Below are 48,077 nucleotides of genomic sequence, written 5' to 3'. Positions count from 1 at the left end.
AAGCTGGAACGCGGAGCGTCCCTTGAAGCATTCCCACGCAGAGCGTGGGAACGATCGACGAGTCAAGCCGGGTAATTGGCCCGCAGGGCCTCAAGCCCGCCCTGATAAATCCCGGTGAACAACGCCACCACCTCCTCATCACTCACACCCACCGGTTCAAATCGACCGGACCAGGTCACCCGCGCGCCCTGCCCTTGCACTTCGACCTTGATCGTCGCCAGATAGTCAGTGGCCGGAAACGGTGCCTGCAAAATCGAATAGCTGTAAGTCCTGGCAGCGTTGTCGAACGCTTGCAGGCGCTCGACCACTACTGCGCCGTCCGCCGTTTGCAGGCTGCGCACGCGCCCGCCTTCGCTCAGCTCGCTCTGGGGAATGAACGGTAGCCAGTCCGGTAGCGAGTTGAAGCCACCGATCAATTGCCAGACCTGATCGGCCGAAGCCGGGATGTCGATGAATGCTGATGCAGTTGCCATGTAAAGCTCTCTCTCAATGAATAAAGTCAGATAGCCATGCTGTCGACGACACCGCCGTCGACCCGCAGCGCCGCGCCGGTGGTGGCCGAGGATAACGGCGAAGCGATGTACGCCACCAGATTGGCGACTTCCTCGACATGCGCCACGCGCTGGATGATCGAGGTTGGTCGGGCGGTGCGCACGAAGGCGTCGGCTTCCTCCTGCAAGCTGCGACCGGATTGGGCCATGGCATCCTTGAGCATCAGCTCCACGCCATCGGTCAACGTCGGACCCGGCAGAATCGCATTCACCGTCACCCCGGTGCCCGCCAGCCGTTTGGCCAGGCCGTGGGAAACCGCCAGGTTGGCGCTTTTGGTCACGCCATAGTTGAGCATGTCAGCCGGAATCGCGATCCCGGATTCCGAAGACAGGAAAATCACCCGCCCCCAGCCTTGCTTGACCATGTCCGGGACGTAATGCCGTGACAGGCGCACACCGGAGATCACGTTGATCTCATAGAAGCGCGTCCACTCGCTGTCGGGGGTCTCAAAGAAGTCCACCGCGTTGAAGATCCCGAGGTTGTTTACCAGGATGTCGGCACGTGGTTCGGCGGCAAACAGTTTCTCGGCGCCTTCGGCGGTGCCCAGGTCTGCGGTCAGCCCGCGCAACTGTGCATTCGGCACGCTCTGACGAATGCTTGCCAAAGCCTGCTCGACCTTGGCCGACTCGCGGCCGATCACCACCACGGTGGCGCCGGATTCGGCCAGCGCCCGGCTGATGCCCAGGCCGATGCCCGCGGTGCTGCCGCTGACAATCGCCAGTTTTCCACTCAAATCGATTTTCATTTTCAGGCTCCAATGATTGGCAACGGGGCGCGCTCGGACACCAGTTTTGCGTCGCGCATCGCTTGCCAGAAGGCTGCAGGAATCACCGCCGACAACGCGGCCACATCTTCGGCGATTCGCTCTGGTCGGCTGGCACCTGGAATAACCGCCGCCACAGCCGGGTTGGCCAACGAGAACTGCAACGCCGCCGCTTTGATGTCGACACCATGGGCCGCGGCAATACGCTTGATCTGCTCGACCTTGCTGACGATGGCCGGGCTGGCCTTCTGATACTCGAAGTGCGCGCCACCGGCGAGGATGCCCGAACTGTAAGGGCCGCCGACCACGATTTCGACGTTCTGTGCCAGGGCGGCGTCCATCAAGCGTTGCAATGCGCGGTCATGGTCGAGAAGAGTGTAGCGACCCGCCAGCAGAAAACCGTCCGGCTGCGCTTCGCTCAGATCAAGGGTCAATTCGCACGGCTCGACCTTGTTCACGCCCAGGCCCCAACCTTTGATTACGCCTTCTTCGCGCAAGCGGGTCAGCACTTTGAAAGCACCGGTGCGGGCCTGGTTGAAGTATTCCAACCATTGATCGCCGTAGAAATCCTGAGCGATGTCATGCACCCAGACGATGTCCAGGCGATCGGTTTGCAGGCGCTTGAGGCTATCTTCAATGGAGCGCAGGGTCGCGTCGGCGCTGTAGTCGTTGACGATCTTGTTCGGGCGACCGTGCTCGAACACCCCGCTCTTCTCGCCCAGATCGCGGGCCGCAGCGTCTTCGACTTCATCGAGAATCACCCGGCCGACCTTGCTGCTGAGCACATAGTCGTCGCGGTTGTAGCGCGACAGTGCAGCGCCGAGGCGGATTTCCGACAGGCCCGAGCCGTAGAACGGCGCGGTGTCGAAGTAACGCACGCCGGCATCCCAGGCGGCGTGAACGGTGGCTTGCGCTTCTTCTTCAGCAATGGCGCGGAACATGTTGCCCAGTGGTGCAGTACCGAAGCCCAGCGCGCCGGGCAGTTTATCTTTCAAGCTCATGATTCAATCCTCATCGTTTCAGTGGCCAGTGCTTGACCGTTGAGCAGATCCTAGATTGCGGCGTTCGGACCGTCCAAGACATAATGTGCAGCACTTGAGTCCCCAGAGGTCTGACATGATCGACATCCGCCAATTGCGCTACTTCGTTGCCGTCGCCGAAGAAGAACACGTCGGTCGCGCCGCCGAGCGCCTGCATATTTCCCAGTCGCCCCTGAGCCGGCAGATCGCCCAGCTCGAAGAGCGCCTGGGCCTGACCTTGTTCGAGCGTAGCCAGCAACGCATCCGCCTGACCCGCGACGGCCAGACGTTCCTCGCCGAAACCCGCGCCCTGCTGACCCACGCCAATCGCTTGGAATCCCTGGGCAAGCGCCTGGGGCGCGGCGAAGAAGGCGGCTTGTGCATCGGCTACATCGAAAACGCCATGCACGCCGGTGTGCTGCCCAATGCCCTGCGCGTGCTGCGGGTCGACCGGCCGAACGTACATGTCGCGCTGTACAACCTGAGTTCCGCCGAACAACTCGAAGGCCTGCGTCAGCGTAGTCTGGATATCGCCCTGGTCAGCGAGCCGCCGACCGATGACGACCCGGACTTGCTGGGTTTCCAGGTTCTGGACGATCCGATGCTGCTGGCCTTGCCCGAAGATCATCCGCTGGCGCAGCAATCGACACTGACGGCCGCCGACCTCGCCGATAAGGAATGGATCGGCGTTCAACATCGGCAGAATGCCAATGGCCACGACGACTTCGTCAGCGCCTGCATCCGCGCCGGTTTCACCCCGGACATTCGCATGCAAGCGACCGAGCCGTTCACCGCATTGGGTTTGGTGGCCTCGGGGCTGGGCATCGCGATGATTCAGAAAGGCTTGAGCCGCAACGCACCGCCGGGCGTGCTGCTGCGGGATGTGCCGTGGATCGCCTACACCACACCGCTGTGGGCCGCATGGCACCGGATCAATTTGCGGCCGTTGGTGGAGACATTCAGGAAAGTCCTGACACACCCGGCCGACTGATCACACACCCGTCCTGTAGGAGCACAGCTTGCTGGCGATGGCGATTTCAAAGGCGCCATCGCCAGCAAGCTGTGCTCCTACAATTGATTGATGTCGTGTTGAAGATCCGTGTGGGAGCGAGCCTGCTCGCGATGGCGGCATCTGTTTAAAGCATATGTTTAACGACTGTCAGCGAAACTTGATGAAAGCTACAACACCTTGCGTCATTGCCTACGGTTACGCCAGAATCCGCCGGCTTACGCGCCTTGGGTCCGGGCCTTATCCTTAGCCGGTCGCTGAAAAAAACAGCGATCGGGTTTGGTAGCCCGGAGTACTGCGCGTAGCGCCACTTCAAGCAATAACTGCTTTTATGGTCGCCATGCGCAGGGCCTTTTCGGAGGCGCCGGTTCCAGTACTCCGGTCTACCAACCTGTGCATGGTCACCACCCATTCGTTTGGTAGCGAAAGTGATGGCTCCCATTTTGCTAGTACTGGAGTTCTATCAATGATCAAACCATCCCCCAACCCGCCAGAATCAGATCCAGCCTCCCCCTACGAAAGCCCCGATTCCAAGCAATTCCACGAAGCGGCCGAGCGCGCCCTGAATCACTACCTCAACCCCGCCGCCAACATCATGGCCACGCCCCGCGCACCCACCACGATGTTCACCATCAACCCCGACATCGACACCGAAACCCTGCTGGCCCACGCCTGCGAATCACTGGCCTCGGCCAGCGTCATGACCAACGACCTGGCAGGTTTTCTGGAAGGCTCGCATCGCAACACGCTGCTGGGCATTGCTCAGGTCATCATGCTGGGCGAGTTGGCGGTGAATCGGGCACTGGATCGTCTCGATCCGCCTGAGTAAACGCTGAACCGGTAGGAGCGAGCCTGCTCGCGATGCGGTCAGCACATTCAACATTCCTGTGACTGACACACCGCTATCGCGAGCAGGCTCACTCCTACAGGTCCGGCGTCTTTCCCCTAGGTTTGGTGCTTTACTGAAAAGACCTCACCCCCAGCGAGCCCCACCCCATGAACCGCAACGACCTGCGCCGCGTGGACATGAACCTTCTGGTGATTTTCGAAACGCTGATGTTCGAGAAGAACCTGACCCGGGCAGGGGAGAAGCTGTTTCTCGGCCAACCTGCTGTCAGTGCGGCGCTGGCGCGGTTGCGGGATTTGTTTGATGACCCGTTGCTGGTGCGCAACGGGCGGATCCTCGAGGCGACGCCACGGGCGTTGGCGATTCTCAAGGAGTTGCAGCCGGCGATGGATACCATTTCCGGCGCGGTGAGCCGGGCCAAGGATTTTGATCCGTCCATCAGCCGCGATGTGTTTCGCATCGGCCTGTCCGATGATGCCGAGTTTGGCCTGTTTCCGCCGCTGCTCAAGCAGATCCGCGAGGAAGCGCAGAACGTTGTGGTGGTGGTGCGGCGGGTCAATTACCTGTTGATGTCGTCGATGCTGGCCAGCGGTGAAATCTCCGTGGGCATCAGTTACACCACCGAATTGCCGGCCAATGCCAAGCGCAAGAAACTGCGCGACCTGAGCGTCAAGGTTTTGCGTGGTGACAATCGACCCGGCCCGCTGACACTGGATGAATTCTGCGAGCGTCCCCATGCGCTGGTGTCGTTCTCTGGGGACTTGAGCGGTGCCATCGACAATGACCTGGCGCGTATCGGCCGTTCGCGTCGAGTGGTATTGGCGGTGCCGCAGTTTTCCGGCCTGCGGGCCTTGCTGGCAGGCACCGACATGCTGGCTTCGGTGCCCGATTATGCGGCGGCGGCGCTGATTGAAGGCAGCGACCAGTTGCGGGCCGATGACCCGCCGTTCGATATCAACTTGTCGGAACTGTCGATGGTCTGGAACGGCGTCAGCGATAACGATCCGGCAGAACGTTGGTTGCGCTCGCGTATTGCGCAACACATGTCGGCTCCACCGTCGACGCATTGAGCGAATTGAAGTTCGGGTCAGTCTCGCGCAGGTACACCGGCAGGTCGGTCATCGGCGGCATGGCGGGAATTTCAAAGTACATCTGGATCACCCAGCCCCGATGATAGCTGGCGTGGTTGACCACATGCATGAGCATCGCGCCGGCACTCATCGTGCCGCTTTCACCGGAGAGAAAGGTGAACCGCATGGGTTTGTCCAGCGAGGCATCGGACTGTCGGGCGCTCCAGTCGCAGTACCAGTGATCAACGTTTTGTTGTGCCAGACGCAGGTCGGGCAATGCCGGATAGACCAGATCATGGGACGTCTTGAAGCTGTGCCCTCGGCCTTCCAGATGAGCCTGCCAAAGACAATCCACCACATAAATGTGGTTGAGCGTGCCAATCATGTTCTTGAAGATTCCGGCGCGTTCCTTTTCGACTTCGCCCAGGGGCAGTTGCGCCAGATTGTCGAACAGCCGTTGGTTGGCCCATTGTTTGTAATCGGCAAGCATGCGGGCAGTGCGTACATTGATCATCGAAATTCTCCGATGGCGAATAGCGCATCTCCCAAGGATAGCGCTAACCACGCATAGTGGCGCAGGCGCTGATCATCGGTACGGCCGTTATCGCGTCAGCGCATCCAGCACCCGCTCGGCCAGTGCCAGGCAACTGGTGAGGCCCGGTGATTCAATGCCGAACAGATTGACCAGACCGGCCACCCCATGCTCGACCGGACCGCTGATGCGAAAGTCGGCGGCCGGCTCGCCCGGGCCACTGATTTTCGGGCGAATGCCGCTGTAGGCCGGTTGCAGGCTGTTATCCGGCAAGCCCGGCCAATAACGCCGGATTGCCGCATAAAAACCGTCGGCCCGTGCGGGGTCGACACGGTAATCCAGCGCATCGACCCATTCCACATCCGGCCCGAATCGCGCCTGGCCGCCCAGGTCGAGGGTCATGTGCACCCCCAACCCGGCGCTCTCCGGTGCCGGATACACCAGATGCCTAAATGGCGCGCGGCCACTGAAGCTGAAATAGCTGCCCTTGCACAACCGGGCTGGCGGAACGTGCTGCGCAGGCAGGCCGGCAATACGGCTCGCCACTTCAGGCGCAGACAAACCGGCGCAATTGATCAACTCGCGGCAGCTCAGGGTCATCGGCTCGCTACCACCGACGTGCAGTTCAAACCCCTGGTCGATACAGCGTGCCGACAGCAGCGGCGAGTGCAAGGCCAGCGACCCGCCGCAGGCTTCGACATCGCCCTGCAATGCCAGCATCAACCCATGGGAATCGATAATCCCGGTGGACGGCGACCACAGCGCGGCGACGCAGGACAGAGCTGGCTCAAGCTGCTGCGCCTGAGCGGCGTCCAGCCATTGCAGATCATCAACACCGTTGCGCAGCCCCTGCTCCAGTAACCCCTGCAAGGCCGAACGCTGCGCGTCATCGGTGGCGACGATCAGTTTGCCGAGGCGCTGATGGCTGATGCCGCGTTCATCGCAATAGGCGTAGAGGCGATGCTTGCCCTCCACGCACAACTGCGCCTTGAGGCTGCCGCTGGGGTAGTAGATGCCGGCGTGGATCACTTCGGAGTTGCGCGAACTGATGCCCGTACCGATGCCCTCGCCAGCCTCGAGCACGATCACCTCGCGCCCGCTCAAGGCCAATACCCTGGCCACTGCCAGCCCGACCACCCCGGCCCCGACCACCACACAATCGATATCGACGCTGCCCTGACCTGCGCTCATGTCAAACCAACCCTCGCTCGCGGTAATCGATCAGGCTGGAGAATATCGCCAGGAGCATGGCCATGACCACGAAGAAGATCAGCACCAGGAAATACGAGCCGGTGAACTGCACGATCAAGCCGATCAGGATCGGCACGATCACCCCGGCCATGTTGCCGCAGAAATTCATGGTGCCGGCCAGCACACCGGTTTTCGACGTGCCGCCGAGGATCGACGGAATGCACCAGTACATGCCGCACCAGCGAATGAAAAACATCGCCACACAGAGCAGGCCAATGGCTTGAGTCGCGTCAGCGGTGTAAGCGGTGCCGAGCATGCACAGGGCTGCGACCAGCGCCGAGCCGCTGAACATGCTGCGCATCACCAGGTTCGGCGACGCGCCGCTGGATTTCCATTTATCCCCCAGGTAACCGCCAACCAGTTCGCCGACAAAACCGCACATGAAGATCAGGAAGGTCGCGCCGCCCATGCCGGAAATGTTCAGGCCGTGGGTCTGGTGCAGATAGCTCGGCATCCAGGTCAGCAGACCATAGAACACGCTGAGAATGCAGCAGTAACCGGCGAACATCGCCAGCACCGAGCGGTCCTTGAGCAGTTCCTTGAAGCCGATACTGGTGACCGCGCCGGGCTGGCTGACCGTGGCGTTGCCCTCGGTGATGTGCTTGAGCTCAGCGGCGTTGACACCGGGGTGTTCACTGGGATGGTTGCGGATGTACTTCCAGGCCAGCACACCGGCGAGCATGGTGCCGACGCCGGCAATCACGAAGGCGATGCGCCAGGAATCGAACCAGCCTATCAGCCCGGCAATGATGATTGCGCCGAAAGCACTGCCCAAAGGCGCACCGCCGTCGACCAGCACTGCGCCGCGCCCGCGTTCGTTGGGGGTCAGCCAGGCGCCGTTGAGCTTGGCCCCGGCGGGCATGATTGGCGACTCGGCGACACCGAGCCCCATGCGGGTGATCATCAGGGTGATCCAGTTGTGCGCACCGGCCGCCAGGGCCTGGAATGCACCCCAGGCAACAGTCGCGACGACGATCACACGACGGGTGTGAAAGCGGTCGAGCAGCATGCCGCCGGGAATTTGCATCAACGCGTAGGACCAGAAAAACGCACTGAGCATCAGGCCTTCAAGGGCCGGCGGGATCTGGAATTCACTGGAAATCAGCGGCAAGGCCACCGACAGCGAGGCACGGTCGATGTAGTTGATGGCGGTCAACAACAACATGATGAGGAAGATTCGCCAACGGACGTTTGTGGCGCGTTCGGTTGCGTTCGCGGCTGGCAACGCCAGGCTTTCGGCACTTGGATTGTTCATGTGGGGGCTCTTATTGTTGTGGAAACAAGCGGCCTGATGCCTGCCAGTCAACCCTCCCTGCAGGAGCGAGCCTGCTCGCGATGGCGCAGTACGAGCCAACATCAATGTTGATTGCACTTGCGCTATCGCGAGCAGGCTCACTCCTGCAGGCATTGCGTTTTGACTGACGGTTTCAGGCAAGCGGCCCCACTCTAATCACGCCCCCGCGTGCTGAATAATGATGGGATCTGATTGGGGGATCACCGAATGTCATCCCCCAGCAGCGATCAGAAAGTCCCCGGATAGCTGCCGCCGTCCAGTAACAGGTTCTGCCCGGTCAGAAAACCGGATTGCGCACCGCAAATGAATGCGCAATACGCGCCGAATTCATCAGGTTGGCCGAAGCGCTGGGCGGGAACGTTTTTGCGCCGTTGCTCGGCGACGCTTTCGACACTGGTGCCGTTGGCCTCGGCGGCGGCATTGAGGGTCTTGTGCAAGCGCTCGGTCTCGAATGGCCCGGGCAGCAGATTGTTGACGGTGACGTTGTTGCCCGCTAATCGCGCCTGACGCGCCAGCCCGGCGATAAAACCGGTGAGGCCGCTACGGGCACCGTTGGACAGCCCCAGCACATCAATCGGCGCCTTCACCGCGCCGGAGGTGATGTTGACGATGCGCCCGAAACCGCGCTCGGCCATGCCATCGACGCAGGCCTTGATCAGCTCGATGGGCGTGAGCATGTTGGCATCCAGCGCCTTGAGCCAGTCTTCGCGCTGCCAGTCGCGGAAGTCACCGGGCGGTGGGCCACCGGCGTTGTTGACCAGAATATCCACCTGCGGACAGGCCGCCAGCACTTGCGCCCGCACACCCGGCTGGCTGATGTCCCCGGCCACGGTGCGGACTTCGATGGCCGGTGCCAATTGGCGCAAGTGCACGGCCGCCGCCTGCAAGGTTTCATCTCCCCGGGCGTTGATCACCAGGTTCACGCCTTCCTTTGCCAAGGCCCGTGCACACGCCAGACCCAAGCCTTTGCTGGCGGCGCAGACAATCGCCCAGCGCCCCGAAATACCCAAATCCATGTCGATGCTCCTCGCGATTCAAAAGCCCTAAGTTACCACCGCCCAGCGGCTATCCGGGGGATGACAAAGGGTGATCGCAGTATCAAGCCTTTTCATTATCGGCTGCCCACGCGGCTGATTACTGTTGCGCAACCAACAAGAAACCGGAGACACCCATGAACCCGTTCCAGTTTTACTTCCCCACGACCTTGAAAAGCGGCAACGGCCTGGTGCGTCAGGCCGGTGCGCTGCTCAAACCCCATGTCCGAGAGAAACTGCTGGTGGTCACCGACAATGGACTGATGGCGTCGGGCGTGCTGGATGCGTTTTTTGCTTCGCTGACGGCCAGTGAAATCGCCTATGAAGTGTTTGCCGGCGTCGAACCCAACCCCACTACCGATGTGCTCGAGCGCGCCGTAGGGTTCCTGAAGAACCACGAGTGCGATGCGGTGATCGGCGTGGGTGGCGGCAGCAGCATTGACACCGCCAAGGGTGTCGCGGCCATGGCCACCAACCCCGGCAACATCCTCGACTACGAGGGCTACGACAAACTGCTGCACCCGCCGCTGCCGATTTTCGCCATCCCCACCACCTCGGGCACCGGTAGCGAATGCACGGCATCGACGGTGTTCACCAACACCCGGACCCTGTTCAAAACGGTGATCATCAGCCCCGCACTGTTCCCGAAACTGGCGATTCTCGATGCCGAACTCACCCTCAAGCTGCCGCCGTCGATCACCGCCGCCACCGGCATGGACGCCCTGACCCACGCCATCGAATCCTACGTGTCGAAGCAGGCCAACCCGATCAGCCAGGCTTTGGCGCTGCAAGCGATCAAGATGATCTGCACATACCTGCCGAAAGCGTTTTTCACAGGCTCCGACCTGCACGCCCGGGAGCAGATGTTGCTCGGTTCTTTTCTCGCCGGCGTGGCGTTCGCCCAATCGAAACTCGGCAACGTGCATGCGATCTCCCACACCTTCGGCGGCGTGTTCAACATTCCCCATGGCATCGCCAACGCCACGCTGTTGCCCTACGTCATCGAATACAACCTGCCAGCCTGCCCTGAATTGTTCCGCGAAATCGCCCTGGCCATGGGCGAAAACGTCGACGGCCTGAGCCCTGCCCGCGCCGGGCACAAAGTCGTGGAGCACGTGATGGCACTGAACAAGGCCATCGGCATTCCCGACAACATCAAGGACCTGGGCGTGGACCTGGACTACATGCCGCAAATGGTCAGCGATTCGATGCGCAGCGGCAACGTGCTGGTCAATCCACGTTTGACGACCGCTGCCGACGTCGAGCGAATCATCAGCAATGCCTTCCACGGCCTTCATACCTGAGAGACGAACAGCATGTTTTATGAAATGCGCACCTACACGATCCAAATCGGAAAAATGCAGACCTACCTCAAACACTTCGAGGACAACGGTCTGCCGGTGATCTCCCGCTACACCACGCTGGTGGGCTGGTGGTACACCGAAATCGGCGAGCTGAACCAGGTGATCCACATCTGGGCCTACGAGAGCCTGGATGAGCGCATCAAGAAACGCGCCGCGCTGTACCAGGACCCGGACTGGCTCGAAGGTTTCGTGCCGATCGCCTTCCCGATGCTGGAAAAGATGGAATCGAAACTGCTGATGCCAGCGCAGTTCTCACCGATCAAATAATCCCTGTTCGAGCTCGACAGACAATCAAACAACCTGTGGGAGCTGGCTTGCCAGCGATGAGGGAGTATCAGTCGACATCGTTGTTGTCTGACACACCGCTATCGCTGGCAAGCCAGCTCCCACAGGGGACTTTGGTGGACTGTTGAACTGCCCAAACCCAAGGACAACCCCATGTGCGACCACAACACCAACAACACCGCCGCCGACCGTTCTCCCGACATTAAAGCCCTGCTCGAAGGCCTGCCGACCAACTGGGGCAAGTGGGGCCCGGACGATGAAGTCGGCGCCCTGAACTACCTGCAAAGCGCCGAGATCCTCCGTGGTATCGCCACTGTGCGCCAAGGCAAGACCTTTACCCTGCAAGTGCAAATCGGTCACCCCAAAGGTGAGCCGCTGTGGCCCGGACGTCGTCCATCGATGCGGGTCAACGTGCTCGACAAGGGGCACTTTCTCGCGGGTAAAACTCACTTCGACGGTCACGTCGAATATGCCGACGACGTGATCTTCATGCACCTGCAAGGCTCGACCCAATACGACGCGCTGGGCCATGTCTGGCATGACAACAAACTGTGGAACGGCTACGACGCCATGAGCACCATCGGCGGCATGGACAAGGCCAGCATCCTGCCGATTGCCGAACGCGGCATCGTCGGCCGTGCGGTGTTGATCGACATGGCCCGCCATCGCGGCAAAGCGGTGCTGGACAAGGGTGAAACCTTCAATCACCACGACCTGCTGGCCGCCGCGAAAGCTCAGTGCATCGAGATCCACAAGCGCGACATCCTGATCATCCGTACTGGCTGGATCGGATCGTTTTACGCGCGCGAGCCGCAAGAGTTTTACAAGGATTTCGCCGAGCCGGGCCTGACCTTCAGCCGCGAGCTGGTGGAATGGTTTCACCAGATGGAAATCCCCAACCTGGTCACCGATACCATGGCCAACGAAGTGGCGGTCGACCCGACCTCAGGTGTGTTGATTCCGCTGCACAACGCCTTGATGCGCAACCTAGGCGTGACCTTTACCGAAGTGGCGATGCTCGATGCGCTGGCCGACGATTGCGCGGCAGACGGCCAGTGGCAGTTTCTCTACACCGCTGCACCGTTGAAAATCGTCGGTGGCACCGGGGCGCCGGTGAACCCGATCGTGATCAAGTAACCAGATCCTGCTTGAGTTCATTGATCAGCAGGGTCGCCGCCGGAGACAAATCGGCGCCGGCCCGGCTGATCACCCCATAGGGTTCGATCAGGGCGCGCAACGACACCGGCAGTTTCACCAGCAACTCGAACTGCTCGCAGAACTCGGCCACTTCCACCGGGATCACCGCGAGCAAGGTTGGATCTTGTTGCACCAGCAAAATGGTGGCGAAGGTGGACGAAGTTTCCAGTGGGTAACGGGGAATTTCCAGCCCCGCCTCATTGAGTTCACGCTCCAGGGCCTGGCGCATGGGCATGTCCTTGGGGTAGACCACCCAGCGGTAATCGCTGAGCTGCGATAATTGCAGGGATTGGGCACTGGCCAGTGGATGACGCTGGCTGGCAACCACTGCCAGGGGCTCTTCGCTGAGTTCGATGCAGTCGTAAGCGTCCGAGCGCTGGCCGACACTGGTGCGGCAGATCGCCAGGTCCAGCCGACCCTGATCGAGCAATCCGAGCAAGGTCGCACTGGTGTTTTCCACCAGTTCAACGGACAACTCCGGTTGTTTGAGGCGCAGCTCGGTCAAGGCTCGGGTCAGCAATGGCACCGCGCCCATGATCACCCCGACCGAGAGTCGCCCGCCCTGCCCCTGCATGATGCTGAGCATTTCCTCACGCAAGTGTTCGACATCGCTGTAGATCAGCCGCGCATAACGAATCATGCAGCGCCCCATTTCATTGGCCACAAGACCTTTGGGCTGACGCTCGAACAACGGCATGCCAAGCAACGATTCGACCTCATGCAAGGCCTTGGTGGCGCCGGACTGGGAAATGGAGATCTGCTCGGCGGCCTTGTGCAGGGAGCCGCGATCATCCAGCGCGATCAGCAACCGCAGTTGTTTCAGACGCAGACGTGAAGCGATGCTGCCAAGGGAGGGAACCATGTCGGTAGGTGCTCGTTTCAAGGGCCGGATCCGTGAAGTGCCGCGCCGGCGAATACCGGCGCGGGCCGGTATTCAAATCAGCGAAGCCCTGCTCCACTGGCCATTGACCAGACGATTGAGGCCCAACGGGTTATGGTTTTGCAACGCCTCGGGCAGGTACTCATCAGGATAGTTCTGGTAGCAGACCGGGCGCAGGAAGCGATCGATGGCCAGGCTGCCGACGGAGGTTCCGCGTGCATCGGAAGTCGCCGGGTACGGTCCGCCATGGACCATCGCATCGCTGACTTCGACGCCGGTCGGGTAGCCATTGAGCAGCAAGCGTCCGACCTTGTCTTCGAGCACGGGCAACAGGTCGCTATAGCGCTCAAGGTCCGCCGGCTCGGCGATCAGGGTGGCGGTCAGCTGACCGTGCAGGCTGTCGAGTACAGCGCGCAGTTGCTGCGAATCGTCCACCTCCACCAGCACCGTCGCCGGGCCGAAGATCTCTTCCTGCAACAACGGATCGCCCTCGAGCAACAGTTGCACATCGGCCTTGAACAACTGCGGTTGCGCATGGCGGTCGCCTTGCGGTTGACCGGCCAGGTGATCGACCTGGGCATGCCTGTCGAGGTGTTTGAGCCCGGCACTGTAGCTGTTCAGCGCTCCGGCATTGAGCATGGTCTGGGCCGGTTGGTCGCCCATGTGCTGGGCAAAGTGTTGCTGAAACTCGCTGAACTGCGCTGAACGCAGGCCAATGATCAGACCGGGGCTGGTGCAGAATTGACCACAGCCCAGATTGACCGACGCCGTCAGCTCTGCGGCGATTTTGTCGCCCCGAGTGCTCAAGGCGTGCGGCAGCAGGATCACCGGATTGATGCTCGACATCTCGGCGAACACCGGTATCGGCTGCGGCCGCGCGGCCGCCAGATCGGACAACGCCCGGCCACCCTTCAGCGACCCGGTAAACCCCACGGCCTTGATTCCTTCGGCCTTGACCAGCGCCTGTCCGACACCGGCGCCGTAAATCATGTTGAATACCCCCGACGGCATACCCGTGCGCTGCGCAGCGCGAACGATGGCGCTGGCCACGCAATCGGCGGTTGCCATGTGCCCGCTGTGGGCCTTGAACACGACCGGGCACCCGGCGGCCAGCGCCGACGCGGTATCACCACCGGCAGTGGAAAAGGCCAAGGGGAAATTGCTGGCACCGAACACTGCGACGGGGCCGACACCGATGCGGTATTGGCGAATATCCGCTCGCGGCAGAGGTAGCCGTTCAGGCAACGCCTGATCAATCCGCGCACCGAGGAAATCCCCTCGCTTGAGCACCTGTGCAAACAGTCGCAACTGACCGCTGGTGCGGCCGCGCTCACCCCGAATCCGGCCTTCGGGCAGCGCCGTTTCCCGGCAGACCAGTGCAATGAACTCCTCGCCCAGCCCATCGATCTCGTCGGCGATCGCCTCAAGAAAATCCGCACGACGCCCCGGCGGCAATTGACGAAACGGAGCAAAGGCACGGGTGGCGGCAACAACGGCCAGAGCGACTTCCTGCTCAGTGGCCTGATGAAAAACATAAGGCAATGCCTGACCGCTACTGGCGTCGACACTGTGCAGCGTCTCGCGGCCCAGGGCACTGCGTTGCCCGTCAATGAACTGCTGGCCGAGAATATCGGACATCAAAAACTCCCTCGCCTGGTTTCGGCAGGCGAACACTCGAATTGAAGGAATGCGCCGACCGGCGCAGCGCCCACTCTAGGGGGCGGGATCAGGGGCGAACAAATGACAACAACGGGCCGGGGGATGAGCATTTGTCATCCCCCGGCCCGTCAGTCGCCTCAGCGAATCGCTACCGGGTTGATGTTGACCTGGGTCGAGCCTTTGTAGAGCGGCTGGCCGAGTACGAACATGAACGTCCAGGCCTTGTCCCGGACCAGCGCACGGCTGTCGATCAGTTCCAGGTTGTAGATGCCGTTCTTGGCCAGCATGAACTGGTTGACCGGGAACTCCTGGCCATCAGTGCCGGGGTAGATTTCCGAAGCCCAGGTGTCACCACCGAAAGCGACGATCTGTTTGTCCGCCAGCCATTTCGCAGCGGCCATGCCGATGCCCGGTTCCACTGCGAGGAATTTTTCGTTGTCCTTGCCCAGCAGTTCCAGCCAACCGGTGTTGAACAGCACCACGTCACCCTTCTCGATGCTGATGCCTTGCAGGTGCAGGGCCTTCTGAATATCGGCAACGGTGAATTCGGTTTTTTCCGGCACGATGGCGCGGCCGTAGACTGCGGTCATGTCCAGCACCACACCACGGGTGACAATCGGCGGGACTTTCTCGATACCGAGTTTCTGCACCCCTTCCACGGTCACGAAGTCCGCCGCGCGATTGCCGTTGTAGTAGACGTTGTCGATGCCAATGTGGCCGATGCCGTTGAGCTGGGTGCCGACACCGGTCCAGCCCACCACCAATTCATCGTTGAAGGTGAATTTGTTCGGCCCCATGGTGGTGCCGCCCGCTTCGCCCGGCTGGACATTGGTCAGGTGGAAACTGCGGTGACGGAACGCCGGCAGGTTCTTGTCGATGGGCACGGCCAGCGGATAAGTCTTGCCTGTCTTGATCAACTTGGCAGCGTTGAGCACCGAATCGGCGTCAAGCAGGTTCAGTGCACCGATTTCATCGTTGGCACCAAACTTGGACGGATACCATTTTTCGCCCTCGGCGGCGTGGGCGGCGTTGAGGGTGAACAGGAGGGCAAATGGCAAAGCCAGGCGCTTGAGCATGTTGGAGTCCTTGTCTGTTTTTGATGGACCCCACGGTACTCAGCGGTTTTGTGCAGAAACAGCCAGCCCTCGACAATACATTTGTTCTGGATTTTCACGAGTGCTTGCATCGATATCTGCACAAACAGTCGGCAGTGCTAGAGTGGAACCGGTGGGTCAATTGACATAAAACCCTGAAATCCTGACAGTCGACCAATTGCGATAACGCTTAGAACGTTTGCGAATTATGATTATTCCATCTCGCTGATACAGAAACCTATGAACATCGCAAACCCTCCAGCCACCCGCGAAATCCAATCCGATTCACCGCGTTTGATCGTCTTCCTCGCCTACCCCGAAATGGGCCTGCTGGACCTGACCGGCGCACAAACCGTATTTTGGGCGGCCTCGCGCTATCTCAACAGCAGCAACTTGCCGGGTTACAAACTGCAAACTGCCAGCCTCACCGGTGGCCTGATCCAGACCGCCGAAGGCCTGGCCGTCGACACTGTGCCATTGAGCACTTTCACCGAGCACTCGATCGACACGCTGATCGTGCCTGGCGCGCCGGTGATTATCACGGCCATGAACAATTCACTGGAGGTCGTCGAGTGGCTCAAGGTCGCCTCGACCAAGGTCAGACGCACGGCCTCGGTGTGCAGCGGCACGTTCCTGCTGGCTGAAGCCGGATTGCTCGACGGTCGTCGTGCCGCCACCCATTGGGCGATGTGCGGCATGCTCAAGGAGCGGCATCCGTCGATCGAAGTCGACAACGATGCGATCTTTGTCCAGCAGGGTTCAGTCTGGACTTCTGCCGGGGTCAGTGCCGGCATCGACCTGGCCCTGGCGCTGGTGGAAGAAGATTGCGGCCGCGAACTGGCGTTGCTGGTGGCGCGGGAAATGGTGGTGTTCCTCAAGCGCCCTGGTGGTCAGGCCCAGTACAGCCAACTGCTGCAATCGCAAACCAGCGAAGGCGCCGCCTTCGACGACCTGCACCTGTGGATCACGCAAAACCTGGCCGGTGAAAACCTCACCATCGACCGGCTCGCCCAACAAGTGCAGATGAGTCCGCGCAACTTCGCCCGGGTCTACAAACTCAAGACCGGCCGCACCCCGGCCAAAGCCGTGGAAGTGCTGCGGGTCGAAGCCGCCAGGCGCCTGCTGGAAGAATCCGAACGCAACATCGATCAGATTTCCCGACTGTGCGGCTTTGGTGACGAAGAACGCATGCGCCTGACTTTCCAGCGCAACCTGGGGGTTTCGCCACGGGACTATCGCAACCGGTTTTCGCGGTGAACGGCAGGTCAATAGCGTTTCATGCTCAATGCCGCGTCCGTCGCTCCAGCAACCGCACTCCAAGCGACAACGGATAACACAGAGCAAAGTAAATCGCCCCCACCAGAATGTAGATCTCCAGCGGCATGAAATACACCGAACTCAAATCCTGCGCCCTCAGCATCAAGTCAGGTGCCGCAATCAGTGAAGCTACGGACGTATCCTTCAACAGCGAGATCGCGACGTTGCCGATCGGTGCCAGCACGATACGGATAGCCTGGGGCAACACGACCCAACGCAATATCTTGAAGTGCGGCATGCCAATCGCTTTTGCCGCTTCCACTTGGCCCTTGGGTACCGCCTCCAGTCCCGCCCGGTAAATCTCCGCCAGGTACGCCGCCGCGTTCAGCCCCAGGCCAATCATGGCGGCCTGGAACGAACTGAAGTGGACACCGATTTCCGTCAGGCTGAAATAAACGATGAACAACTGCACCAATGCCGGGGTACCGCGAAATACCTCGATGTAAGTCAATGCCGCCCGGCGCAATGGCCGGTTCTTCGACAGTCGTGCCAGCGCTACCAGCAAGCCGACAATAAGACCAATGACCAACGCGCCAAATGCCAATTGCAGCGTAGCCCAAGCCGCCGCCAGGAACTCGACATGGGTGGCTTCCCACAGCTCGGCATAGCCCATATCAGATCTCCTTGACGACTTTGAGGCGGCGCTCGGTACGCGCCGCCCAATGGGAAAGCACCAGGCTCAACACCAGGTAGATGACCGCCAGCAGAAAGTAGATCAAATTGGTCTGGTAGGTTTCGCTGACCAGCATTCTTGCCTTGAATGTCAGTTCAGGCACTGCCGCCGCCGATGCCAGGGACGTGTCCTTGAGCAAGCCGATGGCGAAGTTGGCCATCCCGGGAATCGCGACCTTGAACGCTTGCGGCAATACGATGAGGCGCATCGCCAGCGACCGGGTCATGCCGATCGAAAACGCCGCTTCACTTTGACCGCGGTCGATGGTGCGGATACTCGACCGAAACACTTCCGACAGTATCGCCGCGCCGTTCAGGCCGAAACCGATGATCGCCGCGCCGATTGCCGGCAAGGTAATGCCGATGTAGGTCAGCCCGAAATACAGGATGAACAGTTGGGTCAGGATCGGTACGTTGCGAAAAACCTCCAGGTACACACTGGCGATCAGGCTCAGGAAGCGGCTGCGGGATAGCCGCATCAGCGCCAGGCAAAAACCCAGCAACGCCGCCACGATAAAGGCCGCCAGGGTCAGGCCCAAAGTAGTCAGGGCACCGATGCCCAGTACGTTCAGGAAGTACGGCAACATCTCGATGGTTTTGTGCAGCGCAGTTGTATCGAACATCGATCAATGCTCCTGCACGGCACGGATGAAGCAACGGGTACGTTCGACCTGACTCTCGCGGAAGATCTGCCGGGGTGGTCCCTGCTCGACTATGTTACCGTCGGCCATGAAGATCACTTGGTCGGACACGCTTTCGGCGAAGCTCATTTCATGTGTCACGATGATCATGGTCATGCCCTCTTCCGCCAGCCTGCGCATAACCCCCAGAACCTCTCCAACCAGTTCCGGGTCGAGTGCCGAGGTCGCCTCGTCGAACAGCATAAGTTTGGGTTTCATCGCCAGCGCTCGGGCGATGGCAATGCGTTGTTGCTGCCCGCCCGACAGTTGCTCGGGAAACGCATCGCGCTTGGCAAACATGCCGACTTTGTTCAGCAAGTCCTCGGCCAGTTCCACCGCTTCGGCGCGGTTGCGCTGTTGCACCTTGAGCGGGCCAAGGATGATGTTCTCCAGCACCGACAGATGCGGAAACAGATTGAAGCGCTGGAATACCATGCCGATCTCGGCGCGCATGCGTGCCAATTCCTTGTCGCTCATGGGCACTTTCCGGGTGCCCACCAGTCGTTGGCCTATGAGCTCGTTATCAATGTAAATGTCGCCCTTGGTTGGCTCTTCCAGGTAATTGACGCAGCGCAGCAAGGTGGTCTTGCCGGAGCCGCTGGGGCCGATCAGTGAGATCTTCTGGCCCTGCTGCACATTGAGGTCAATGCCCTTGAGGACATCCAGGCTACCGAAGGATTTGTGCAGCCCTTCGATTCGCACCAGCGGAGTTGATTGCGCCATGATTCACGTCCTCGACTCAGGCAAAGGCCGGACTGAAATCACGCGGAGGATGCGCGAACGGCCCGATCAAATTGCCCTTTTCGTCGCGGTCCACGCCGATGCGAGGGTTGTTGGCGGGAGGTTCGAGGTAATCGGGGTTTTTGATCCCGTACTTGGCGAGGATCGGACGGATCTGATCCGTGGCCTTCAACCAGCGCAGCCCTTGGTTCACTCCGTCGAACAAGTCCTGGTTCTGCGGATGAACGCCCCAGATCGCTTCGAATTTAGCGGTCAGGCTGGGGAATCTTTCATCGTAAGACATGGGGACTTGTTTGAGCTTCAGGCTAGGGTCCTGAAGAATCATGTAGTCAATGGTCGGCGCATCCAGTACGGCAAAGTCCAGGCGCCCGGCGCGCACGTCACGCAGGCAGGAATCGGTGTTGTCGTAAAGTTTGACCTCCTTCACACCATCGATTTTCTTCATATCGGGGATGGTGAAATAACCGGTGATAGCGCCGATGGTGCGCCCTTTCACATCGTTGACCGTGATGGAGGTGTCGAACGGCTCACTATCGCGCATGATCACGTAGGCACCGGTGTAAAACACCGGGTCGGTCAGCAGCAGAATCTTCGAACGCATCGGGTTCCAGGCGAAGTTGCCGCCGAACCAGTCGGCACGTCCAGACCTCACCGCTTCGACCACCGCCGGGAAGCCCATGGTCAGCACATCGAGCTTGAGTTCGAGACGATCAGCAATGAGTTTGAGCAGTTCCAGATCGGTGCCAATCGGCACGCCTTCGCGTAGCGCACCGAGGGGCATGTCGCCCAGACATGCGGCGGTGAGATAACCGGGACGCACGGTCTTGATAGGTTTGTCGGCCGCCGATGCAAACGACATCGGACCCATCGCGCAGCCCAAAGCAGCCGCCAATGAACCGTAGCCGGTTGCTTTAAGCAAACTGCGACGGGAGAAACCCTGGGTATCAAACTTGAAGTCGGACATAGATCACCTATATAGAGGCAAATTTATTGTTTTTGACCGTTACAAGCCTTGTTGCTCAATCGCCGTCCGTGGCTGATTGCTCCCTGTGATTCATGACTGGGTCGGTACCCTTGCGAGGATGTCGATGGCATTGACGTGAGGTTGGCGGGCTTGCTGCCGCAGGCGCCTGAGGATCAGGTAAGCGGCAGATACCACAGCGAGGCTGACAAGGCTGGCGAGGAACTGTGTACGCAAGGATTCCTGAAACGCCATGGCGGCCAAAACACCCGCAATCACTGCCACCACAGCATAGGACAGCCATGGAAACAGCCACATCTTGAGGGTCAGTCGCGCCGGTGCCGTGGCCTCGACCTGACGCCGCACCCTGATCTGCGCCAACGCCACCGCCAGGTAGACAAACAGCATTACTGCGCCGGAAGCGTTGACCAGAAAAAGGAACACGCCTTGCGGAGAAATGATCGCTGCCATGATGGCGATGTAGCCGATCACACTGCTCAACAGCACTGCCGCCCGGGGCACTTTCCGACCGGTCAGGACTGAAAGTTTTGCTGGCGCATCACCACGCTGGCTGAGGCCGAACAGAATCCGCGAAGACACATAAAGCCCGGAGTTCAGTGCCGACAGCACAGCCACCAGCACCACCGCCTGCATGATCATCGCCGCGCCGGGAATGCGCATCACCTCCAGTGCAGCCACGAAGGGTGAATGGCCGGCGACGATCTGACCCCAAGGCACCACGCAGACAATCAGGAAAATCGAGCCGACATAAAAGGTGATGACGCGGAAGATCACCGAACGGGTCATATTCGCCACGTTCTTCGACGGGTCGTCGGACTCGGCGGCGGCAATCGTTGCGATCTCGGCGCCGCCGACGGCGAAAATAACCGTCGGCACTCCCGCCAGAATCGCACTCACGCCATAAGGCATGAAGCCACGATCATTCACCAGGTTACCCAGCAGGTCGCTGGTGCTCGGAGCAAAACCGAACAGGTAAGCGCCGACAACAAAGATGAAGACGATGATCGCGAAAACCTTCAATGAAGCGAACCAATACTCGAACTCGCCATAGGATTTGACCGACAGGCAGTTGATGGCAGTCATGATCGCCAACAGGCTCAGCCCGATCACCCACGCGGGCAGTGGTATCCACTGTTCCAGGATGTTGGCACCGACCACCGCTTCGACCGCAACCACGATCACCCAAAAGTACCAGTACAACCAGCCACTGGTGAACCCGACCCAATTGCCCAGGCCTATCCGGGCGTACTCGGTAAAAGAACCGACACCGGGCAAAGCAACGGCCATTTCCCCAAGCATGCGCATCACCAGCATCACCACGATGCCGGCAGCGAGATAACTGAGAAACGCGGCGGGTCCGATCGCCTGAATCGTTGCACTGCTGCCGACAAACAAACCGGCGCCGATGATGCCGCCCAGGGAAATCATGGTGATGTGGCGCTGGCGCAAGGCGCCACTGAGGCGCTGCTGGCCCGAATTTGAGTTCATTGACTGAGCGTTTTTCATTGGATGACCTCCGCGGCTCGGTAGGGGGTCGATCGACCGGATAAATTCTTCGAAGACTTTGCGCGAGGGGGACAACACACCGGATACTCTGTGCAGCCCGATGTCAGGCACGAGTGTCGATGTAGGTGGGACGCCAGGAGCAATCCCGGCTGGAACGTTTCGATAGTCATGTGCGTACCCATTGAACTGCGCATGGCAGCATTTTCTTATTGTGTTGCATGACAAGCATTACAATACACACACTAATCACGGATTTTTAGCTTGTCAATGGGCCTTGTATCGGATAAAAAGCAATACAAACTTGCTCATTGTCCTGCTTAGAGCATGACAACAGGGATAAAGCACCATGAGTCAATTCGAACAACTGCTGGATGAACTCAAGGCCAGTGCGGCGTTGCAGCGTGATAAAGCGGAAACCCTTTACGCGCAACTGGCCGATTCACTGGCCGAAGCGATAGGCAACGGCAAGCTCAAACCCGGGGAGCGCCTGCCGCCGCATCGCGACTTCGCGAGTGCACTGGGGGTGAACATCACCACGGTGACCAAAGCCATGGCTGTGTTGCAGCAAAAAGGCCTGGTAGAAAGCCGCCCGGGGCGTGGCACCCAAGTCGCGCAACCACGCCATCCGGCAGCGCAATTTCAGTCGGCACCCAGCAATGATCCGGGCACCATCGACCTGAGTGTCAATCGCCCGGCAACCGGTGGTTTCAACAGGGTATTGGCGCAATTACTGCCGCGACTTTCCAGCGACCCGCGCTTTGGCGACATGAAGGACTATCACCCGTCCGAGGGGCCGTTGTGGGCTCGCGAAGCTGCGGCCCAATGGCTACGCCACACCGGCGTCGAGGCCCAGGCTTCGCAGATGTTGATCGTCGAAGGCGCGCAACATGGCATCGCCAGTACCTTGCGCAGCTTGACCAACAGTGGCGATACCGTGCTGGCCGACAGCGTGACCTATCAAGGCATCAATGCCTTGTGCCGTTCGCTGGGGCTGATTCTGGTTGGGGTCGACGCCGATGAACGCGGCATGTCCCCCGAAGCCCTGCGCCAGGCCTGCACTGAACATCAACCGCGACTGTTGTTTCTGGTGCCGTCGATTCACAACCCGACCGCCATTACCCTGGATACCGAGCGCCGGGCAGAACTGGCGAGCGTGATCCGCGAAACCAGCCTGCTGGTTATCGAAGACGATGTTTATCGCCCGCTGCTCGATCAGTCACCAGCACCTTTCGCGGCGCTGATGCCGGAGCGCACGATCTACATTTCGGCTCTGTCCAAATGCATCGCCCCGGGATTGCGCATGGGCTTTGTCCTGGCCCCGATGTCGCTGGTGCAGGACATCGCAGCCATGCAACGTATCGACTGCTGGAGCACATCGCCACTCAGTGCACTGATCGCCACTCGGCTGATCGAGGACGGGCATGCTGAGCAACTGGTTTGCGAACAGCGCGAAGAGTTGCGACTGCGCCAGGCGCTGCTCGCCACGCACTTCGAAGGCCTGGAATTCCAGCACAGCGCCACCGGCACCCACGCCTGGCTAGTGCTGCCGGAACCCTGGACCGGCTCGCGATTCGCCCGCCTGTGCCAGGACCGTGGGGTGGTGGTGCTGGCCGGCGGCGCCTTCACTTTGCGTCCGGAACTTTCACCGCAAGCGGTGCGCATCAATATCTCTGCAGCCCTCTCACGGGAGCAGTTGACCAAAGCCTTGACTGTCATCAGCCAACTGGCGCGTCAGGGCCACCTTCACATGCACAACCGGATCTGAGGACATGACACAACCCGTTCATTGCGAAATCGCCGTTGTCGGTGCCGGCGTCGTCGGGGTTGCCACGGCACTCTGGCTGCGACGCCAGGGTTATCAGGTTGCCTTGCTGGAGCGCGATGCGGTTGCCAGCGGCGCGTCCTACGGCAATGCCGGCACCCTGGCACCGTATGGTGTGATGCCGATTGCCCAGCCGTCGCTGCTGAAGGCAATTCCATCGTTGCTGTTCTCGAAGGAATCCCCCTTCGTCATCAACTGGGCACGCTTGCCACAGTTGATGCCATGGCTGCTGCGCTTTCTCAATGAGTGTCGTACCTCGCGCTGCGAAACCAACACCCAGGCACTGAGCAACATTCTCCAGCACACCTATAGCGGCTATGCGCCGCTGCTGGCAGACGCACCGCTGGCCGATCAGCATTTGCGTCACAATGGCTGCATCTATGCCTACGGCACCGAGCAAGGCTTGGCCGGCGCGCAAGCGGCCATCGAACTACGCCGCTCTCTGGGCATTGCACAGCAAGTGTTGAACGCAGCGGACATCGAACAACTGGAACCTGCGATGGCAGGCAAAGCGATCGGAGGCATTCTGTTTCCCGAGTCCTCGCACATGGATGACCCTCGAGCCTTCATCGAAGCGCTGGCCGCGCCACTGGTCGCCGCAGGCGCGCTACACCAGGCAACGATCACAACGGTGCAACGCAAGAGTGACGGCCTGTACCTGGGCAGTTCCGAAGGGAAAAGTTGGCGAGCCGACCGCGTCGTGCTGTGTGGCGGCGCCTGGTCAGCGGCGTTGGCACGCCAGGTGGGCGATCACATTCCGCTGGATACCGAACGCGGCTATCACATCGAATTCGATCTGCAAGACACCCTGCTCAACCGCCCTGTTTGCCCGGTGGAAAGCGCGTTTTACATGACACCCATGGCAGGTCGGCTGAGGGTTGCGGGCACAGTGGAACTTGGCTCGATCAACGACCCGGCGAATCCAAAACGCTTCGACTACCTGGAGCGACACGTACGCCGTGTCATGGGCCTGACCCAACCGGTCGCTCGCAGGTGGCTGGGGTTCCGACCTTCCCTCCCCGACTCGTTGCCAGTCATCGGCCCATCACCGAACGAACCGCGCTTGATCTACGCCTTCGGTCACCAGCACCTGGGCCTGACCCTGGCCGGAGCCACTGGCCAACTGGTCGCCGACTGCATCGCCGGCAAGACGCCACCATGGCTGGACAGTTTTTCCGTTCAACGCTTCTGAGCAACACTTTTCGACAGGAGAACCAAGGATGCAAACCATCGAGCGCAAACAGACCAGCCAACGCATGAGCCAAATCGTCATCCACGGCAATACCGTGTATCTGGCTGGGCAAGTCGGCGAACCCCATCACGACGTTGCCGGCCAGACCCGTGATGCGCTGGCGCGAGTAGATGCACTGCTCGAGCAGGCTGGGTCGTCGAGGCAACAACTGTTGCAGACCACCATCTGGCTTGCCGACATGGCGGATTTCGCGGCGATGAACACCGTGTGGGACGCTTGGGTCCCGGCCGGGCATGCCCCGGCCCGTGCGTGCGGCGAGGTAAAACTGGCTGATCCTAGCCTGCTGGTCGAAGTGATTGTCTGCGCGGCCAAGGGCTGAAATTCAACTCAAAGCGCATCGACGGGGAACTCTCGGCGGCCGTCGTGCATCCTAAATGGTGAGGTATTTCCTTTTTATGCAGGCTTTGAGGACTCCGTCATGCGCCGTCTGATTATCATTTCTTCCCTTGTACTGTGCTTACCGTTCGGCTCTGCCATGGCCAAAGTGGATGCAGGTGATGTTGCCACTTCGGCCGGTGTTTCCGCTTCGCTGTACTCGACGTTCAAGGATGACAAAATGATGATTCCCGCCCGTGACGACGCGTCCAGCTTCGTCGCCAGTGGCGGTGCGATTCGTGGCGTTTATCTGGAGCAGGTGTTGCAGCGGATCCGCCAGGAAAACCCCGGTCTCAATGCCAGCGATGAAGACTTGGCGCGAGCCATTCTTGTCCAGCAAGGCGTTGCTGCCGATCACTGAAGACGACCAACCTCAGCGGTGGGGCTCGTGACACCCGGATTGCGTTTCCAGCCCTGCCTTGCTGTCGGTTGACCGCCACCTGCTCCACTTGAACGGGCAGTGATCAGCGATAGCGCGGCGCCGATTCTGAATTTCCGAACAGCCCGCTCAACACCTGGCGTTGAGTTTCATGACGGTCCCACTGCGCCCCGTCGTGCAGGCCCGGGATGGTCACCACTTCTCCATTCGCCAACCCAACCAGTGCTGCATCAACCATGTCCTCGGCAGACATGACGATTTCCTGCGGCAGGTTTTCCACCGGGTTGCCCGCTTCACTCCAGAACTCGGTTGCGGTGGCGCCCGGCAGCACGGCCTGGATGCGCACGCCTTTGTCGGCCAGTTCCCGATGCATCGACTGGCTCAAACCCAGCACAAACGCCTTGGTTCCACCGTAAACGCCATTGAGAATTTCCGGAGCGATGGCAACGATCGAAGAAATGTTGATCACGGTGCCGGTGCCGCGCGCGACGAAGCCAGGCACCACGGCATAAGCCAGGCGCATCAACGCGGTGACATTGAGGGAGATCATGTCTTCCATCTCATCCACCGGGCTGGCGAGCAGCGGCATGACCGCGCCGACGCCGGCATTGTTGACCAGCAAGGTGATGCTGGCATCGTTGCGCAGGATGTCTTCTACCCGTCGCACATCGGCCTTGTCCTTGAGGTCGGCGGCGACCACTTCCACGGTGCGACCGGTCTGGTCGCTCAAATGCCGGGCCAGGGCGTTGAGTTTGCCCTGGCTACGGGCCACCAGAATCAAGTCATAACCCTGGCGAGCGAGGCGGTCGGCGTACACAGCGCCAATGCCCGACGATGCACCGGTGATCAATGCAGTACCTTTGGATGAGAGCGCCATAATCGGTTTCCTTCACGGTTGGGCGAGACGTTCGCCGGTTGTGTACCGTTATAAATCCGCTCGCCGGTGTCGCAAATGACGTTTAAAGTACGTTTTTCGGACATCGCCGTTTGAGGGCAGATCAATGATTACCGTGGCGTTTGTGGTTTTCGACGGCTTCCAGTCCATGGCGCTGGCGGCGATGCCGGTGTTCGAATACGCCAACTTCAGCGCTGGCGAAACGCTGTACGACGTGCGTGTGCTGTCCGAAGGGGGTCGCTTGTTGCGGGCCTCCGGCGGCTTGTGTGTCGGCACCGAGGCATTCGATGAGCGTGTGTTCGATACGGTGATCGTGGTCGGAGGCGATGCGATTCTCGAACAGGCGCCCGAAGCGGTGCTCGATTACCTGCGGGCTGGCGTCAAGACCGCGCGACGCACGGCGTCGATCTGTTCCGGGGCTTTCGTCCTGGCCCAGGCCGGTTTGCTGGAGGGAAAGCGGGCAACCACTCATTGGGCCTATGCGCGACAACTGCAAGAGCGTTTTGCGGGGATCAACGTCGAGGCTGACCGGATCTACGTGATCGACGGTTCGATCTGGACTTCAGCCGGCATGACCGCCGGTATCGACCTGGCGCTGGCCATGGTCGAAAAAGATCACGGCGCCGACCTCGCCCGTTCAGTGGCGCAAAAACTGGTGATGTACCACCGTCGCGCGGGTGGCCAGTCGCAACATTCGGCGCTGCTGGAACTGGAGCCGAAATCCGATCGCATTCAGAGCGTGTTGACCTATGCCCGGGAACACCTCGACCAAGTGCTTTCGGTAGAGCAACTGGCGGAGGTGGCACGCCTGAGCCCACGGCAGTTCAGCCGGGCATTTCGCGCGGAAACCGGCCAGTCACCGGCCAAGGCCATCGAAAACCTGCGTCTGGAAACGGCACGGCAGATGCTCGAACGCGGGCGCCTGAGCCTTGACCAGATCGCCCTGGCAACCGGCTTCAGCGACCGCCGCCGCATGCGCGAGGCGTTCTTGCGAACATTCGGGCAGCCGCCGCAGGTGATACGGCGCAGCGCGCGATCCGAGATGTCAATGTAGGAGCGAACCGCCGACCGGCGTCAATCCTGGCGGCCGCCATCGCTGGCAAGCCAGCTCCCACAGGGGCTTTATGCCAAGCACAAAAACTGCGGAGACTTCAAATACTGTGGGAGCGTGGCTTGCCCGCGATGACGTCGGCACATTCACCATCCACGCTGCCTGACACACCACCATCGCTGGCAAGCCAGCTCCCACAGGGGTCTGATGTCGATTACAAAGGCTGTAAGCGAATCAAATTGTCGGCGCTTGCCTGCGCCACAACCAAATCATAATCAGCCAACGTCGCATGATCCGTTTCGATCGGCACGTCATGCGTCGCCGTCACAATCAACAAACCCGCCCCCGCCGCCTGCGCGGCGAGAATCCCCACCGTGGCATCTTCGAACACCAGGCATTGAGTGATGTCCACCCCCAGCCGTGTCGCCGCGAGTCGATAACCGCTCGGGTCGGGTTTGCCGAGGCTGACGTCTTCGGCGGTGATCATCACGTCCGGCTCGGGAATCCCTGCCGCTGCCATTCGCCGCAAGGCAAGCGTCCTCGGCGCCGAGGTGACGATGGCCCATTGATGAGCCGGCAGCGATTTGAGGAACGCCGCTGCGCCAGGCACCTCGGCAACCCCTTCGACATCGTCGATTTCCGCCTGGGTGATCCACGCCGCTTCAGCCTCGGCATCCACACCGGGCAATCCCAGACGTGTGATGGTGTCGATGGCTCGGGCACCGTGAATGGTCGGCAGGAAGGTTTCGACATCGACACCGTGGCGCAAGGCCCAAGTGGTCCAGACGCGTTCAGCGGCGGCAATCGAGGTGAGGATGGTGCCGTCCATGTCGAACAGGAAGGCACGGTAAGGGACGTTGAAAACAGACGTGGGCACGGGCAAAGGGTCCTTCCTATCTCAGCGGACATTTGCGCCAATTTACACGATCCCCACAGGAACTGGCGCAGGCTGCGATCTTTTGATCCTGAAAAAGCAGAATCAAAAGATCGCAGCCTGCCCCAGCCCCTACAAGGCAGGGCGTGATTTCAAGGCCCCTTGCACACAATCGAGCAGTTGCCCCAACGCCCAGGGTTTCTTGATGAATGTCACCTCATGCCGGACGCCCGAGCTTTCCGGGGTTTCGTAGCCGGACATGATCATGATCGGTTTGTCCGGCCAGCGATCGCCAAACTGATTGGCCAGGTCTGCACCATTGAGTTTGCCGGGCATGGTGATGTCCGTGAGCAACAACCTGACTTGCGCGGCATGCTGCTCCAGATACTCCGCAGCCGCATCGGCACTGATCTGCGGTTCCACCACAAAGCCTTCGTCCTGCAGAATTTCGCAGAGAAATTCCAGTATCAACGGGTCGTCCTCAACCACCAGGATCAACCCCTCAGGAAGATATCCGCCCGCTGTCGTTACTCGACTCATGACCTTGCTGCTCCCTGATTGCACCTATGATTTCGCGGGCTTGAATCCGCTACCTACAAGTAGGAGCAGCGGACTCGGCGGAAATTCATTTTTGATACAGTCAGGCGACGAATTCATGCTTCCTGCAGGCGCTGAGCCCGCTCGCGATGGCGCTGTGTCAGCCATTACAGGTTGACTGATACACCGCCATCGCGAGCAAGCTCAGCTCCTACAGGGGCACGGGATTTTTGGGATTACTGTGACATGGCGTCCTTTTTCATGGCGTCTTTGGACATGGCGTCTTTTTTCATGCCGTCCTTGCTCATGGAATCCCTGGACATCGTGTCTTTCTTCATCGCGTCCTTGGACATCGAATCTTTCTTCATCGCGTCTTTGGACATTGCATCCTTGGACATCGAATCCTTGCTCATGCTGTCTTTGCTCATGGTGTCAGCAGCAAAAACACTGGCGGCGCCGACGGCCAGGCACAAAGACAGAACAACGGTGGTCAGCTTTTTCATGATGAAACTCCTTGAAGCACAGGTTTGATGGGTAGGTTGCGGGGGTTCATCAGCTGCCACCGAACCAGTTGTAGCCCTGGTCTTCCCAGTAGCCGCCGCTGTAGGTGTTGCTGACGAAAATCGCCTGAATGTGTTTGGGGTTCTTGTAGCCAAGCTTGGTGGGCATGCGCAGCTTCATCGGGAAGCCGTATTCACGCGGCAGCACCGCGCCGTCGTACGTCAGCGCCAACAGGGTTTGCGCATGCAGTGCGGTGGCCATGTCGATGCTGGTGTAGTAGTCGTCGGCGCATTTGAAGCCGACGTATTTGGCGTCGGTGTCGGCGCCGATGCGCTTGAGGAAGTCGCTGAAGCGTACGCCACCCCAACGGCCGATCGCGCTCCAGCCTTCAACGCAGATGTGCCGGGTGATCTGCTCGGTCTGGGCCATGGCGCGCAGCTCTTCGAGGCGCCAGCTGCGCTTGTCGGCGACCCGTCCGGTGACTTCCAGACGATAGCTCTCCTCCTCCACCGTCGGTGCTTCGTCGATGCCGTAGAACGCATTGAACGGAAATGGCCGGGTGATCATCGACCCCGGATAGGTCGGGGCCATGGCGTTGGGATTGAACAGCCAGCCCTGCACCCGGTCGTTGAAGCGCGACATCGATGACAATGCGGTCTCGACGCTGTCGTTGTCGGTGATGTTGCAACCCGACAACATCGCCACGCCACCAAGGGTCAGGCCACGCAAGAGGAACGAGCGACGCGAGCGGTCTTCGATCTGTGGCGCGAGGATCTTGCGGGCATCCGTGAGGATCGAAGCCTCATCCAGCCCGGGGACCTGAATACGCTTTTTCATACGTGCTCCTTGCGGCCAACGATCATGGCCAACAGCGTTTTAGGTACCAGCGCGACCATCACCAGATGCACCGCAACGAATGCCACTAACAGCGCCATGGCAAAGAAGTGCACACGGCGCGCCCCTTCGTAACCCCACAGCAATTCACGCAGCAGCGGGAACTGCACCGACTTCCACAACACCAGCCCGGAGAGCACCAGCAGGGTGATGTCGATAATCACGAACAAATACGCAAACCGTTGCACCTGGTTGTAATGACTGAGGTCGGCATGCCCGAGTTTTCCGCGCAGTGCCGCCGACAAGTCGCGCAGCACACCATTGGGCGAAACCGGGAAAAAGCGCCGTTTCAAGCGACCACTGAAGACATTGATGAGCAGGTAGACGAGGCCGTTGATCGCCAGGAACCACATCGCCGCGAAGTGCCACTGAAGCGCCCCACCGAGCCAGCCGCCGAGGGTGATCGACGTGGGAAAACTGAAATCGTAGAGCGGCGAGGCGTTGTAGATGCGCCAACCACTGGTGACCATCACCAACACCGCCAGGGCGTTGAGCCAATGGGTCATGCGCAGCCAGCGTGGATGACTGGCCTTGGGTGAGGCAGATGACTGCGACACGTCCGGCTCCGATGTGGTTGTTCGTTGGAGCCGAGTATGGGAGCCGGAAGATCGCCAAATCCTCACGCAAAGTTAAATTTAATGTGATAACTGCTCACTCACAGCCACCCAAAACCCTGTAGGAGCGAGCCTGCTCGCGATGGCATCAAGTCAGCCGACATTGATGTTGAATCTGAAACCGTTATCGCGAGCAGGCTCGCTCCTACAGGGGGCGGTGGTAGCCCGCCGAACGCGCAACTATGGTTAAATGCCGCCCCCCGCAACTTGCCGACCCAGACCCATGAACGCAGACGCCCTCTCCATCCTCCACGACCACTTGCTGACGGCACTGGCCACGCCTCCCGCCGAAACCCGGCGGCTGTTCCACGGCCGTGGCCGCTGCTGGCCGGGGCTGGAGCAGGTGACCGTGGACTGGCTGCAAGGCGTGGTGCTGGTGGCACTTTTCAAGGAGCCGGAAGCGGCGCAACTGGAGGACTTGAAGCAACGGCTGATGGCAATCACCCAATCACCGCAGTGGACACAATCCGGGGCGCACACGTTGTTGCTGCAGCACCGCTACCTGCTGCAAAGCACCACCGAATGGCTACTGGGCGATGCCATCGAAGAAATGACCATCACCGAAGGTGGCTTGAAGTACCGGGTGGACCTGGGCCGCAAGCAGAACACCGGGCTGTTCCTCGACATGCGCTATGGCCGTGATTGGGTACGGGCCAATGCCGGCGGCAAACGCATACTGAACCTGTTCGCCTACACCTGCGGCTTCTCGGTGGCGGCCATCGAAGGCGGTGCGACGCACGTGGTCAACCTCGACATGTCCAGCCCGGCGCTGAGCCGTGGCCGCGACAATCACCGGCTCAATGGCCATGACCTGAGCCAGGTGACGTTCCTCGGCCACGACCTGTTCAAGTCCTGGGGCAAGGTGATCGGCAAAGGCCCGTACGACCTGGTGATCATCGACCCGCCGTCGTTCCAGAAAGGCAGTTTCCTGCTGACCAAGGATTATCAGCGGGTGCTGCGCCGATTGCCGGAACTGCTGACTGAAAACGGCACGGTGCTGGCCTGCATGAACGACCCGGCATTCGGTGCCGATTTCCTCATCGACGGCGTGACGCGCGAGGCGCCGAGCCTGCGCTTTGAACAACGCCTGGAGAACCCTCCGGAGTTTCCCGATGCGGATGTTGAGGCAGGTTTGAAGGCGTTGGTATTCCGAGTTTAAGACCGGGTTGGCCCTGTTTGTGGTTGCAGCACCAACGCAAACAACTCCCCATGCCCGTTCACATTGAGTTTGTGATAAAGGTTGCGCCGATGCACCTTCACTGTCTCGGGTGAAATGCCCATCTGCTGGGCGATGGCCTTGCTGGAGAAGCCCTGGAGGATCAGCCGCGCGGTTTCGATCTCGCGCACTGACAGGCGCGCATCGAAGCGATCGAGCAGCGTTGCCAGATCTCCGGCCACGGCCTCGGCGACTGGTCCTTCCGGCGGCAGCAATCGCAGGTGTCGGCGCATGGCGGCCAGCACCCAGTCGCGCACGCACAACAGACGGCCCTGCTCTTCGAGGCTGAAGCGTGTCGAGCGCCCGAGAGAAAGGCCCAGCACCGCGCCATCGACGTTGACCATGAACTGCAACTCGTCGCCGCCAACCACCGAGCGGAAGTAGCTCAAGTAATACTCGCTGTGCTGGAACTGGTCCGGGGCCACCGATTCGAGGCTGTGCAAGCCGTCGGAAATGCCGGCACAGGCCGCTTGATAGAACGGGTCGAGCAAGTACATGCCGGCGCTGTAATCTGCCAGGTCTTCGTGCTCCTCGCCGCTGCCTTTGGCGTCGAAATCAATGAGCAGGCGCGGTACCCGACCCGGCCTCATCACCGCGACCAGGGCGTTGTCCAGCGGCACCAGCAGGCGCAGGGTGTCGACCAGCGCACGCCAGAACCCTTCCTCGCCCAACGTGGCAAACACGCGCGCCAGCCCTTGGTGCAGCGGCAACTCTTTCAACAACGCGTCCACGCCCTACCCCTTTCGAGTAACCCATGATGGGAATGGGTAACGGCCAGCCCCGTCGATACCCTGCAAGCTCCTGAACATCACCGGCCGCAGCAGGCCAGGAGTGCCGCATCATGAGTGGTCATCGCTCGTATTTCAATCTGGGGTTTGGCGCCTGTCTGGCGGTTTCGCTGTCGGCGGTGGCGGCCGAGGTCCCAACCGTTCACGTCTACAACTGGTATGACTACATCGGCCCGAACACCCTGCATGACTTCAAGCGTGACACCGGTATCCAGCCCGTCTACGACACCTTCGACAGCGCCGAAGTGCTCGAAGGCAAACTGTTGACCAGCCGCAGTGGCTACGACGTGGTGGTGGCCAGCAACTTCAGCCTGCCGACGCTGATCAAGGCCGGCGCCCTGGCGCCGCTGCCCCGCGCTGATATGCCTGATTTCAAGAACATGGACAGCGACCTGCTGGCGAAACTGGCCCACAACGATCCGGGTAACCAGTACGCCGTGCCGTATCTGTGGGGCACCAACGGCATCGGCTACAACATCGACAAAGTGCGGGCGGTACTTGGCGACAAAGCGCCGGTGGATTCCTGGGACCTGGTGTTCAAGGAAGAAAACCTGGCCAAACTCGGCGAATGCGGCGTGGCGATGCTCGACTCGCCGTCGGAAATGCTCCCGGTCGCCCTGCACTACCTTGGCCTGCCGCCCAACAGCACCAACCCCGAGGATTACAAGAAGGCCGAAGCGTTGCTACTCAAACTGCGCCCGCATATCGCCTACTTCAATTCGTCGAAATTCATCAGTGATCTGTCCAACGGCAATATCTGTGTGGCGGTCGGTTGGTCCGGCGCGATGCTGGAAGCCAAGGCGACCGCCGAGCAAGCCGGCAACGGCGTGAAGATCGCCTACAGCTTGCCCAAGGAAGGCGCGCCGGTGTGGTTCGACACGCTGGTGTTGCTCAAGGACGCGCCGCATCCCCAACAAGGGTTGGCTTTCATCGATTACCTGATGCGCGCCGAGGTCATCGCCCCGGTCAGCAATCACCTCAACTACCCCAATGGCAACCGCAATGCCACGGCGCTGGTGGCTGAGGCGACCCGCAACAACCCTGCGGTCTACCCGTCAGCCGCAGCCCTGGCCACTTTGTTCACTCTGCAACCTTTGCCGCCGGCTACCGAACGGGTACGGACGCGGATCTGGAGCAAGGTCAAGAACGGTCAATAACCCACGCCCCACCTTTCCACCCGCGACTTCTGAAGATGAGAAAACCGATGAAACCACGTGCCCGCGACCTGAACATTCGATTCGGCCAACTGCAACCCGGCCCGCTCAACGCCATTACCGACGTGCCCGGTGTACGGGTCGGCCACAGCAATGTGCGAGGACGCACCGCCAAGGGTCGCGACATCCTCACCGGGGTAACCGTGATTGAACCGCGTGCCGGTTCCACCAGCCAGCAACCGTGTTTCGCCGGGGTCCATGTGCTCAATGGCAATGGCGACGCCACGGGGCTTGAATGGATCCGCGAGGCCGGTTTGCTGACCAGCCCGATCGCCTTCACCAACACCCATAGCCTGGGCGTCGTGCGCGATGCGCTGATCGCCGTGGACCGTGAGCAGCAACCAGACGACGGCAGGCTCTACTGGAACATGCCGGTGGTGCTGGAAACCTATGACGGTTTGCTCAACGACATCAACGGCTTTCACGTGAAACCCGAGCACGTCGCCGAAGCCGTGCGCAGTGCCAAGAGCGGCCCTGTGACAGAAGGCAATGTCGGCGGTGGCAGCGGCATGATCTGCCACGAATTCAAGGGGGGCATCGGCACCGCCTCGCGGCGCTTGAGCGATGCCCAGGGTGGCTGGACGGTGGGTGCCATCGTGCAGGCCAACCACGGCATCCGGCAGGAATTGCGCGTCGATGGCTACCCGGTCGGGCGCTACATGGATCAGGTCGACTCGCCGTTTCTCAAGGCCGCGTTGCCGCATCCGGGCATGGGTTCCATCGTCGTCTGCCTGGCCACCGATGCGCCGTTGCTGCCGCACCAGTGCACTCGGCTGGCGCAGCGTGCCAGCCTCGGCCTTGCCCGCACCGGCGGCGGCAATGAAGACCACAGTGGCGACATCTTCATCGCCTTCGCCACCGGCAACCAGCACGTGCCCCCGGCGGCGTACGAGCGTAAAAAAGCCGCCACCACTGATGGTCTGTGCATGGTCAACAACGACCACATCAGCGAGCTGTTCCTGGCCGCGACCGAAGCCGTGGAAGAAGCCATCATCAATGCCGTACTGGCCGCCGAAACCGCCGAAGGCAATGGTCACGCGGTGCCGGGGCTGGATGCCGAAACGTTGCTGCAAGCACTGCGTCGGGCCGGGTGGCCGGGGGACGCGACTAGTGGTACTTGAGTGAAACACTTGGTCTTTCTAGGATGAAGTTACGCAGCCGCTTGTTTGCTCAACAAGCCGTTGCGTAAGCGGTGAGTGCACTGAACCCCTACAAGCTCACTGCTTGCTTCATGCGCATCTTGAGCCTCAATGGCTCTACTTCCTCCCCATCAAAGAGCTTTGAGGCTCTTTTTTTACCTCCACAATCACCACTTTACCCTGTGGGAGCTGGCTTGCCAGCGATGGCGGTGGGTCAGTCAATCAATGTGTCGGCCGATACTCAGTCATCGCTGGCAAGCCAGCTCCCACAGAGTGCTGTGTCATGCCTGGAGAGCTCGATCAGACCAGGCGCAGTCGTGGACCGCTGGTCGGCACTGCGTCGTCGCCCAACCGCTCACGCACGAACGCATGGGCCTTGAACGTCAACTGATCGAGGTGCCGGTCGCGCTGTTTTTCCGCATCGACCATCGCCCGCTTGCCGTGTTTTTGCAGCAAATACGTATGAATCTGCCGCACCTCCAGCGAGCTGTAGATCGGTGCCACATCCAGCAGCGCCATCAAGCCGTCGCTGCCATGGTCACGGGTGTTCATCAGTACCTGGGTCGCGCGCACGCCTATCACCTGAAAACCCATCGCTTCGAAGTACGGCACCTTGGCCACCGCGCAGGTCAGTTCGGCGTGCGGATAACGGCCGACCATTTCCCGCAGCATCCGGCGCGCAATGCCCTGGCGCCGATGTTCGGCCTGGACCGCCATGTACGCCACGCCGCAGGCGTCGGGATCATCCTTGACCGGCAAGTACAGCAAGAAGCCGATGATCTGGTCCGGATCGTCAGGATCGGTGGCGACGATCAACTCCACATCAATGCCCTTCGCGCCGTTCAACGCTTCCAGATAAAGGTGCACCTCGTAGCCAATCGCGTACTGATAGATGTTGTACAGCAGGTTGCTCGGCGGTATCGCGACCATGCTGATGTCGGTCAGGTTGTCGACCACCATCTGCAGGATCTGGCTGTTGATGTGCTCGGGGCACGACGTTTTGAAGTGCGTGATCTGGGGCATTGCGGGGGGTGGCTCCGGGGCGGTGTGCAGCGTTCGATGCGGGCGGACATCTTAACCCGTTCCGCGCCATTTCTGGATTCATGAACTAAGCGCATGAGTCTATAGCCGAAAACCGCATAAACCTTTTCCTGAATCCGATGGTCACTCTTGTTGATGTGAACTGCAAAAGTACCGCAGTGCACTGCACTCGCAAATTACGCAAAGGAATAGACCTGATGACGATTTCCCGACGTACATTTCTGATTGTGGGTGCAGTGACGGCGGCGAGCGTGGCACTGCCGCCGTTCATTTCTGCGCAGGCATCCGCCGCCAATGCCGCGCGGCCGGTCAAAGCCTCCGTGAAGTTCTGGGTCAATGACCAACAACGCAACCTCGACCTGGACACCCGTACGACCCTGCTCGATGCCCTGCGGGAAAACCTGCATCTGACCGGCACCAAAAAAGGCTGCGACCATGGCCAATGTGGCGCCTGCACGGTGATCGCCGATGGCCGGCGGATCAATTCGTGCCTGACATTGGCGGTCATGCACGAAGGCTCGAAGATCACCACCATCGAAGGCCTCGGCACGCCGCAAAAGCTGCACCCCATGCAAGCCGCGTTCATCAAGCACGACGGCTACCAATGCGGATACTGCACGCCGGGCCAAATCTGTTCCGCCGTCGCGGTGCTGGGAGAGATTCGTGACGGCATTCCCAGTCACGCCAGCCCCAGCCTCACCAAACCACCCCAGCTGATCGCCAGTGAAATCCAGGAACGCATGAGCGGCAACATCTGTCGTTGCGGGGCGTACTCCAACATCATCGAGGCGATCACGGAAGTCGCGGAGGCCAGCGCATGAGACCCTTTACCTACTTGCGCGCCAAATCCCCGGCTCAAGCGGCATTGCTGGCAGCCCAGGTCAGTAACGCGCGGTTCATCGCCGGTGGCACCAATCTGCTGGATCTGATGAAACTGGACATCGAAACCCCCACGCATCTGATCGATGTCAACGATGTCGGCCTCGACCGCATCGAAGTCACGGCAGAGGGTGGCTTGCGCATCGGAGCACTGGTGAGGAACACCGATCTCGCCGCCCATCCGCGGGTGCGCGAAGATTACGGCTTGCTTGCCCGCGCCCTGCTCGCCGGCGCCTCGGGGCAACTGCGCAATGTCGCCACCACTGGCGGCAACCTGTTGCAACGCACACGCTGTCCGTACTTCTACGACACGCATCAGGCCTGCAACAAGCGCCAGCCCGGCAGCGGCTGCTCGGCCATCGACGGCTTCAGCCGGCAACTGGGCATCATTGGAGTCAGCAAGGCCTGCATCGCCACCCATCCCAGCGACATGGCCGTGGCCATGCGCGCGCTCGATGCCGAGGTCGAGACGGTGAGACCCGACGGCACTATCCGCGTCATTCCCCTGGCCGATTTGCATCGATTGCCCGGCACCACACCGAACATCGAAACCACGCTGATGGCCAATGAATTGATCACCGCTGTCACCCTGCCAGCGCCGATCGGCGGTACCCACATTTATCACAAGGTTAGGGACCGGTCGTCCTACGCGTTTGCGCTCGTTTCTGTTGGCGCGATCATCCAGAGCAACGGCAGCGGACGCGTCGCCCTGGGTGGCGTGGCGCACAAGCCTTGGCGTGTCGAGAGCGCGGAGTCGGTCATGCCCCAAGGCGCGAAAGCATTCACCGAAAAGCTGCTCGCCGGCGCCACACCCACCCACGAAAACGCCTTCAAGCTGACCCTGGTCGAGCGCACGCTCGCTGCGGTGATGGCCCAAGCGAAGGAGCACGCATGAAATTCGACACGCCCGCCACCAGCAACCCGATCGACCAGATGAAAGTCATCGGCAAAGCCACTACGCGCATCGAAGGCCCACTGAAAACCACCGGCCAGGCACCCTACGCCTATGAGCATCACACCGCCGTGCCGAATCAGGCGTATGGCGTGGTGGTCGGTTCGGCCATCGCCAAGGGCCGTATTGCCTCGATGGACCTCGAGGTTGCCCAAGCGGCGCCGGGGGTGTTGGCCATTGTCACGGCGGCCAACGCCGGCAAGCTCGGCAAAGGCAAATACAACACTGCCAAATTACTCGGCGGGCCTGAAATCGAGCACTACCACCAGGCCGTCGCGTTGGTCGTAGCGCAGACCTTTGAACAGGCCCGGGCTGCAGCTGAACTGGTCAAGGTCAACTATGTACGAGCCAAGGGCGTGTTCGATCTTGCGGCAACCCGCGATTCGGCCAAACAGACCAAGGAAATGCCCGATACCGTGCATGGCGATTTCGAGGGGGCTTTCGCCGCCGCGCCGGTGCAACTGGACGCCACTTACACCACCCCCGATCAGGCCCACGCCATGATGGAACCTTTCGCCTCGATGGCTGCGTGGGACGGCGACAAACTGACCGTGTGGACCTCCAATCAGATGATTGACTGGTCCGTGACCGATCTGGCCACCACCCTCGGCATACCGAAAAAAAATGTACGGTTGATCTCGCCGTACATCGGCGGCGGTTTCGGCGGCAAGCTGTTTATCCGCTCGGACGCGGTGTTGGCGGCGCTCGGTGCGCGACTGGCCGGCCGGCCGGTGAAAGTCGCGCTCGCGCGGCCACTGATGTTCAACAATTCCACACACCGCCCCGCCACCATTCAGCGCATCCGCATTGGCGCCACGGCTGACGGCAAGATCACCGCCATGGCCCACGAAGGCTGGTCCGGTGACCTGCCGGGTGGCAAGGTCGAGCGCGCTTCGCAGCCGAGTCAATTGCTGTATGCCGGGGAAAACCGCCGGGTGTCCATGCGTTTGTCGACCCTCAACCTGCCGGAGGGCAACGCCATGCGCGCACCCGGCGAAGCGCCGGGAATGATGGCGCTGGAAATCGCCATGGACGAAATGGCGGAAAAGCTCAAGATCGACCCGGTCGAGTTTCGCATATTCAATGATACCCAGGTCGACCCGGTGAACACGCAACGGTCCTTCTCGCAGCGCCGCTTGATCGAATGCCTGCGTACGGGGACCGAGCGTTTCGGCTGGAGCAGTCGTCAGGCGCAGCCGGGCGCGCAACGCGAGGGCCGTTGGTTGATCGGCCAGGGCATGGCCGTCGCCTTTCGCAACAACCTGCTGGTGAAGTCCGGAGCCCGGGTTCGCCTGAATGATCAAGGCATCGTCACCGTCGAAACCGACATGACCGATATCGGCACCGGCAGCTACACGATCATTGCCCAGACCGCGGCAGAAATGATGGGCGTGAGCCTCGACAAAGTGCTGGTGCACCTCGGCGATTCGAGCTTTCCGGTGTCGGCCGGGTCCGGTGGTCAGTTCGGTGGCAACTGTTCGACGTCAGGGGTCTATGCGGCGTGCGTAAAACTTCGCGCAGCCGCTGCGCAACGCCTGGGCATGAAACCGGACGAGGCGACATTCGCCGATGGCGAAGTCAGTACCGGCGATAGACGTGTGCCGCTTCAAGAGGCCGCGCGAGGCGGAGAACTGGTGGCCGAGGATTCGATCGAGTTTGCCGAGCTGAGTAAAATATTCCAGCAGTCGACGTTCGGCGCGCACTTCGTTGAGGTCGCCGTCGACAGTGCCACCGGCGAAACCCGCGTGCGGAGAATGCTCGCGGTCTGTGCTGCCGGGCGCATCCTCAACCCGACTTCGGCACGCAGCCAGGTGATCGGTGCGATGACCATGGGCGTCGGTGCGGCATTGATGGAAGAACTGGCGGTCGACAAGCGCCTGGGCTTTTTCGTCAACCATGACCTGGCCGGATACGAAGTGCCGGTGCACGCCGACATCCCGCATCAGGAAGTGATTTTCCTCGAGGAGGACGATCCGGTTTCATCGCCGATGAAAGCCAAGGGCGTGGGTGAACTGGGCATCTGCGGAGTCAGCGCAGCCATCGCCAATGCGGTGTACAACGCGACGGGGATTCGCGTCCGGGACTACCCGATCACCCTCGACAAGATGCTCGACAAACTGCCGCCGATGATTTGAGCGCTGCATTTTTACAATAACGCAGCGGTCACCTTTCCTGTAGGAGCCGGCTTGCTGGCGATAGCGGCTTGACATTCAACATCTGTGTTGACTGATACACCGCCATCGCCAGCAAGCCGGCTCCTACACTCCCACAGTCAGTTGCAGCGAAGAACATTAGAAGTCGTAAGTCATCTCCGCCGACGCCACCCGCTCCTGCCCGTAATAGCAACCGAACGAGTAGTTGCAGTCCGACACGTACTCGCGGTCGAAGATGTTCTGCACGTTCAGGCGAGTTTGCAAACCACGCAGGCTTGGGTCGAGTTTGCCCATGTCATAGCTGACGGTAGCGTCATAGACGACCCAGGACGGTACGTCGAACGAGTTGGCCGCATCCCCCGGCTTGCGTCCGGTGTAGCGCGCGCCGGCGCCAAAGGTCAGGCCATTGAGGGTGGCCTGGGTGAAGTGATAGTCGATCCACATCGACGCTGAAACCGGCGATTGGGCTTCGTTGCGGTGGCCTTCGTTGCCCCAGGTGTCCTTGGTGTAGAACGAGTCCATGTAGCTGGCGGCGGCCAGGATATCGACGTTGTCGATGCTGGATTTGACTTCCAGCTCGACGCCGCGCGAACGCATCTCTCCGCCCTGGGACATGTACTCCGGATAGTCGTCATCGCCGGTCAGCACGTTCTTCTGTTTGATCTCATACACCGATGCGGTGATCAGGGTCTGCTCGAACGGCTGGTACTTCACACCCACTTCGTATTGCTGACCCTCGGTCGGCTCAAAGGCCTTGCCGCCACGCTCAGGCGCCCCGGTGCCGATTGTCGGCAGGAACGACTCGGAATAGCTGACATAGGGCGCCAGGCCGAAATCAGTGACATAGGTCAGGCCGACACGCCCGGTGAACTTGTTGTCGCGTTTGGATTCACGGGTCGACGCCAGCAAATCCTTGTTGTCGATTTCCGCCCAGTCCTGGCGGCCACCGATGGTCAGGATCCACTGGTCCAGTTTGATCTGGTCCTGCAGATACACACCCGTCTGGCGCAAGGTGTTGTCCCATTGGGTGGTGAGCGTTGGCGTCACGCTGCTGGTGTCGTAGTTGTTCTTGCCATACAGGTTGACCGGCAACACGTTGTTGGCGTTGTAGCCGTCGTACTTGCGGGTGAAATGCCGATAGTCCACCCCCGCCAGCGTAGTGTGCTCCAGGGCACCGGTGTTGAATGTGTATTCGAGGTTGTTATCGACGGTCCAGGCGATGTTGTGCTGGTGCCAGTCGACCTTGGCGCGGTTGGCCCGGGTGTAATCGGTCACGCCGGCATCAGTGACGAAACTGCGCAAGTAAAAGCCCTTGTAGCGGTCGCGCACGTCGGTGTAACGCGCCGTGGAGCGGTATTTCAGGTCTTCGCTGAAGTTGTGGCTGAAGTCATATCCGAAGATGTACTGGTCACGTTTGTAATCGTTGAAGTCAGTGTCACCGGAGAAAAAGTCGCGATTGATTTTCTCGCCGTCAGGGCCGCGGTTGAGCGAACCGATCCGTGGCAGCGACTGATAATCGGGCACGCCGTCATCGCGCTGGACCTGCGCCAGCACCGTCAGGAAGGTGTCCTCGGTCGGCGCCCAGGTCAGGCTCGGCGCCAGCAGCATACGTTCACTGCTGTTGTGCTCGACTTGTTCGCCACCCTTGTTGGCGACGCCAATCAGGCGATAGGTGAACTGCTTCTGCTCGTCGATCGGGCCGCTGGTGTCGAAGGCACCGTTGACCCGGTCGTAACTGCCCGCCCCCAGTTTGACCTGGCTGCGCTGCTCGGTGGTCGGACGCTTGGAGACCATGTTGATCAGCCCGCCGGGCTGGTTCTGCCCATAGAGTACCGACGACGGCCCCTTGAGCACTTCGATGCGCTCCAGGGTATAGGGATCGATTTGCGGCGCGCCGCCGAGGCTGCCGGCGTAAGGGATGTATGCGCCATCGAAGTACAGCGGCGTCGGTGCGAAACCCCGGCTGGTGATTTCATCGGCAATCGAGTTGCGGTCGGTGTAACCGCCCGTGTTCACTCCCGGCGTGTATCGCAAGGCCTGGGTCAGGTTGCGGGCGCCCTGGGCTTCGACCTGGTCGGCGGTGACCACGTTGATGGTCTGCGGGATTTCCAGAATCGGCGTGTCCGTCTTGGTGCCCGTGGCACTGCGGGTCGCGACGAAGCCGTCCACCGGGCCGTAAGCGGACTCCACCACAGCGCCGGAAATGCTGGTGGCCCCCAGTTGCAGCGCCGCGCCATCACCCACCACCGGCAGCAGCGAATAGCTGCCGTTGTCGTGACGCACGGCCTGCAACTTGCTCCCGGCGAGCAACTGACGCAGCCCCGCCTCCACCGAATAACGCCCTTGCAGCCCCGCGGTGCTCTGACCATTGGCAGAAGCCGGCTCGAACGACACGGTCACCCCGGCGATGCCGGCAAACTGGGTCAATGCCGCGCCCAGCGGACCTGGCGGGATATCGAATTCGGCTTCAGTGCTGGTTTGCGCCCACGCTGGTTGTGCCACGATCGCCATGCCCAACGGGACGACCAGCGCCATACCGAGCAATGCGGCATGCACGGCGCGACTCAAGGGTCTGACAGTTGGCTCAATTGCAGAAATGCTCAATAGGGAATTGCGAGGGGTCATGCAGTTTCCTTTCGCCCGTGTGGCAGTCAATGGCAGCGTCTAAATGCGCCTCTAACTACCAAGTCGAACGAGAATCAAAATCAATAACCCCTCCGGCAAGTTTTTTTCGGTTAATCACTCAGACCGGCTCCACACTGGCCCAGTAACGGCTGAACCGGCGAATGCGCACGGGCAAGGTCGACGTCAGGTTGTCCAGAATGGTATCGGTACTGGTCAGATGAAAAGCGCCAGAGATACGCAGTGCCGCCACCGCCGGATCACATCCCAAGTGGCCCGGACGATAGCGCTGCAGTTCGCGGACGAAGTCTTCCAGGCGCCAGTCATTGACGACCAGCATGTCGCGGGTCCAGGCATCGGATTGCGCGCTAGCTCGCTGCACGGCGTCGACGGCATCGCGGCGAAAGCTCACCTGCTGACCGGCGTCGACGCGTACCGCCGGGCCGGACAAAACCGCGCTGCGCACTTCGACCGCATGTTCCTGCACACTGACCAGTGTTTGCGCTGTGTCATGCCGCACGACAAAACGGGTGCCCAGTGCGCGGATGCTGCCTTCGGCGGTATGAACCACAAAAGGCCGCGCCGATGCGTCACGCGCTGTCTCGATCTGGATTTCGCCTTGCAGCAAACGGACTTCACGCAAGTGGGCGCTGTAGCGGATGTCCACGGCCGTCGCCGTGTTGAGTTGCAGCTGGCTGCCATCGTCCAGTCGCACCCGACGACGTTCACCGGTACCGGTGCGCTGGTCGGCCATCAAGGTTGGCAGCGGCGTGGTATTCCAGGCCAGTGTCCCGGCGGCGCCCGCCATCAACAGAATCGACAACACCTTGAGCACGTCCCGGCGTTTGGCCCGGGCGCTGGCCAGGGTCGGGCGAGCGACGGCGGGAGATAGCTGCCCAAGCTTGTCCTGCAAACGTGCGAGGCGCTCCCACGCCTGCACATGACGAGGATCACGCTCGAGCCAGCGCCGATGCGCTTCGCGCAAGCCATCGTCCGGCCCCTCGCCGCGCAAGTCGACATACCAGCGCGCAGCGGCTTCGAGGGTGGCGAAATCCAGCGGTTGTGCACGGGCCACGGTTCAGTCCTCGATCAGCAACAGGCAATGCGTCAGGGCGCGGACTGCGTGTTTCTTCACCGTGGTCACCGAGACATTAAGACGTCGACCGATCTCGACATAGCTCAGGCCATCGAGCTGGGCCAGCAGGAAAATCTCTCGAGTGCGCTCACCCAGACCGTCGAGCAAACGGTCGATTTCCATCAGGGTTTCGATGATCAGCGAACGGGTTTCCGGGGAAACCGCCACCGGCTCCGGGATGTTGGCCAGGGTTTCAAGATATGCCTGCTCCAGCGCCCGGCGACGGAACATGTCGATCATCAGGCTACGGGCGATGGTGCTCAGGTAGGCGCGCGGCTCGCGTAGCTCCTGGGTCTTGCGTTGGGTGAGCACACGAATGAAGGTGTCCTGGGCCAGATCTGCCGCGCTGTGGTTGCAGCCGAGCCGCTTGCGCAACCAGCCACACAACCAACTGTGGTGATCCTCATAAAGCGTATGCACGGCGTGTTGCAGCGAGTGGTCGGCGGAGGACATGAAAAAGGCCCGATACAGATTTATTTGATAATGACTCTCATTTTCTTCCAGGCCGACACGCTTTGGCAAGACCTCCCACGTTTGGTGAAACTCACCCCACTTCAGCGCTCGGGGGCAACTATCCGGAAACGAATGTAAATGTCATTGGAAACAACGCTGTCTGCCCATTCACCCGCACCGATCTTGAAGTCACTGCGTTTGAGCGTTAACTCGCCATCAAAAATGCCAACGGCACTTCCCGCTTTCAGCAGCACCGGCACTTCCACCTCCCGAGTGAGCCCCCGGAGAGTAAGTCTGCCGGTGATCAAATAACGGTTGCTGCCGAGGTCTTTGACCCGAGTCGACTCAAAGATTGCCTTCGGATAAGTCGCCGTGTCGAACCAGGCAGGCTTTGGAAGTTCAGTCCTGGCATCACTGTCATCCACTTCAATACTGTCGAGGTCAATGGTCAACTTCGCATGTGCATCCTGGGGATGAGTTGTATCGAAATCGAGGACCCCAACGAACTTGCTGAAGGTGCCATACACCCGTGACCCCATTTGGTTGTAAGTGAAACTGAGGGTACTGGCCGTGGGATTCACGTCGGTGTATTCGACTGCATAGGCGCAAGGAAACGCACCGAACAAAAGCACGGAGGCCAATGCAATAAAACGTGATGCTCGAGAGTTCATGGGACTCTCCGGTGTGCGGGTAAGCTGACAGTAGGTGGACTAAAGCAAAGAACCACCGTTTATGCCACCGCAAAAAACTGGCTGCCTCATGGGCAGCCCGTTTCAATGTGTCAGTTAAACGTTTACCACTGATAAGTCGCGCTCGCCTGCACTGTGCGTTGCGCCCCATACCAGCACCAGGAGTAGGAATAGCAGGACGCCACATACTCTTTGTTGGCAAGGTTACTGGCGTTCAAGGCCAGGCGCAGATTGTCCTTGAGGCTGTTGAGGGGCGGGATGTCGTAGTGCAACGAAGCATCGAACAGCGTGTAGCCCGGCACCTTCAAGGTGTTGGCCGTGTCACCCCAGGATGAACCGACGTAACGGGCACCGGCGCCGACGCCGAAACCTTTGGCGACGCCATCGTGGAAGGTGTAATCAGCCCAGGCCGAAGCCGTGTGACGCGGTACGCCATAGGTCGTGGTGCCTTTGGCGGGTACGGCCGGGCCGACGGCGATGTCGGTCAACGGTGCGTAGCTGACGGTACTGTTGGACTGGGTAATCCGGTTATCCAGATAGGCGTAGGCGGCCGTGATGTCCAGGTTGTCGTTGAGGCTGGCCTTGCCTTCGAGTTCGAAACCACGGGAGCGCACTTCACCGGTCTGTTCCTGACAGCGACCGGTACCGCAGATGTGGGTCGGGTCCGGGTCAAGTGTCGGCACGTTGCTCTGGCGCAGGTCGAAGACCGAAGCGGTGATGAAACTGTTGCTGCCCGGCGGCTGGTACTTGATGCCCACTTCGTACTGCTTGCCTTCGGTGGGTTCGAACACCGAACCGCCGTAGCCGGTGCCTGATTGCGGCTCGAACGATTCCGAGTAGCTGGCATATGGCGAGATGCCGTTGTCGAACAGGTACACCACGCCCAGGCGACCGGTGAAGGCTTCGCTTTGCAGCGAGGTCTTGGTCTTGGCGTTGGTACGCAGGTTGGTGGTGCTGTTGTTATTGTCGGCCCAGTCGTAGCGACCGCCCAAAAGCAACACCCATTTGTCCCACTTCAACTGCTCTTGCAGGTACAGGCCTTTTTGCTCGTTGCGTTGCGTGGCGTCAGAGGTGAACGCCGGTGTGGTGACTGGCGCACCGTACACCGGGTCAAAAATATCCAGGGTCGGCCCGGTGCCGAAACCGGACTTGGTGTGGGTGCTGGTGTTCTGGTAATCGGCGCCGAACAGCACCGTGTGCTGCACCGCGCCGGTGTCGAATCTGGCCTGCAACTGGTTGTCCACGGTCCAGGAATCGAGGTTCACATCTGTGGCAATGGTCGAGCGATTGGACGTACGGTAATCGGCCCGCAGATTGCTGTTGTAGATGCTGCGGTAATCGCCTTCGCTTTGCAGGTAACGCAGATTCTGGCGCACGGTCCACACGTCGTTGATGTGGTGTTCGAACAGGTAGCCAAGAGAGAAATACTCCCGGTCACTCTTCTCGAAATCCTCTTCACCGTCGTAGAAATCGACGTCGATGCTGCGCCCCAGCGGGCTGTGCAACACCGAGCCCCAGGCCGGCACCGAGCCGTACGAGGCGGCTTTCGGATCTTTCTGGAAGTGCCCGAGCAACGTCAGCGAAGTGTCATCGCTTGGACGCCAGGTGAAAGCCGACGACAGCGCCTGACGCTGGGTCTCAGTGTGTTCGAGCTGGCCGTCGGCCTCGTCGTACAGGCCGGCAACGCGATAGGAGTAAACGCCCTGATCATCCAGCGGGCCGGTGGTGTCGAAGGTCGTGCGTTTTTTGTTGAAGGTGCCGTATTCGATGCCGATCTCGTGGAACGGCGTATCCAGCGGACGCTTGCTCACCATGTTGAGCACGCCGCTGGGGCTGGCCTGCCCATAGAGCACCGAAGAAGGACCGCGCAGCACCTCTACCCGCTCCAGATCGAAGGCATCCTTTTGCGGTGAAGCATCCCGGCTACCGGGCATGCGCAAGCCGTCCAGATAAGTGGCCGGGGAGAAGCCACGAATGGTCATCTGATCCAGACGCGAAGCCGTGGAGCCGCGGGTTTCCGGCACCACCGCAGCGGTGTAGCGCAAAATCTGATTGAGGCTCTCGGCGCCTTGCGCGCGCATTTGATCCTTGGTCACCACGGAAATCGATTGCGGTGTCTCGATCAACGCCGTGTCGGTTTTGGTCCCTGACAGCGCGCGGGTTGCGACGTAGCCTGCCACCGGGCCGGTGGGGCTTTCACTTTGCCAGGCACCGTTGATATCAGTGGCGCCCAACATCAGCGTACCGGCCACTGGCTCGGGGGTCGGCTCGATGCGATAACGCGTGGCCGACAACGCGATGGCGCTCAGGCCGCTGCCCTGCAGCAATCGGCTAAGCGCCTGGGGCGCACTGAATTGACCGCTCAGGCCAGCGCTGGTTTTACCGCGCGTCAACGCCGGGTCGAACGCCAGCGTCAGGTCGGCTTGCTCGGCGAAACTGTTCAGCGCCTGGCCCAAATCCCCGGCCGGGATGGCGAAACTGCGCACTGCGCTGGTTGCGGTTTCGGGCGATGTTGGTTCAGCGGCGTGCAGGGGCACCGCGACAAAAGCCATCGCGACCGACAGCGCCAAGGGATGCAAGGGTCGAGCAAAGCGTGACATGGAAAGTCCTGTGAAATGGGGAGCGTTACTATCCATGACGGCCATGTCGAGAAAACGGACAACGAATACGAAAGATTTGCATTAAAAACTATAAACGCTAGTCTGCTGACAATGAGGGAATACCAGCCACGTTGATGTTTGCCGACACTCCGCTATCGCCAGCAAGCCGGCTCCTACAAGGGATCTGCAGCGACCAAAAATCAGCGTACGTCACCCATCTCTGTAGGAGCCGGCTTGCTGGCGATAGCGGTGTA

46 protein-coding genes are annotated in these 48,077 nt (G+C 60.5%); 18 read left to right on the top strand and 28 right to left on the bottom strand.

Annotated features, from left to right (window positions below; genetic code table 11):
- Positions 1–62: 62 nt before the first annotated feature.
- From D8U69_RS01460 to D8U69_RS01450, 3 genes are read right to left on the bottom strand one after another with little or no spacing between them, the layout of a single operon-like run.
- Positions 63–473 (bottom strand): SRPBCC family protein, encoded by a 411-nt coding sequence (locus tag D8U69_RS01460; RefSeq protein ID WP_130906533.1) that lies wholly within the window; start codon positions 471–473, stop codon positions 63–65.
- 26 nt (positions 474–499) lie between these two features.
- Positions 500–1,297 carry an SDR family oxidoreductase gene (locus tag D8U69_RS01455; protein WP_056856727.1) on the bottom strand — a complete coding sequence of 266 codons (798 nt, stop codon included), beginning with the start codon at positions 1,295–1,297 and terminating at the stop codon, positions 500–502.
- Between the two features lie 2 nt (positions 1,298–1,299).
- The gene (locus D8U69_RS01450; RefSeq protein ID WP_130906532.1) at positions 1,300–2,316 is read right to left on the bottom strand and encodes an aldo/keto reductase; all 1,017 of its coding nucleotides are present in this window, start codon (positions 2,314–2,316) and stop codon (positions 1,300–1,302) included.
- A 115-nt stretch (positions 2,317–2,431) separates the two neighbouring features.
- Here D8U69_RS01450 and D8U69_RS01445 point away from each other — a divergent pair, with 115 nt between their 5' ends.
- The 3 genes from D8U69_RS01445 (at position 2,432) to D8U69_RS01435 (ending at position 5,260) form a co-directional block, all read left to right on the top strand.
- Positions 2,432–3,325: a LysR substrate-binding domain-containing protein gene (locus D8U69_RS01445; RefSeq protein ID WP_130904969.1), complete on the top strand. Its 894-nt coding sequence runs from the start codon at positions 2,432–2,434 to the stop codon at positions 3,323–3,325.
- Between the two features lie 484 nt (positions 3,326–3,809).
- Positions 3,810–4,172, top strand: a complete 363-nt coding sequence (locus tag D8U69_RS01440; protein ID WP_130906531.1) for a DUF6124 family protein — start codon at positions 3,810–3,812, stop codon at positions 4,170–4,172.
- A gap of 167 nt (positions 4,173–4,339) precedes the next feature.
- Positions 4,340–5,260, top strand: a complete 921-nt coding sequence (locus D8U69_RS01435; RefSeq protein WP_056856732.1) for a LysR family transcriptional regulator — start codon at positions 4,340–4,342, stop codon at positions 5,258–5,260.
- On the opposite strand, the gene D8U69_RS01430 is transcribed toward D8U69_RS01435, so the two are convergent.
- The 4 genes from D8U69_RS01430 to D8U69_RS01415 form a co-directional block, all read right to left on the bottom strand.
- Positions 5,181–5,774 carry a DinB family protein gene (locus tag D8U69_RS01430; RefSeq protein WP_130906530.1) on the bottom strand — a complete coding sequence of 198 codons (594 nt, stop codon included), beginning with the start codon at positions 5,772–5,774 and terminating at the stop codon, positions 5,181–5,183. The genes D8U69_RS01435 and D8U69_RS01430 overlap by 80 nt on opposite strands.
- 87 nt (positions 5,775–5,861) lie before the next feature.
- A complete protein-coding gene (locus D8U69_RS01425; RefSeq protein WP_130906529.1) occupies positions 5,862–6,983 on the bottom strand; it encodes an NAD(P)/FAD-dependent oxidoreductase in 1,122 nt (373 codons plus the stop codon).
- A 1-nt stretch (position 6,984) separates the two neighbouring features.
- Complete coding sequence (locus tag D8U69_RS01420; protein ID WP_056856735.1) at positions 6,985–8,298, bottom strand: MFS transporter; 1,314 nt, start codon at positions 8,296–8,298, stop codon at positions 6,985–6,987.
- A gap of 266 nt (positions 8,299–8,564) precedes the next feature.
- A complete protein-coding gene (locus D8U69_RS01415) occupies positions 8,565–9,353 on the bottom strand; it encodes an SDR family oxidoreductase (RefSeq protein WP_056856736.1) in 789 nt (262 codons plus the stop codon).
- A gap of 155 nt (positions 9,354–9,508) precedes the next feature.
- Between D8U69_RS01415 and D8U69_RS01410 the strand changes: the two genes are divergently transcribed.
- The 3 genes from D8U69_RS01410 (at position 9,509) to D8U69_RS01400 (ending at position 12,157) form a co-directional block, all read left to right on the top strand.
- Positions 9,509–10,675, top strand: a complete 1,167-nt coding sequence (locus tag D8U69_RS01410) for an iron-containing alcohol dehydrogenase (RefSeq protein WP_130906528.1) — start codon at positions 9,509–9,511, stop codon at positions 10,673–10,675.
- Between the two features lie 12 nt (positions 10,676–10,687).
- Positions 10,688–11,002: an NIPSNAP family protein gene (locus D8U69_RS01405; RefSeq protein WP_130904978.1), complete on the top strand. Its 315-nt coding sequence runs from the start codon at positions 10,688–10,690 to the stop codon at positions 11,000–11,002.
- Between the two features lie 171 nt (positions 11,003–11,173).
- Complete coding sequence (locus D8U69_RS01400) at positions 11,174–12,157, top strand: cyclase family protein (protein ID WP_130906527.1); 984 nt, start codon at positions 11,174–11,176, stop codon at positions 12,155–12,157.
- Here the strand turns inward: D8U69_RS01400 and D8U69_RS01395 are convergent.
- From D8U69_RS01395 to D8U69_RS01385, 3 genes are all read right to left on the bottom strand, one after another.
- Positions 12,150–13,079, bottom strand: a complete 930-nt coding sequence (locus D8U69_RS01395; RefSeq protein ID WP_056856740.1) for a LysR family transcriptional regulator — start codon at positions 13,077–13,079, stop codon at positions 12,150–12,152. The two genes, D8U69_RS01400 and D8U69_RS01395, sit on opposite strands and share 8 nt — an antisense overlap.
- A gap of 72 nt (positions 13,080–13,151) precedes the next feature.
- Positions 13,152–14,735: an aldehyde dehydrogenase (NADP(+)) gene (locus D8U69_RS01390; protein ID WP_130906526.1), complete on the bottom strand. Its 1,584-nt coding sequence runs from the start codon at positions 14,733–14,735 to the stop codon at positions 13,152–13,154.
- Positions 14,736–14,893: 158 nt separating this feature from the next.
- On the bottom strand, positions 14,894–15,832 hold the full coding sequence (locus D8U69_RS01385; protein WP_130906525.1) for a cyclase family protein: 939 nt from the start codon (positions 15,830–15,832) through the stop codon (positions 14,894–14,896).
- A 258-nt stretch (positions 15,833–16,090) separates the two neighbouring features.
- On the opposite strand from D8U69_RS01385, the gene D8U69_RS01380 reads away from it, so the two are divergent.
- On the top strand, positions 16,091–17,107 hold the full coding sequence (locus tag D8U69_RS01380; RefSeq protein WP_130906524.1) for a helix-turn-helix domain-containing protein: 1,017 nt from the start codon (positions 16,091–16,093) through the stop codon (positions 17,105–17,107).
- 25 nt (positions 17,108–17,132) lie between these two features.
- Here the strand turns inward: D8U69_RS01380 and D8U69_RS01375 are convergent, their stop codons facing one another.
- The 5 genes from D8U69_RS01375 to D8U69_RS01355 form a co-directional block, all read right to left on the bottom strand.
- Positions 17,133–17,780: an amino acid ABC transporter permease gene (locus D8U69_RS01375; RefSeq protein WP_130904982.1), complete on the bottom strand. Its 648-nt coding sequence runs from the start codon at positions 17,778–17,780 to the stop codon at positions 17,133–17,135.
- 1 nt (position 17,781) lies between these two features.
- Positions 17,782–18,462 carry an amino acid ABC transporter permease gene (locus tag D8U69_RS01370; RefSeq protein WP_130904983.1) on the bottom strand — a complete coding sequence of 227 codons (681 nt, stop codon included), beginning with the start codon at positions 18,460–18,462 and terminating at the stop codon, positions 17,782–17,784.
- A gap of 3 nt (positions 18,463–18,465) precedes the next feature.
- A complete protein-coding gene (locus tag D8U69_RS01365; protein ID WP_130904984.1) occupies positions 18,466–19,242 on the bottom strand; it encodes an amino acid ABC transporter ATP-binding protein in 777 nt (258 codons plus the stop codon).
- 16 nt (positions 19,243–19,258) lie between these two features.
- The gene (locus tag D8U69_RS01360; RefSeq protein WP_130904985.1) at positions 19,259–20,224 is read right to left on the bottom strand and encodes a transporter substrate-binding domain-containing protein; all 966 of its coding nucleotides are present in this window, start codon (positions 20,222–20,224) and stop codon (positions 19,259–19,261) included.
- A gap of 90 nt (positions 20,225–20,314) precedes the next feature.
- Positions 20,315–21,730 carry an amino acid permease gene (locus D8U69_RS01355; RefSeq protein WP_206663059.1) on the bottom strand — a complete coding sequence of 472 codons (1,416 nt, stop codon included), beginning with the start codon at positions 21,728–21,730 and terminating at the stop codon, positions 20,315–20,317.
- A 364-nt stretch (positions 21,731–22,094) separates the two neighbouring features.
- Between D8U69_RS01355 and D8U69_RS01350 the strand changes: the two genes are divergently transcribed.
- The 4 genes from D8U69_RS01350 to D8U69_RS01335 all read left to right on the top strand — a co-directional run bounded on the left by D8U69_RS01350 (position 22,095) and on the right by D8U69_RS01335 (position 25,558).
- Positions 22,095–23,513, top strand: coding sequence for a PLP-dependent aminotransferase family protein (locus D8U69_RS01350; protein ID WP_130906522.1), 1,419 nt, complete (start codon positions 22,095–22,097; stop codon positions 23,511–23,513).
- Between the two features lie 4 nt (positions 23,514–23,517).
- A complete protein-coding gene (locus D8U69_RS01345; protein ID WP_130906521.1) occupies positions 23,518–24,762 on the top strand; it encodes an FAD-dependent oxidoreductase in 1,245 nt (414 codons plus the stop codon).
- 28 nt (positions 24,763–24,790) lie between these two features.
- Positions 24,791–25,141: a RidA family protein gene (locus D8U69_RS01340; protein ID WP_130904989.1), complete on the top strand. Its 351-nt coding sequence runs from the start codon at positions 24,791–24,793 to the stop codon at positions 25,139–25,141.
- A gap of 99 nt (positions 25,142–25,240) precedes the next feature.
- On the top strand, positions 25,241–25,558 hold the full coding sequence (locus D8U69_RS01335) for a DUF2388 domain-containing protein (protein ID WP_130904990.1): 318 nt from the start codon (positions 25,241–25,243) through the stop codon (positions 25,556–25,558).
- Positions 25,559–25,661: 103 nt separating this feature from the next.
- On the opposite strand, the gene D8U69_RS01330 is transcribed toward D8U69_RS01335, so the two are convergent.
- Complete coding sequence (locus D8U69_RS01330; RefSeq protein WP_056856745.1) at positions 25,662–26,453, bottom strand: SDR family oxidoreductase; 792 nt, start codon at positions 26,451–26,453, stop codon at positions 25,662–25,664.
- A gap of 124 nt (positions 26,454–26,577) precedes the next feature.
- On the opposite strand from D8U69_RS01330, the gene D8U69_RS01325 reads away from it, so the two are divergent.
- Complete coding sequence (locus tag D8U69_RS01325) at positions 26,578–27,525, top strand: GlxA family transcriptional regulator (protein WP_056856746.1); 948 nt, start codon at positions 26,578–26,580, stop codon at positions 27,523–27,525.
- A 211-nt stretch (positions 27,526–27,736) separates the two neighbouring features.
- Here D8U69_RS01325 and D8U69_RS01320 read toward each other — a convergent pair whose 3' ends face one another.
- From D8U69_RS01320 to D8U69_RS01300, 5 genes are all read right to left on the bottom strand, one after another.
- A complete protein-coding gene (locus D8U69_RS01320; protein WP_347238260.1) occupies positions 27,737–28,405 on the bottom strand; it encodes an HAD-IA family hydrolase in 669 nt (222 codons plus the stop codon).
- A 123-nt stretch (positions 28,406–28,528) separates the two neighbouring features.
- Positions 28,529–28,936, bottom strand: coding sequence for a response regulator (locus D8U69_RS01315; protein WP_130906520.1), 408 nt, complete (start codon positions 28,934–28,936; stop codon positions 28,529–28,531).
- A 233-nt stretch (positions 28,937–29,169) separates the two neighbouring features.
- Positions 29,170–29,436, bottom strand: a complete 267-nt coding sequence (locus tag D8U69_RS01310; RefSeq protein ID WP_130904991.1) for a pentapeptide MXKDX repeat protein — start codon at positions 29,434–29,436, stop codon at positions 29,170–29,172.
- A 49-nt stretch (positions 29,437–29,485) separates the two neighbouring features.
- Entirely contained in the window at positions 29,486–30,271 is a 786-nt protein-coding gene (locus tag D8U69_RS01305) for a molybdopterin-dependent oxidoreductase (protein WP_130906519.1), read from the bottom strand.
- Positions 30,268–30,885 (bottom strand): cytochrome b/b6 domain-containing protein, encoded by a 618-nt coding sequence (locus D8U69_RS01300; protein WP_130906518.1) that lies wholly within the window; start codon positions 30,883–30,885, stop codon positions 30,268–30,270. The genes D8U69_RS01305 and D8U69_RS01300 overlap by 4 nt, the downstream gene beginning before the upstream one ends.
- A gap of 280 nt (positions 30,886–31,165) precedes the next feature.
- Here D8U69_RS01300 and D8U69_RS01295 point away from each other — a divergent pair, with 280 nt between their 5' ends.
- On the top strand, positions 31,166–32,101 hold the full coding sequence (locus tag D8U69_RS01295; RefSeq protein WP_130906517.1) for a class I SAM-dependent methyltransferase: 936 nt from the start codon (positions 31,166–31,168) through the stop codon (positions 32,099–32,101).
- Here D8U69_RS01295 and D8U69_RS01290 read toward each other — a convergent pair.
- Positions 32,098–32,889, bottom strand: a complete 792-nt coding sequence (locus D8U69_RS01290) for a helix-turn-helix transcriptional regulator (protein ID WP_130906516.1) — start codon at positions 32,887–32,889, stop codon at positions 32,098–32,100. The two genes, D8U69_RS01295 and D8U69_RS01290, sit on opposite strands and share 4 nt — an antisense overlap.
- Before the next feature lie 110 nt (positions 32,890–32,999).
- Here D8U69_RS01290 and D8U69_RS01285 point away from each other — a divergent pair, with 110 nt between their 5' ends.
- Positions 33,000–34,103, top strand: a complete 1,104-nt coding sequence (locus tag D8U69_RS01285; RefSeq protein WP_130906515.1) for an extracellular solute-binding protein — start codon at positions 33,000–33,002, stop codon at positions 34,101–34,103.
- A 47-nt stretch (positions 34,104–34,150) separates the two neighbouring features.
- Positions 34,151–35,281, top strand: coding sequence for a P1 family peptidase (locus D8U69_RS01280; protein WP_056856756.1), 1,131 nt, complete (start codon positions 34,151–34,153; stop codon positions 35,279–35,281).
- A 318-nt stretch (positions 35,282–35,599) separates the two neighbouring features.
- Here the strand turns inward: D8U69_RS01280 and D8U69_RS01275 are convergent, their stop codons facing one another.
- Positions 35,600–36,322, bottom strand: a complete 723-nt coding sequence (locus D8U69_RS01275; RefSeq protein WP_130906514.1) for a GNAT family N-acetyltransferase — start codon at positions 36,320–36,322, stop codon at positions 35,600–35,602.
- Positions 36,323–36,537: 215 nt separating this feature from the next.
- On the opposite strand from D8U69_RS01275, the gene paoA reads away from it, so the two are divergent.
- From paoA to paoC, 3 genes are read left to right on the top strand one after another with little or no spacing between them, the layout of a single operon-like run.
- Complete coding sequence (gene paoA / locus D8U69_RS01270; protein WP_130906513.1) at positions 36,538–37,161, top strand: aldehyde dehydrogenase iron-sulfur subunit PaoA; 624 nt, start codon at positions 36,538–36,540, stop codon at positions 37,159–37,161.
- Complete coding sequence (locus D8U69_RS01265) at positions 37,158–38,114, top strand: xanthine dehydrogenase family protein subunit M (RefSeq protein ID WP_130906512.1); 957 nt, start codon at positions 37,158–37,160, stop codon at positions 38,112–38,114. The genes paoA and D8U69_RS01265 overlap by 4 nt, the downstream gene beginning before the upstream one ends.
- Complete coding sequence (gene paoC / locus D8U69_RS01260; RefSeq protein WP_130906511.1) at positions 38,111–40,306, top strand: aldehyde oxidoreductase molybdenum-binding subunit PaoC; 2,196 nt, start codon at positions 38,111–38,113, stop codon at positions 40,304–40,306. The genes D8U69_RS01265 and paoC overlap by 4 nt, the downstream gene beginning before the upstream one ends.
- Positions 40,307–40,462: 156 nt before the next feature.
- Here the strand turns inward: paoC and D8U69_RS01255 are convergent, their stop codons facing one another.
- The 5 genes from D8U69_RS01255 to D8U69_RS01235 form a co-directional block, all read right to left on the bottom strand.
- Positions 40,463–42,949: a TonB-dependent siderophore receptor gene (locus D8U69_RS01255; protein WP_130906510.1), complete on the bottom strand. Its 2,487-nt coding sequence runs from the start codon at positions 42,947–42,949 to the stop codon at positions 40,463–40,465.
- 118 nt (positions 42,950–43,067) lie between these two features.
- A complete protein-coding gene (locus D8U69_RS01250; RefSeq protein ID WP_130906509.1) occupies positions 43,068–44,021 on the bottom strand; it encodes a FecR domain-containing protein in 954 nt (317 codons plus the stop codon).
- Positions 44,022–44,024: 3 nt separating this feature from the next.
- Positions 44,025–44,534 (bottom strand): sigma-70 family RNA polymerase sigma factor, encoded by a 510-nt coding sequence (locus D8U69_RS01245; RefSeq protein ID WP_056856914.1) that lies wholly within the window; start codon positions 44,532–44,534, stop codon positions 44,025–44,027.
- Between the two features lie 101 nt (positions 44,535–44,635).
- Positions 44,636–45,205, bottom strand: coding sequence for a YceI family protein (locus tag D8U69_RS01240; protein ID WP_130906508.1), 570 nt, complete (start codon positions 45,203–45,205; stop codon positions 44,636–44,638).
- Between the two features lie 122 nt (positions 45,206–45,327).
- On the bottom strand, positions 45,328–47,823 hold the full coding sequence (locus D8U69_RS01235; protein WP_130906507.1) for a TonB-dependent siderophore receptor: 2,496 nt from the start codon (positions 47,821–47,823) through the stop codon (positions 45,328–45,330).
- Positions 47,824–48,077: the final 254 nt, after the last annotated feature.

Origin of the sequence: Pseudomonas sp. Sample_16 (genome assembly GCF_004307665.1) — a bacterium.
In the GTDB taxonomy this organism is placed as follows: domain Bacteria; phylum Pseudomonadota; class Gammaproteobacteria; order Pseudomonadales; family Pseudomonadaceae; genus Aquipseudomonas.
This window is presented reverse-complemented; position numbering and strand designations above follow the sequence as displayed.

Coding starts and splice junctions, on each gene's coding strand:
- D8U69_RS01350 (WP_130906522.1), top strand. CDS start 22,095: ATGAGTCAATTCGAACAACTGCTGGATGAACTCAAGGCCAGTGCGGCG.
- D8U69_RS01355 (WP_206663059.1), bottom strand. CDS start 21,730: ATGAACTCAAATTCGGGCCAGCAGCGCCTCAGTGGCGCCTTGCGCCAG.
- D8U69_RS01330 (WP_056856745.1), bottom strand. CDS start 26,453: ATGGCGCTCTCATCCAAAGGTACTGCATTGATCACCGGTGCATCGTCG.
- D8U69_RS01370 (WP_130904983.1), bottom strand. CDS start 18,462: ATGTTCGATACAACTGCGCTGCACAAAACCATCGAGATGTTGCCGTAC.
- D8U69_RS01430 (WP_130906530.1), bottom strand. CDS start 5,774: ATGATCAATGTACGCACTGCCCGCATGCTTGCCGATTACAAACAATGG.
- D8U69_RS01455 (WP_056856727.1), bottom strand. CDS start 1,297: ATGAAAATCGATTTGAGTGGAAAACTGGCGATTGTCAGCGGCAGCACC.
- D8U69_RS01365 (WP_130904984.1), bottom strand. CDS start 19,242: ATGGCGCAATCAACTCCGCTGGTGCGAATCGAAGGGCTGCACAAATCC.
- D8U69_RS01380 (WP_130906524.1), top strand. CDS start 16,091: ATGAACATCGCAAACCCTCCAGCCACCCGCGAAATCCAATCCGATTCA.
- D8U69_RS01285 (WP_130906515.1), top strand. CDS start 33,000: ATGAGTGGTCATCGCTCGTATTTCAATCTGGGGTTTGGCGCCTGTCTG.
- D8U69_RS01345 (WP_130906521.1), top strand. CDS start 23,518: ATGACACAACCCGTTCATTGCGAAATCGCCGTTGTCGGTGCCGGCGTC.
- paoC (WP_130906511.1), top strand. CDS start 38,111: ATGAAATTCGACACGCCCGCCACCAGCAACCCGATCGACCAGATGAAA.
- D8U69_RS01240 (WP_130906508.1), bottom strand. CDS start 45,205: ATGAACTCTCGAGCATCACGTTTTATTGCATTGGCCTCCGTGCTTTTG.
- D8U69_RS01390 (WP_130906526.1), bottom strand. CDS start 14,735: ATGTCCGATATTCTCGGCCAGCAGTTCATTGACGGGCAACGCAGTGCC.
- D8U69_RS01405 (WP_130904978.1), top strand. CDS start 10,688: ATGTTTTATGAAATGCGCACCTACACGATCCAAATCGGAAAAATGCAG.
- D8U69_RS01255 (WP_130906510.1), bottom strand. CDS start 42,949: ATGACCCCTCGCAATTCCCTATTGAGCATTTCTGCAATTGAGCCAACT.
- D8U69_RS01385 (WP_130906525.1), bottom strand. CDS start 15,832: ATGCTCAAGCGCCTGGCTTTGCCATTTGCCCTCCTGTTCACCCTCAAC.
- D8U69_RS01450 (WP_130906532.1), bottom strand. CDS start 2,316: ATGAGCTTGAAAGATAAACTGCCCGGCGCGCTGGGCTTCGGTACTGCA.
- D8U69_RS01335 (WP_130904990.1), top strand. CDS start 25,241: ATGCGCCGTCTGATTATCATTTCTTCCCTTGTACTGTGCTTACCGTTC.
- D8U69_RS01395 (WP_056856740.1), bottom strand. CDS start 13,079: ATGGTTCCCTCCCTTGGCAGCATCGCTTCACGTCTGCGTCTGAAACAA.
- D8U69_RS01375 (WP_130904982.1), bottom strand. CDS start 17,780: ATGGGCTATGCCGAGCTGTGGGAAGCCACCCATGTCGAGTTCCTGGCG.
- D8U69_RS01420 (WP_056856735.1), bottom strand. CDS start 8,298: ATGAACAATCCAAGTGCCGAAAGCCTGGCGTTGCCAGCCGCGAACGCA.
- D8U69_RS01445 (WP_130904969.1), top strand. CDS start 2,432: ATGATCGACATCCGCCAATTGCGCTACTTCGTTGCCGTCGCCGAAGAA.
- D8U69_RS01410 (WP_130906528.1), top strand. CDS start 9,509: ATGAACCCGTTCCAGTTTTACTTCCCCACGACCTTGAAAAGCGGCAAC.
- D8U69_RS01460 (WP_130906533.1), bottom strand. CDS start 473: ATGGCAACTGCATCAGCATTCATCGACATCCCGGCTTCGGCCGATCAG.
- D8U69_RS01435 (WP_056856732.1), top strand. CDS start 4,340: ATGAACCGCAACGACCTGCGCCGCGTGGACATGAACCTTCTGGTGATT.
- D8U69_RS01400 (WP_130906527.1), top strand. CDS start 11,174: ATGTGCGACCACAACACCAACAACACCGCCGCCGACCGTTCTCCCGAC.
- D8U69_RS01440 (WP_130906531.1), top strand. CDS start 3,810: ATGATCAAACCATCCCCCAACCCGCCAGAATCAGATCCAGCCTCCCCC.
- D8U69_RS01360 (WP_130904985.1), bottom strand. CDS start 20,224: ATGTCCGACTTCAAGTTTGATACCCAGGGTTTCTCCCGTCGCAGTTTG.
- D8U69_RS01280 (WP_056856756.1), top strand. CDS start 34,151: ATGAAACCACGTGCCCGCGACCTGAACATTCGATTCGGCCAACTGCAA.
- D8U69_RS01415 (WP_056856736.1), bottom strand. CDS start 9,353: ATGGATTTGGGTATTTCGGGGCGCTGGGCGATTGTCTGCGCCGCCAGC.
- D8U69_RS01325 (WP_056856746.1), top strand. CDS start 26,578: ATGATTACCGTGGCGTTTGTGGTTTTCGACGGCTTCCAGTCCATGGCG.
- paoA (WP_130906513.1), top strand. CDS start 36,538: ATGACGATTTCCCGACGTACATTTCTGATTGTGGGTGCAGTGACGGCG.
- D8U69_RS01265 (WP_130906512.1), top strand. CDS start 37,158: ATGAGACCCTTTACCTACTTGCGCGCCAAATCCCCGGCTCAAGCGGCA.
- D8U69_RS01315 (WP_130906520.1), bottom strand. CDS start 28,936: ATGAGTCGAGTAACGACAGCGGGCGGATATCTTCCTGAGGGGTTGATC.
- D8U69_RS01275 (WP_130906514.1), bottom strand. CDS start 36,322: ATGCCCCAGATCACGCACTTCAAAACGTCGTGCCCCGAGCACATCAAC.
- D8U69_RS01425 (WP_130906529.1), bottom strand. CDS start 6,983: ATGAGCGCAGGTCAGGGCAGCGTCGATATCGATTGTGTGGTGGTCGGG.
- D8U69_RS01245 (WP_056856914.1), bottom strand. CDS start 44,534: ATGTCCTCCGCCGACCACTCGCTGCAACACGCCGTGCATACGCTTTAT.
- D8U69_RS01340 (WP_130904989.1), top strand. CDS start 24,791: ATGCAAACCATCGAGCGCAAACAGACCAGCCAACGCATGAGCCAAATC.
- D8U69_RS01295 (WP_130906517.1), top strand. CDS start 31,166: ATGAACGCAGACGCCCTCTCCATCCTCCACGACCACTTGCTGACGGCA.
- D8U69_RS01310 (WP_130904991.1), bottom strand. CDS start 29,436: ATGAAAAAGCTGACCACCGTTGTTCTGTCTTTGTGCCTGGCCGTCGGC.
- D8U69_RS01305 (WP_130906519.1), bottom strand. CDS start 30,271: ATGAAAAAGCGTATTCAGGTCCCCGGGCTGGATGAGGCTTCGATCCTC.
- D8U69_RS01235 (WP_130906507.1), bottom strand. CDS start 47,823: ATGTCACGCTTTGCTCGACCCTTGCATCCCTTGGCGCTGTCGGTCGCG.